Source organism: Streptomyces sp. NPDC052773 (assembly GCF_044547145.1).
Lineage (GTDB): Bacteria > Actinomycetota > Actinomycetes > Streptomycetales > Streptomycetaceae > Streptomyces.
Window position 1 is genome coordinate 1 of the sequence record NZ_JBITZX010000015.1, and the last position, 57,671, is coordinate 57,671.

A 57,671-nucleotide genomic window follows, 5' to 3' on the forward strand; every position below is an offset into this window, starting at 1 on the left:
GCCCGGTTACATTCCGAACCCGGAAGCTAAGCCTTACAGCGCCGATGGTACTGCAGGGGGGACCCTGTGGGAGAGTAGGACGCCGCCGAACAATTCTTCAAAGGGTTGGACCCTGAACTTCGGTTCCGGGTCCAACCCTTTTTTGTTGTCCGTCACTTGAAGTTCACGTGGCGCAACCACCATCCGCAGCATGGGTACTGCTGCAATGCTCAGGGCCGCCGGCGTCGGAGTCGGTGACGAGGTCGTCGTACCGGCCTTCGGGAACGTCGAAGTCGCCGAAGCGGTGACCCAGGCCGGTGCGCTCCCGGTGTTCGCCGACATAGATCCGGCGACCTACTGCCTCGACCCCTCCGCGGTCGAGGCCGCCATAACTCCCCGGACCGGGGCCGTCGTTGTCGTCCATCGCTTCGGGCGGCCGGCCGATGTGGTGCGGATGCACGCGCTCGGTCAGCGGCACGGGCTGCTGGTGCTGGAACAGGGCGAGTCGGAGGCGCCGTACGACGAGATAGCCCAGCGGCGGCAGCGGGCCGGGTATCTCGACGCGCGGTTGAAGGGTGTGCGGACGCCGGAGGGCGGGGTCGGGCACACCTATCAGCAGTACGTCGTGCGGGTGCCGGGGAACGGGCGGCCGGACCGGGACGCCTTCGCACGGGCCGTACGGGCCAAGGGAGTTGTCTGCCGGGTGCCGGTGAAGACGCCCGTGCACCGGCTGCCGGGGTTCCGGCAGTGCGTGGCGTTGCCGGAGACCGAGCGGGCCGCCGACGAGACGCTGGCGCTGCCGGTGGACGCCTCTCTGACCAAGCGGGACATGCAGCGGATCGTGTCCGCGTGCAACGCGCTCGGAGGGCTTTTGCAGCCCGCCTTCTGATCGGTTTTGGAGCACGGGTCTGTTCGGGGTATGATCTATTCCGTTGCCGCGAGGGAAACCTCGAAAAAGCGACAGGCCCCTATAGCTCAGTCGGCAGAGCGTCTCCATGGTAAGGAGAAGGTCAACGGTTCGATTCCGTTTGGGGGCTCAGAGGAAAAGGCCTCCGCCCTTTCGGGCGGGGGCCTTTTGTCGTTGTCCGGCTGTTGTCCAGCCGTGGTCCGGGCCGCTGGGGCCCGGACCGTTTCAGGCGTTCTGGAGACCGGGGACGCGCATCGCCAGGATGGCCATGTCGTCGGACGGGGCGTCGGAGGCGAAGCGTTCCACGGCGCGCATGATGCGGGCCGCGACCGCGCCCGCCGTGAGGCCGGTGCAGGTGGTGAGGACGTCGGCGAGGCCGTCGTCGCCCAGCATGCGGGAGCCCTCGCGGCGTTCGGTGACGCCGTCCGTGACGCACAGCAGGACGTCGCCGGGGTCGAGGGTGACGGTCTGCTCGTAGAGCTCCAGGTCCTCCAGGACACCGAGGAGCGGCTGGGGTTCCGCTGCCGCCTCGACCGTGCCGTCCTGGCGCAGGCGCAGCGGGAGGGGGTGGCCGGCGCAGACGACCTTCAGTTCGGCGCTGCCGTCGTCCTGGGGGCGCAGCTCGCCGTAGAGCAGGGTCAGGAAGCGGCTGCGGGCGCCCTCGTCGAGGATGGCGGAGTTCAGGCGCTCGAGGACTGCGGGGCCGCTGAGGCCTTCCCGGGCGAGCAGGCGCAGCGCGTGCCGGGCGAGGCCGGTGACGGCGGCGGCGTTCGGGCCCGTACCGCAGACGTCGCCGATGGCGAAGCCGTAGACGCCGTCGCGGATGGGGAAGACGTCGTAGAAGTCGCCGCCGACCTCGTTGCCCTCGCCGGCGGCGCGGTAGATGACCTCGACCTCGACGCCGTCGATCTGCGGGTACTCCGGCGGGAGGAGGCTGCGCTGGAGGGACTGGCTGATGGCCGTGCGCTCGGAGTAGAGGCGGGCGTTGTCGAGGGCGAGGGCGGCTCGGCGGGACAAGTCCTCGGCGAGTTCCAGGATTTCCTGGCGGAAGTGTTCGTCGGTGGGCTTGCCGAGGGTCAGCATGCCGATGACGCGGTTGCGGGCGACGAGCGGCAGGACGACGGTCTCGCCGCCGACGGCGGCGGCCGTGGCGAGGGTGGGGCCGATGCCCGAGCTGACCGTCGCCGGTTCGCCGAGGCCGAGGCTGCGCATGGAGGAGCGGAGCGCGGCCTGGTGGGCGGCCTCGGCGGGGGCGGACCAGACGCGGGCGCCGGGGGTGGGGACCGGGTCCGGCGGGGGGATCTTCGACAGCAGCGACTTGATGCCGTCGATGAGTTCCTCGTCCTCGTGCAGGACGTACGAGAGGTACGGCTCCGAGGCCTGGTCGGCGATCGTGTAGACGGCGCACCAGGTGGCGAGGGTGGGGACCGTCATCTGGGCCATGAGGGCCAGGGTCTGGTCGCGGTCGAGGGTGCCGGCGAGGAGGTCGGAGGCCTCGACGAGGAAGCTCAGGGAGCCGCGGCGGAGGCGTTCGAGTTCGCCGAGGCGGGCGGATTCGACGGCCAGGGCGATGCGGTCGGCCGCGAACTGGAGGCGGAGGGCTTCCTCGTTGCTGTACCGGCCGGGGGCCTCGGCGGCGACGCCGAGGGAGCCGGTGAGGCGGCCCTCGACCTTGAGGGGGACGGTGACGACCGAGCGCATGCCGGTGCCGTTGAGGAGCGGGACCGCGCCGGGGACGGCCGTGAGGTCGTCGTGGACGGCGGGCATCCGGGCGGAGCCGTAGCGGCCGGGGCCCGCCTCGACGGGGACGCGGGCGAAGCGCTGGCGGGCGGAGGGCAGGCCGGTGGAGGCGCGGACCTCGAGTTCCGTCTCGTCGTCGGTGGCGAGCAGGAGGAAGGCGGAGTCGCCGTCGAGCATGTCGCGGGCGCGTTCCACCGTGCGCTGGAGGAGGCCGTCGAGGTCGTCCGGGGCGGGGGAGCCGATGAAGATCTCGAAGGGGTCGGAGCTCTGTCCCTCGCCGGCGGGCGGGGCGTCGGGGGAGACGTGGCGCAGCGGTGTCTGGAGGACGGCGCGTTCGTGGTCGCGTACGAGGAGGCAGACCGTGGAGGGTTCGCCGGCGGTGTCGCGGACGCGGAGGTGGGAGGCGTATACGGGGACGACCCGGCCGGAGGCGTCGCGGATGCCGTAGCTGCCCTCCCAGCGGGAGAGCTGGAGGGCTTCGGCGATGCCGGTGCTGGTGCCCGGGGTGTGCGGCCAGGCGGCGAGGTCGGTGAGGGGTTTGCCGGTGACGAGGTCGGCCTGGTAGCCGAAGAGTTCCTCGGCGTCCTCGTTCCACGCGGTGATGGCGCCGGTGCGGTCGATCTGGATGACGGCGACGCGGACGCGGCCGTCGGCGAGCGGCAGCAGGTCGGCGGGGAGGGAGGGGCCCGCGGTGCGGGTGCCGACCGCGCGTTCGGGGAGGGTGAGCTGGAACCAGACGTTCTTGTGGGTGGGGGTGTACTCCACGCCCCAGCGGGCGGCGAGGGCCGCGCAGAGCTGGAGACCGCGGCCGCCCTCGCGGTCGGGGCTGCTCATGGTGACGGCCGCGCTCTGGAGGGGGACCTCGCGTTCCGGGTAGCGGTCGGCGACCTCGATGCGGACGCCGTCCTCGGTGCGCAGGCACAGGACGTCGGCGGCGGTGCCGGCGTGGACGACGGCGTTGGTGACCAGCTCGCTGGTGAGGACGACGGCGTCGTCCACGATGTCGGCGCAGCCCCAGCCCTGGAGGGTGTCGCGGACGAAGGAGCGGGCGGACGCGACAGAACGCCCCACGGGGTCGAAGCTGGCGGCCGCGCGCGCGGTGATCACGGAACTCCTCGACCTGCTTTCGTCGTGCCGGGCCCCGGGGCCGTCCGGCGCGGGCTCGGGCTCATGCCGGGTCTGGGGCGGCAGGCCGCCCGTCGGCCGGGGGTCCGGGGGCTGTCCCCCGGGGATCAGTCCGGTGGTCATGTGTGCGGCCGCCCCTCCATGCCCGCTCGTTCTCGTGCCACCGCCCAGGCCGGACGGACCGGCGTGGCTGGACAGCCGGATGCAAGGTTACTTACCTTCGCGGTCCATGCGGATGCCGGTCTGCAGTGTTTCCGTCCGGAGGGTGTGCGGACGGTGTGCGAAGCTGCCGAACTGTTATGGCCTGGTTGGGCCGGGGTGAAACACTGGGCAGGCTTCTGGTTGTGGTTCGGGCAGGCCGCGTGTGATCCGTCGGGGCGGGGCAGCAGCCCTGGGTACGGCGTGGTGTGGCCTGGCGGGACCGTGCGGGAGCGAGTGGTACGCCGAAGCACCGGCAGCAGCAGCACCCGAGCACAGCAGTAATGGTCGACCCTTGCGGGAGGGACACAGTGGAGTCTGGCGCAGCGACGCGGGGCACGAAGACGCGCGCGAAGGGCGGACCGTCCCTGGGCAAGCGGCGCAACGCGCCGAGCGGGAGCACCACCGAGGTGGACACCGCTGCCCTGAACCGGTTGCTGGCGGCCCTGGTGGCCATGCGTGACGGGAATTTCCGCAGGCGGCTCACGGTGTCCGGGGACGGCGTGATGGCGGAGATCGCGGCGGTCTTCAACGAGGTGGCGGACCGCAATCTCCATCTCACGGGTGAGCTGTCGCGGGTGCGGCGGGTGGTCGGTCGTGAGGGAAAGCTCACGGAGCGGCTGGAGACCGGGGCCTGCGAGGGCTCGTGGGCGGCGGCGATCGACGCCTCGAACGCGCTGGTGGACGATCTGGTCTGGCCGGTGTCGGAGGTCAGCCGGGTGCTGTCGGCGGTGGCCGAGGGTGATCTGTCGCCGCGGATGGATCTGCGGACGCAGGCGCCGGACGGGACGGGGCATCCGCTGCGCGGGGAGTTCCTGAAGGTCGGGCGGACGGTGAACAACCTGGTCGACCAGTTGTCGACGTTCACCGACGAGGTCACGCGGGTGGCCAGCGAGGTCGGGACCGAGGGCAAGCTGGGCGGGCAGGCGCGGCTGCGCGGTATGTCGGGTTCGTGGAAGGACCTGACGGAGTCCGTCAACACGATGGCGCACCGGCTGACCGCGCAGGTGCGGGACATCGCGCTGGTGACGACCGCGGTCGCCAAGGGTGATCTGTCCCGGAAGGTCACGGTTCACGTGGCCGGCGAGATGCTGGAGCTGAAGAACACCGTCAACACGATGGTGGACCAGCTGTCGGCGTTCTCCTCCGAGGTGACGCGGGTCGCGCGCGAGGTGGGCACGGAGGGCGAGCTGGGCGGTCAGGCCCAGGTGCCCGGGGTGGACGGCGTGTGGAAGGAACTCACCGATTCGGTGAACACCATGGCCGGCAACCTGACGGCCCAGGTGCGGGGCATCGCGGAGGTGACGACCGCGGTCGCCAACGGTGATCTGTCCCGCAAGGTGACCGTGCAGGCGCGCGGTGAGGTGGCGCAGCTCGCCGAGACCATCAACCAGATGACCGAGACGCTGCGGATCTTCGCGGACGAGGTCACGCGCGTGGCCAACGAGGTCGGCGCGGAGGGGCGGCTCGGCGGGCAGGCGAACGTGCCGGGCGCGGCCGGGACGTGGAAGGACCTGACGGACTCGGTGAACACCGTGTTCCGGAACCTGACCACTCAGGTGCGGGACATCGCCGCGGTGACGACGGCGGTGGCGAACGGCGATCTGTCGCAGAAGGTCACGGTGGACGTGGCCGGGGAGATGCTGGAGCTGAAGAACACCGTCAACGGGATGGTGGACCAGCTCTCCGCGTTCGGTTCCGAGGTCACGCGCGTCGCGCGGGAGATCGGTGACGAGGGTGAGCTGGGCGGTCAGGCGCAGGTGCCGGGCGCGGCGGGCACCTGGAAGGACCTGACGGACTCCGTCAACACGGCGTTCCGGAATCTGACCGGACAGGTGAGGAACATCGCGCAGGTCACCACGGCGGTGGCCAACGGTGACCTCTCGCAGAAGGTCACGGTGGACGTCTCCGGCGAGATGCTCCAGCTGAAGAACACCGTGAACACGATGGTGGACCAGCTGTCGTCGTTCGCCGACCAGGTCACGCGGATGGCGCGGGAGGTCGGCACCGAGGGCCGGCTCGGCGGTCAGGCGCAGGTGCCGGGCGTGTCCGGGACGTGGAAGGAGCTGACCGACTCGGTCAATTCCATCACCGGCAATCTGACCGCGCAGGTGCGGCAGATCGCGCAGGTGACGACCGCGGTGGCGCGCGGTGACCTGTCGCAGAAGATCACCGTGGACGCGCGCGGCGAGATCCTGGAGCTGAAGAACACCATCAACACGATGGTCGACCAGCTGTCCGCGTTCGCCGACCAGGTGACCCGGGTGGCCCGCGAGGTGGGCACGGAGGGCCGGCTGGGAGGTCAGGCGCAGGTGCCGGGCGTCGCCGGTGTGTGGCGTGATCTGACCGACTCGGTGAACGGCATGGCCGGGAACCTGACGGCGCAGGTGCGGCAGATCGCGCAGGTCGCGACCGCGGTGGCGCGCGGTGATCTGTCGCAGAAGATCACCGTGGACGCGCGCGGGGAGATCCTGGAGCTGAAGAACACGCTGAACACGATGGTCGACCAGCTGTCGTCGTTCGCGGAGGAGGTCACCCGCGTCGCCCGCGAGGTGGGCACCGAGGGCAAGCTGGGCGGTCAGGCCGAGGTGCAGGGGGTGTCCGGCACCTGGAAGGACCTCACCCAGTCGGTGAACTTCATGGCGAACAACCTGACCGTGCAGGTGCGTAGCATCGCCGACGTCACCACCGCGGTCGCCAAGGGCGATCTGTCGAAGAAGATCACGGTCGACGCCAAGGGCGAGATCCTGGAGCTGGTGACCACCGTGAACACGATGGTGGACCAGCTGTCGAGCTTCGCCGAGCAGGTGACCCGGGTGGCCCGCGAGGTGGGCACCGAGGGCATCCTGGGCGGCCAGGCGCACGTGCCGGGTGTCACCGGCATCTGGAAGGACCTCAGCGACAACGTCAACCTGATGGCGAAGAACCTCACCATGCAGGTGCGGAACATCTCGCAGGTCGCGGCGGCGGTCGCCAACGGTGACCTGACGCGGACGGTGACGATCGAGGCGCGCGGTGAGGTGGCGCAGCTCGCCGACACCTTCAACACCATGGTGAAGACGCTGAGTTCGTTCGCCGAGCAGGTCACCAAGGTGGCCCGTGAGGTGGGCACGGACGGCATCCTCGGCGGGCAGGCGCACGTGCCGGGTGTGGCGGGCACGTGGAAGGACCTCACCGAGTCGGTGAACCAGATGGCGTCCAACCTGACCGGTCAGGTGCGCAACATCGCCATGGTGACCACGGCCATCGCCAAGGGTGACCTGACGAAGAAGATCGACATCGATGCGCGCGGTGAGATCCTGGAGCTGAAGACGACCATCAACACGATGGTCGACCAGCTGTCCTCTTTCGCCGAGGAGGTCACCCGCGTGGCCCGTGAGGTGGGCACGGAGGGCCAGCTGGGCGGTCAGGCGCGGGTGCGGGACGTGGACGGCACCTGGCGGGACCTGACCGAGTCCGTGAACGAGATGGCCGGGAACCTGACCCGGCAGGTGCGGGCCATCGCCCGCGTGGCGACCGCGGTGACCCGCGGCGACCTGAACCTGAAGATCGACGTGGACGCCTCGGGCGAGATCCAGGAGCTTCAGGACTACATCAACAAGATGATCGCCAACCTGCGCGACACCACGATCGCCAACAAGGAGCAGGACTGGCTGAAGGGCAACCTGGCCCGGATCTCGGCGCTGATGCAGGGCCGCCGCGATCTGGAGGACGTGGCCTCGCTGATCATGAGCGAACTGACGCCGGTGGTCTCCGCGCAGCACGGCGCGTTCTTCCTGGCGATGCCGCTGGCCGACGACCAGGATCTGGGCGGTGAGAACGACGACCAGTACGAGCTGCGCATGCTCGGGTCGTACGGCTACTCGATGGGCTCCATGCCGACGTCGTTCCGGCCGGGCGAGGCGCTGGTCGGCACGGCAGCCAAGGAGAAGCGGACCATCCTGGTCGAGAACGCGCCGAGCGGCTATCTGAAGATCTCCTCCGGACTCGGTGAGGCGCCGCCCGCGCAGGTCATCGTGTTGCCGGTGCTGTTCGAGGGCACGGTGCTCGGCGTCATCGAGCTGGCCTCGTTCACGCCGTTCACGCAGATCCAGAAGGACTTCCTCAACCAGATCGCCGAGATGATCGCGACCAGCGTCAACACCATCTCCGTCAACACCAAGACGGAGGTGCTGCTGAAGCAGTCGCAGGAGCTGACCGAGCAACTGCGCGAGCGGTCCGCCGAGTTGGAGAACCGGCAGAAGGCGCTCCAGGCGTCCAACGCCGAACTCGAGGAGAAGGCCGAGCTGCTGGCCCAGCAGAACCGCGACATCGAGGTGAAGAACACCGAGATCGAGGAGGCGCGGCAGGTCCTGGAGGAGCGCGCCGAGCAGCTCGCGGTGTCGATGCGCTACAAGAGCGAGTTCCTGGCGAACATGTCGCACGAGCTGCGGACGCCGCTGAACTCGCTGCTGATCCTGGCCAAGCTGCTCGCCGACAACGCGGACGGCAATCTGACGCCGAAGCAGGTCGAGTTCGCGGAGACGATCCACGGCGCCGGGTCCGACCTGCTTCAGCTGATCAACGACATCCTCGATCTGTCGAAGGTCGAGGCGGGCAAGATGGACGTCTCGCCGACGCGGATCGCGCTGGTCCAGCTCGTCGACTACGTGGAGGCCACCTTCCGGCCGCTGACCGCGGAGAAGGGCCTGGACCTGTCGGTGCGGGTCTCGCCGGAGCTGCCGGCCACCCTGCACACCGACGAGCAGCGCCTCCTCCAGGTGCTGCGCAACCTGCTGTCGAACGCGGTGAAGTTCACCGACTCCGGCTCGGTGGAGCTGGTGATCCGGCCCGCGCGGGACGACGTTCCGCAGGCGATCCGGGAGCAGCTGCTGGAGGCCGGTTCGCTGACCGACCCGGACGCTGAGCTGATCGCCTTCTCGGTGACCGACACCGGGATCGGGATCGCGGCGAGCAAGATGCGGGTGATCTTCGAGGCGTTCAAGCAGGCGGACGGCACCACCAGCCGCAAGTACGGCGGTACGGGCCTGGGCCTGTCCATCTCGCGGGAGATCGCGCAGCTGCTCGGCGGTGAGATCCACGCACAGAGCGAGCCGGGCCGCGGTTCGACGTTCACGCTCTATCTGCCGCTGCACCCGGGCGAGCTGCCGCCGCACGGCTACCCGCAGGCGATGCCGTCGGCGGGCGAGCCGCTGGCGCTGGAGCCGGGGCAGGCGGACCAGGCGATCGAGACGCCGGCCGAGGTGAAGTCGTACCACGAGACGCAGAACGGCGCGGCCGCGCTCTTCCGGCGCCGGCGCCGGGCCTCGATCACCCAGCACCCGATCACGACGCCCGAGCACTGGTCGCCCGCCGACCAGGAGAGCGCGCCGCAGACGCAGCAAGGGGTCCGGTTCAACGGCGAGAAGGTGCTGATCGTCGACGACGACATCCGCAACGTGTTCGCACTGACCAGCGTCCTGGAGCAGCACGGCCTGTCGGTGCTGTACGCAGAGAACGGCCGTGAGGGCATCGAGGTGCTGGAGCAGCACGACGACGTGGCGGTCGTCCTGATGGACATCATGATGCCCGAGATGGACGGGTACGCCACGACGACGGCGATCCGCCGGATGCCGCAGTTCGCCGGGCTGCCGATCATCGCGCTCACCGCGAAGGCGATGAAGGGCGACCGGGAGAAGGCGATCGAGTCCGGTGCGTCCGACTATGTCACCAAGCCGGTCGACCCCGATCACCTGCTGACCGTGATGGAGCAGTGGATGCGCGGTGAGTGATGCTCGCGCAGGTCGTGCACCGGGCGTGTGTGCGGATGTGGCGGAACGTGTGAGAGTTCACGGGCGTTCGCCGACTCGGTGTGGCGGAGACCGTGTGGACGTACGCGATTCTGGGAACCCTCCGGTCTCCCGCCGCGTTTCCGCTACGTGCACAGTGACATCGCGGTGACAGGGTGTGGCGACAGGCGGGGTGCGGCTACGATGACCGGCACGAGGACGGGCGGCGTAACGGAGTCGTCCCCTGGGGCGGCGCCCGGTGCACTGCCGGGGCGAGGAGGGCGGGCCATGGTGCAGAAGGCCAAGATCCTCCTGGTCGATGACCGGCCGGAGAATCTGCTGGCGCTGGAGGCGATCCTCTCTGCGCTCGATCAGACGCTGGTGCGGGCATCGTCCGGGGAGGAAGCGCTCAAAGCACTGCTCACGGACGATTTCGCGGTCATTCTGCTGGATGTCCAGATGCCGGGCATGGACGGTTTCGAAACCGCCGCCCACATCAAGCGGCGCGAGCGGACGCGGGACATCCCGATCATCTTCCTCACCGCGATCAACCACGGACCGCATCACACCTTCCGCGGGTACGCGGCGGGCGCGGTGGACTACATCTCCAAGCCGTTCGACCCGTGGGTGCTGCGCGCGAAGGTCTCGGTCTTCGTCGAGCTGTACATGAAGAACTGCCAGCTCAGGGAGCAGGCGGCGCTGCTGCGGCTCCAGTTGGAGGGCGGCGGCAAGGGCGCGGTCGGCAGCGGCAAGGAGGCCGCCGGACTGCTCGCGGAGCTGTCCGCCCGGCTCGCGGCGGTCGAGGAGCAGGCCGAGGCGCTGTCCAAGCAACTGGACGACGAGTCGGCGGACGCGGCCGTGGTGGCCACGGCCGCGCATCTGGAGCGCAAGCTGACCGGGCTGCGACGGGCGCTGGACGCGCTGGAGCCGGGCACCGGCGGGGTGTCGTCGGTGCCCTCACAGGGCTGATCCTTCCGGCGCGGAACTGACGGCTCCGCGGGGGCTGTTGGCTTGCCGGCGGGTCGGCTCGGGTGGGCGTGGGCTCTCTCGGGCGGCCGAGGGCCGTACCGTCGCGCGGGCGATGCCGGGGGTGCTGCCGTGGTGCGGCCGGTCCCGGGTGGTGCCGGGCGGCGGTGCGGCGAGGCCGTGGCCCATGCCCTCGGAGGCGGTGGCCGTCGCCCGTGAACTTGCGTCAGTTTCCGTACCGCGCAAGGGCGACACGAACGGGTGAAGCAGGAGGCACACGTGTCCCCTGTCGGCTCCCCCGGTAACCTCACACCTATGGCCTCACGTCCCTCCGCAGCCAAGAAGCAGCCCGCGAAGAAGGCGGTCGCTCCCGCGAAGGCTCCGGCGAAGAAGGCCGCTGCGAAAAGGGCCCCCGTGAAGAAGGCTCCGGCCAAGAAGGCGCCCGCAAGGAAGGCCGCGGCGAAGAAGGCCGCGCCGCCGAGACCCGCGCCCAGCCCGACCGGGGGCCTGTACCGGATCGTCCGCGCGGTGTGGCTCGGCCTCGCGCACGCTGTCGGCGCCGTCTTCCGCGGCATAGGGCAGGGCGCGAGGAACCTCGACCCGGCGCACCGCAAGGACGGCGTCGCCCTGCTGCTGCTCGCCCTCGCGCTGATCGTCGCCGCGGGCACCTGGTCGAACCTGCGCGGCCCCGTCGGCGACCTCGTCGAGATCATCGTGACGGGCGCCTTCGGGCGGCTCGACCTGCTCGTGCCGATCCTGCTCGCGGTGATCGCCGTACGGTTCATCCGCCACCCCGAGCAGCCCGAGGCCAACGGCCGGATCGTGATCGGCCTGTCCGCGCTGCTCATCGGCGTGCTCGGGCAGGTCCACATCGCCTGCGGCTCGCCCGCGCGCAGCGACGGCATGCAGGCCATACGGGACTCCGGCGGCCTCATCGGCTGGGCCGCGGCGACCCCGCTGACGTACACCATGACCGAGGTGCTGGCCGTACCGCTGCTGGTGCTGCTGACCCTCTTCGGCCTGCTGGTGGTCACCGCGACGCCGGTCAACGCGATCCCGCAGCGGCTGCGGCTGCTCGGCGTGCGGCTGGGCCTGGTCCGCGATCCCGAGCCGGACGTGTTCGAGGCGTACGGCGACGACGAGCGCTACGACGAGCAGTGGCGCGAGGCGCTGCCCGCGCGCCCGCGCCGACGGGGGCCCGCCCCGGAGCTGTACGACCCGGACAGCGCGGAGCAGGAAGCCCTGTCGCGGCGCCGCGGCCGGCCCCGGCGCGCCGCGGTGCCGCAGCCGGAGCCGGACCGGCAGATGGACGCCGTGGACGTGGCCGCTGCCGCCGCCGCGGCGCTGGACGGGGCCGTGCTGCACGGCATGCCCCCGTCGCCGGTGGTCGCCGACCTGACCCAGGGTGTGCGGACCGAGGACCGCGAGCCGACCACATCGACTCCGACTCCGACTCCGACTCCGACGCCGGTGCCGGCCGCGCGGCCCCAGCAGGAGCAGCTGAAGCCGGCGGTCCCCGACCTCACCAAGACGCCCCCGAGCAAGCCCCGCGACCTGCCGGCCCGCGCGGAGCAGCTCCAGCTGTCCGGCGACATCACCTACGCCCTGCCGTCGCTGGACCTTCTCACGCGCGGCGGGCCCGGCAAGGCGCGCAGCGCCGCCAACGACGCGATCGTCGAGGCGCTGACCACCGTCTTCACCGAGTTCAAGGTCGACGCGCGGGTCACCGGCTTCACGCGCGGGCCGACGGTCACGCGCTACGAGGTCGAGCTGGGCCCCGCCGTGAAGGTCGAGCGGATCACCGCGCTGACCAAGAACATCGCGTACGCCGTCGCCAGCCCGGACGTGCGGATCATCAGCCCGATCCCCGGCAAGTCCGCGGTCGGCATCGAGATCCCGAACACCGACCGGGAGATGGTGAACCTCGGCGACGTGCTGCGGCTCGCGGAGTCGGCGGAGGACGACGACCCGATGCTGGTCGCCTTCGGCAAGGACGTCGAGGGCGGATACGTCATGCACTCGCTGGCGAAGATGCCGCACATGCTGGTCGCGGGCGCCACCGGCTCCGGCAAGTCGTCCTGCATCAACTGCCTGATCACCTCGATCATGATGCGGGCGACCCCGGAGGACGTGCGGATGATCCTGGTCGACCCCAAGCGGGTCGAGCTGACCGCCTACGAGGGCATCCCGCACCTGATCACGCCGATCATCACCAACCCGAAGCGGGCCGCCGAGGCGCTCCAGTGGGTCGTACGGGAGATGGACCTCCGGTACGACGACCTGGCGGCGTACGGCTACCGGCACATCGACGACTTCAACCGCGCGGTGCGTGAGGGGAAGGTCAAGCCGCCGGAGGGCAGCGAACGCGAGCTGCAGCCGTATCCGTATCTGCTGGTGATCGTGGACGAGCTGGCCGACCTGATGATGGTGGCGCCGCGGGACGTCGAGGACGCGATCGTGCGCATCACGCAGCTCGCGCGCGCGGCGGGCATCCACCTGGTGCTGGCCACCCAGCGGCCGTCCGTGGACGTCGTCACCGGGCTCATCAAGGCGAACGTGCCCTCCCGGCTCGCCTTCGCCACCTCCTCGCTGGCCGACTCGCGGGTCATCCTCGACCAGCCGGGCGCCGAGAAGCTGATCGGCAAGGGTGACGGGCTGTTCCTGCCGATGGGCGCGAACAAGCCGACCCGTATGCAGGGCGCCTTCGTGACCGAGGAGGAGGTCGCGGCCGTCGTCCAGCACTGCAAGGACCAGATGACGCCCGTCTTCCGGGACGACGTCGTCGTCGGGACCAAGCAGAAGAAGGAGATCGACGAGGACATCGGCGACGACCTCGACCTGCTGTGCCAGGCGGCCGAGCTGGTCGTCTCCACGCAGTTCGGGTCGACCTCGATGCTCCAGCGCAAGCTGCGGGTCGGCTTCGCCAAGGCCGGGCGGCTGATGGACCTGATGGAGTCCCGGAACATCGTCGGGCCGAGCGAGGGCTCCAAGGCGCGGGACGTGCTGGTGAAACCGGACGAGCTGGATGGCGTGCTCGCCATGATTCGTGGGGAGTCTGAAGCGTAGGGAGACGGTGGCGCGGTGGTCCCGCGGGTGGGACGCGATACTCCGGTTGCATGATCGTGACTCACCCGTAAGGGAACGGTGAGCAACCGTTTCCCTTCGGCGTACGTCAAGTTGAGGGAAGCGAAAACCGTGTACCCGACCGTCGGGATGACCGGCCATTCCGATGGCGTACAAAGTCCTACCGCCCGGTTGCCCCACCCTTTCGCACCCCCCCTAGACTGAACCTCCAGCAGGTGGCTACACGCTCGAAAGGCGCCCCCGTGTCCATCGGCAACTCCCCTGAAGACGAGCGTCCGTTCGATGACGTAACCGACGTTTCCGACGTTCCCGAGAAGCCCCGCACCCCCATCGGCCGTGCCCTGCAGCAGGCCCGTATCGCGGCCGGGCTGACCGTCGACGACATCAGTGCCGCCACCCGCGTCCGGATCGCGATCGTGCACGCGATCGAGGCCGATGACTTCGCCCCCTGTGGCGGGGACGTCTACGCCCGCGGCCACATCAGGACCCTGGCCAAGGCCGTCCACCTGGATCCGGCGCCGCTGATCGCGCAGTACGACGCCGAGCACGGCGGCCGGCCGGCGCCCACCCCTGCCGCACCCCTGTTCGAGGCGGAGCGCATCCGCCCGGAACGGCGGGGCCCGAACTGGACCGCGGCCATGGTCGCCGCGATCGTCGCCGTGGTCGTCTTCGTCGGGTTCACCGTGTTCAGCGGCGACTCCGACAGCGGCGCCGAGGCCCAGGTGGCGGAGGGCGCCACGCCGACGCAGAGCAAGACCTCCTCGCCCGGCGCCGGCGACGGCAAGACCTCCGTCCCGAAGTCGGACCCGACCGAGAGCGCCATCGCCGCCGCCCCGCAGGACAAGGTCACGGTGCAGGTCAGCGCGGTCGACGGGCGCAGCTGGATCTCGGCCAAGGACCACAGCGGCCGACTGCTCTTCGACGGGCTGCTCAAGCAGGGTGACTCCAAGACCTTCCAGGACAGCTCCAAGATCAACCTGGTGCTCGGTGACGCGGGCGCCATCCAGCTCTATGTGAACGGCAAGAAGATCGAGGACGACTTCCAGCCGGGCGCCGTCGAGCGGCTGACGTACACCAAGGGCGACCCCCAGGTCGGATAAGCGTCCGCATCAGGGGAAGCCGGTACGGGGTTGGCCAAGATCGGTCAACCCCGTCGACGTGGGGTGTCCGTGGGACGAAGTAGTCTTGAGCCCATGCCTGAACGCCGTACCGTCGCACTGGTCACCCTTGGCTGCGCCCGTAACGAGGTGGACTCGGAGGAGCTGGCAGGCCGTTTGGAGGCGGACGGCTGGCAGCTCGTCGAGGACGCAGCGGAAGCCGATGTCGCCGTGGTCAACACCTGTGGCTTCGTCGACGCCGCCAAGAAGGACTCCGTCGACGCGCTGCTGGAGGCGAACGACCTCAAGAACCACGGCAAGACCCAGGCCGTGGTCGCGGTCGGCTGCATGGCCGAGCGGTACGGCAAGGAGCTGGCCGAGGCCCTGCCCGAGGCCGACGGCGTGCTCGGCTTCGACGACTACGCCGACATCTCCGACCGCCTCCAGACCATCCTCAGCGGCGGCATCCACGCCGCCCACACCCCGCGCGACCGGCGCAAGCTGCTGCCGATCAGCCCGGCCCAGCGCCAGGAGTCCGCGGCGGAGGTCGCCCTTCCGGGGCACGCTCCCGCCGACCTCCCGGAGGGCGTGGCCCCCGCCTCCGGCCCCCGCGCGCCGCTGCGCCGGCGGCTGGACGGCTCCCCGGTCGCCTCGGTGAAGCTGGCCTCCGGCTGCGACCGGCGCTGCACCTTCTGCGCCATCCCGTCCTTCCGCGGCTCCTTCATCTCCCGCCGCCCGAGCGACGTGCTCAACGAGACGCGGTGGCTGGCCGAGCAGGGCGTGAAGGAGATCATGCTGGTCTCCGAGAACAACACCTCCTACGGCAAGGACCTGGGCGACATCCGCCTGCTGGAGTCCCTGCTGCCCGAGCTGGCCGAGGTCGACGGCATCGAGCGGGTGCGGGTGAGTTACCTGCAGCCCGCCGAGATGCGCCCCGGCCTGATCGACGTGCTGACCTCCACCCCCAAGGTCGCCCCCTACTTCGACCTCTCCTTCCAGCACTCGGCCCCGGACGTGCTGCGCGCGATGCGCCGCTTCGGTGACACCGACCGCTTCCTGGAGCTGCTGGACACCATCCGGAGCAAGGCTCCCGAGGCCGGTGTGCGTTCGAACTTCATCGTCGGCTTCCCCGGCGAGACCGAGGCCGACCTGGCCGAGCTGGAGCGCTTCCTGAACAACGCGCGGCTGGATGCCATCGGCGTCTTCGGTTACTCCGACGAGGAGGGCACCGAAGCCGCGACGTACGACAACAAGCTCGACGAGGACGTCGTCGCCGAACGCCTGGCCCGGGTCTCCCGGCTGGCCGAGGAGCTGGTCTCGCAGCGCGCCGAGGAGCGCGTGGGCTCGACCGTGCGCGTCCTGGTCGAGTCGGTCGACGAGGCGGAGGGCGTCTACGGCCGTGCGGCGCACCAGGCGCCCGAGACGGACGGACAAGTGCTGCTGACGAGCGGCGAGGGCCTCAGCGTCGGTCTTATGGTCGAGGCGAAGGTGGTCGGTACCGAGGGTGTCGACCTGGTGGCCGAGCCGCTGGCGGGCCATCCCGGAGGCAGTGAGGAGGCGGGCAGATGACCGGAGTGCCGGCGGCCGCGGGCGGTCCCGCCCGGGCGAACGGCGCGGCTGCGGCCTCCGCCCAGGGTCCGGGGGCGGCCGGTGGCGCCGCCCAGGGGCCGGGTGCCGCCCAGGGTTCGGGTGCCGGCGGGGTCCGGGGTGCCGGTGTCGCCGCGTCCTCGATGGCGGGGGGTTCCGGGGATGCGTCGGGTGCTTCCGGGGGTGCGTCGGGGAACGCGGCCGGGAGTGCGGCGCGGGGTACGGCCGGGGGCGCGTCGGGGGGCGCGGCCGGGCGGGTGTCCGGCGGTGCGGCCGGGGGTACGTCCGAGGGCGCGTCCAGGGGTGCGTCGGGAAGTGCTGCCGGGGATGTGACCGGGAGCGCGTCGGGAGGCGCGGCCGGGGGTGCGCGGCCCGCGCGGGGCGGCAAGATCGCGGCTGCCGCGGTGAACCAGGCCAGCGTCTGGAACATCGCCAACCTGCTGACCATGCTCCGGCTGGTCCTGGTGCCGGCCTTCGTCATGCTGATGCTGGCCGACGGCGGGTACGACCCGGCGTGGCGCTCGCTCGCCTGGGCGGCCTTCGCCATCGCCATGATCACCGACCTCTTCGACGGCCACCTCGCGCGCGCCTACAACCTCGTCACCGACTTCGGGAAGATCGCCGACCCCATCGCCGACAAGGCGATCATGGGAGCGGCGCTGATCTGTCTCTCGGCGCTCGGCGACCTGCCGTGGTGGGTGACGGCCGTCATCCTCGGGCGTGAGGTCGGAATCACCCTGCTGCGTTTTCTGGTCATTCGCTACGGGGTCATCCCGGCGAGCCGGGGCGGCAAGCTCAAGACCCTCACCCAGGGCGTGGCCGTCGGGATGTACGTGCTGGCGCTGACCGGGTGGCTGGCCACCCTGCGCTTCTGGGTGATGGCCGCGGCGGTCGTTTTGACCGTGGTGACCGGTCTGGACTATGTGAGACAAGCCATTGTGCTGCGCAGGCGGGGAATCGCCGAGCGCAAGGCCGCGTTGGAGGAGACGGAAGGGTGAGGTCCACGGCCGCCGACATCGCCGCCGACGTGGTGCGACTACTCGGAGTGAGGGGCGAGACGGTCGCCGTCGCCGAGTCGCTGACCGGTGGACTGGTCGCCGCGGAGCTCACGGCGGTTCCGGGAGCGTCCAAGGTGTTCCGGGGCTCGGTGACGCCGTACGCCACGGAGCTGAAGCACCGGCTGCTGGGCGTCGACGCCACTCTGCTGGCTCAGCACGGGGCGGTGAACCCGCAGGTCGCGGCCCAGATGGCGGCGGGAGTGCGGAAGGCGCTGAGCGCCGACTGGGGCATCGCGACCACCGGGGTCGCCGGCCCCGACCCTCAGGACGGGCAGCCCGTGGGGACGGTTTTCGTGGGCCTCGACGGGCCGTGCGACCCTGGTTCCGGTTCCGCCGGTGGCGGAAAAGTGGAGCCGCTGCGGTTGAACGGCGACCGCGCGGAAATTCGTATGGAGAGTGTACGGAGCGTACTCGCACTCCTCCTGAAGGAGCTTGCGAGCGAACAGACCGGGAATGAGCGGGCACAGGATACGGAAAAGAACGGGGGGTTTTGATGTTTGCAGCCCTGAGTGAACACGACATCGCTCCCCGCACGGCCGCGGCGCGAGGCGGTACGGTGGGGCGTGAAGGATGCGGCTACGCGGTCCGAGGAGGGAGCCACCGATGATTCTGCTCCGTCGCCTGTTGGGTGACGTGCTGCGTCGGCAGCGCCAGCGCCAGGGCCGTACTCTGCGCGAAGTCTCCTCGTCCGCCCGAGTCTCGCTCGGCTATCTCTCCGAGGTGGAGCGGGGGCAGAAGGAGGCTTCCTCCGAACTGCTCGCCGCCATCTGCGACGCGCTGGACGTACGGATGTCCGAGCTGATGCGGGAAGTGAGCGACGAGCTCGCCCTCGCCGAGCTGGCCCAGTCCGCTGCGGCCACCCCCAGTGAATCTGTGCCCACGCCGGTTCGTCCGATGCTGGGCTCCGTTTCGGTGACCGGCGTGCCACCGGAGCGGGTGACCATCAAGGCGCCCGCCGAAGCGGTGGACGTGGTCGCCGCGTAGGTGCGGTGCGACGCTGAACAAGGTCGTGTGACGTGTGAGCCCCGGCCGGGGCTTCTCCGGGAGATCCCGGGGGAGGTGGTCGGGGTTTTCGCGTATCCGGGTGGGCGGGGTGGTGGAGTGGCGGTCAGCGCCGTCCGCGTCGGCTTCGTCGGCGTGGTGAGTTGTTTGCTCCGTTTGCCGGATATCGGTGATCCGGTCATCGTGGAGATGCCACGACCGGGTGAGCCAACGGAGGTGCGGATGAACGTCGTCAAGAGCCCGCTGTCCGAGACGGACCTGAAGACCGTCGCCGACTCCTTGCAGGGTGCCCTCGTCGACCTGGTCGACCTGGCGCTGGTGGCGAAGCAGGTCCACTGGAACGTCGTGGGACCACGTTTCCGGTCCGTGCACCTTCAGCTGGACGAGGTCGTGGACACCGCGCGGACGCACTCCGACACCGTCGCCGAGCGGGCCTCCGCGCTGGGCGTCTCCCCGGACGGGCGGGCCGCGACGGTGGCCTCCGGCAGCGGGATCGGCGAGGTCCCCGGGGGCTGGGTCAAGGACGAGGACGCGGTACGGGTGCTCGTGGCCGCGCTGGGGGCGGTGATCACCCGGATGCGGGAACGGGTGCAGAACACCGCCGAACCCGACCCGGTGTCGCAGGACATCTTCATCCAGATCACCGCGGACCTCGAGAAGCATCACTGGATGTTCCAGGCGGAGAACGTGTGACGCGCGGTGGGTGAGTGGTGCGCCTGTGTGTCGGTGGTGCGCCCTCCCCGCGCTGAGAGTGGCCGTCTAGCGTCGGCCCGGTCGGGGTGAGACGGCGTTCTGGCGTCGGGCTGGAGGTGGCGGCCATGGCGGGGCGGATAGTGCGCTGGGGGGCCGTGCTGGGGCTCGGGGTGGTGTGGTGGTGGGCCGTGCTGCGGGTGGCGGTCACGCCGGACGCGGGGGCGGTTGAAGGGACTGTCGCGGCGGGGGGATGGGGGCTGAGTCTGCTTCCGGTGCACACCGTGTCCAAGGCGCGGGCCGTGGGGGCGGTCGCCACGGGGCGGTGGCGGGCGGCTTGGCGGGGGGTGGGTGAGTCGGGGGCGGGGGCGGAGGCAGATGCGCCGGGTCCGGGTGCGGGGTCGGATGTGAGTTCTGCGGCGGGTTCCAGTTCGGGTCCACAGCCGGGATCATCTGACGGAACGTGAAAGTCGGGCGAGCGGACCTGATGGTCCGTCAATTGGTGGGGCGGCGGTGTGGCTGCGGGGCCGGGCCGGTCTGGCAGGTGGGACACCAATAGGTGGGGCGCTCGCGGGAGCCGTCGCCCTGGTCGGCGACCCGGACGGGGGTGCCGCAGCGCAGACAGGGGCGGGGCGCGCGGCCGTAGACGTACAGATCCTGGCCGCGGCGGCCCGTCGTACTGCGGACCGGGCGGTCGCGGTTCGCCTCCAGCAGCTTCTTGGCGAGGTCCGCGAGCCGGGCGGCGCGGTCGGCGGGGAGGGCGCCGACGGGCAGCCACGGTGTTGCGCCCAGCAGGAAGCACAGCTCGCTCTTGAACACGTTGCCGATGCCGGCCAGGTTGCGCTGGTCCAGCAGGGCCTCGCCGAGCGGGCGGGCCGGGTCCGCGAGGAGGTTGGCGAGGGCGCGGTCGGGATCCCAGTCCGGGCCCAGCAGGTCCGGGCCGAGGTGGCCTACGGCGCGGTCCTCGTCGGCCGTGCGGAGCAGTTCCAGCACGGGGAGGCGGTAGCCGACGGCCGTGCGGTCGGCGGTGCCGAGGATCGCGCGGATCTGGTGCGCCGGGCCGCCGGTCCAGCGCTCACCGGCCGCGTACACCTTCCAGGAGCCGTCCATCCGCAGATGCGAGTGCAGGGTGAGACCGCCCTCGATGCGGGTGAGGATGTGCTTGCCGCGGGGGGTGACGTCGAGGACGCCGCGGCCGGTGAGGTCGGTGGTGGCATACCGGGGGACGCGCAGGTCGGAGCGGGTCAGCACCTTGCCGGCGAGGGCGGCGTGCAGCCGGCTCGCGGCCTGCCAGACCGTGTCTCCTTCGGGCATGGCTCAAGGGTGGCACGAGGCGGTGGCGACCGGGCGGGTGTGTCAGGCCCGCAGCCGCAGGCCTCTGGGCGTGGCGATGAAACCCGCTCCTTCCAGGAGGCTGCCCACGGGTGAGGTCAGGGCCTGGGCGCCGTTGATCCGTTCGACGGTGACCGTGCCGAGGGAGCCCGCGCGGGCGGCCTCGGCGAGGGCCTCGGCGGCGGCGCGCAGCCGGTGGTCGTCTGAGGGGTCGGTGTCCGGCTCGGTGGGCCAGGCCAGCAGGGTCTTGCCGCCGCGCTCCATGTAGATCACCAGGTCGCCCTCGACGAGGACGACGAGCGAGCCCGCCTTGCGGCCCGGCTTGTGGCCCGCGTCGGTGGGCGGGTCGGGCCAGGGCAGGGCCGCGCCGTAGGCGTTCGCCGGGTCGGCGGCGGCGAGGACGACGGCGCGGGGGGTGGGGGTGGTGCGGTGGATTCCGGGGGTGCCGTAGTTGCCGAGGGTTCCGGGGGCGCCGGGGGCTCCGGGGGTTCCGTAGTTGCCGGGGGCGCGGCGGCCGGAGCCCGGGGTGTACGGCGGGCGGCCGCCGTTCTGCCAGGTGGGGGCCGGCGGGGCCGGGTCGCGCGGGGAGGCGTACTCGCGCGGCGCCGGGTGGCCGGCCGGGGTGTCGAACGGGTCGGCTCCGTCCGGGGTGCCGTACCAGGAGGCCGAGTGGTCCTCGAAGGGGCCCAGGGGGTGGGCGCCGTCGAGGAAGTCGGCGGTGGCGCCGTCGATGCCGACAGGGGTGCCGGTGCCGGGGCGGGAGCCGGGGCCCGTGCCGGGGAGGCCGGGGGTGCCGTGGGTGAAGTCGGCGTCGGGGCGGCCGGCGTTGCGCTCGCGGGCGTTCGCCACCGCGCGGAGGCGGTCCACCGCGCCGTCCATGGCGAACTGGGCGGCGCCCAGGCCCTCCACCACATAGCCGCGCCGGGCCTGGCCGCTCTCCTCGAAGGCGGACAGGATGCGGTACGTCGCCGAGAAGCCGCCCTCGACGCCCTCCGCGGCCACCGCGCCCCGGGTCACCACCCCGTGCCGGTCGAGCAGGGTGCGGGCCAGGGCGTGGGCGCGGACCGTGGTGTCGGGCTCGCGCTGCGGGAGCAGGGACCAGCGGCCGGCGACGGTCGGGGGACCGCTGCGGGACGCCGGGCGGGCGGCGGCGGTCAGGGAGCCGTAACGCCCGCGCGGGACCGCGCGCTTGGCACGGTGGGCGGTGGAGCCGGCGGTGCGGCCGGAGCCGAGCAGGGCGCGCATCGGGGCGAGCGTGTCGTTGGTCAGCCGCCCGGACCAGGCCAGGTCCCAGAGGGCGTCGGCCAGTTGCGGGTCGGTGACCTCCGGGTGGGTGGTCGCGCGGACCTGGTCGGCGATCTGGCGGAAGAACAGGCCGTAGCCACCGGAGAGGGTGTCCAGGACGGACTGGTGAAGCGCCGTCAGCTCCAGCGGGTGCGGGGGCGGCAGGAGCAGCGGGGCCGCGTCCGCGAGGTACAGGGAGACCCAGCCGTCCTTGCCGGGCAGGGCGCCCGCGCCGGCCCATACGACCTCTCCGGCGGCGGTGAGTTCGTCGAGCATCGCCGGGGCGTAGCCGGTCACCCGGGACGGCAGGACCAGTTTCTCCAGGGCGGACGCGGGCACCGAGGCGCCCTGCAACTGCTCGATGGCGCGCACCAGTCCGTCGATGCCGCGCAGGGTGTGGCCCTGGCCGATGTGCTGCCACTGGGGGAGGAACTGGGCGAGAGCGGGCGGGGGCACCGGCTCCAGTTCGTGCCGCAGCGCGGCGAGGGACCGACGGCGCAGCCGGCGCAGGACGGCCGCGTCGCACCACTCCTGGCCGATGCCGGCCGGATGGAACTCGCCCTGGACGATCCGTCCGGAGGCCGCGAGCCGTTGCAGGGCGCCGTCGGTGACCGCCACGCCGAGGCCGAAGCGGGCCGCCGCGGTGGCGGAGGTGAACGGGCCGTGGGTGCGGGCGTAGCGAGCGAGGAGGTCGCCCAGGGGGTCCTTCACCGGTTCGGTGAAGGCCTCCGGGACGCCGACCGGGAGGGCCGTGCCGAGGGCGTCGCGCAGGCGGCCCGCGTCCTCGATCGCCGCCCAGTGGTCGGCGCCGGCGATGCGGACGCGGATCGCGCGGCGGGCGCCGGCCAGCTCCTGGGCCCACTGGGGTTCGGCGCCCCGCTCGGCCAGTTCGGCGTCGGTGAGGGGGCCGAGGAGCCGCAGCAGGTCGGCGACGCCCTCGACGTCCTTGACGCGGCGGTCCTCGGTGAGCCACTGGAGTTCCTGCTCCAGTTCGGTCAGCACCTCCGCGTCGAGCAGTTCGCGCAGCTCCGCCTGGCCCAGCAGCTCGGCCAGCAGGCGGGAGTCCAGCGACAGGGCGGCGGCGCGGCGCTCGGCGAGCGGTGAGTCCCCCTCGTACAGGAACTGGGCGACGTAACCGAAGAGCAGGGAGCGGGCGAAGGGGGACGGCTCGGGGGTGGTGACCTCGACCAGACGGACCTTGCGGGACTCCAGGTCGCCCATCAGCTCAACGAGCCCGGGGACGTCGAAGACGTCCTGGAGGCATTCGCGGACCGCCTCCAGGACGATCGGGAACGAGCCGAACTCGCTCGCCACCTGGAGCAGCTGCGAGGCGCGCTGGCGCTGCTGCCACAGCGGGGTGCGCTTGCCGGGGTTGCGGCGCGGCAGCAGCAACGCGCGGGCGGCGCACTCGCGGAAGCGGGCCGCGAAAAGGGCCGAGCCGCCGACCTGGTCGGTGACGATCTGGTCGATCTCGCCCTTGTCGAAGACGACGTCGGCCGCGCCGACCGGCGCCTGCTCCGTGTCGTACTCCGTCCCCGCCTTCATGGGCTCCTGGTCGAGCAGGTCCATGCCCAGCAGGTCCGCGTCGGGCAGGCGCAGCACGATGCCGTCGTCGGCGTGCATCACCTGGGCGTCCATGCCGTACCGCTCGGAGAGCTTGGCGCCGAGGGCGAGCGCCCACGGGGCGTGGACCTGGGCGCCGAAGGGGGAATGCACGACGACCCGCCAGTCGCCGAGTTCGTCACGGAAGCGCTCCACGACGATCGTGCGGTCGTCCGGGACGTGACCGCAGGCCTCGCGCTGCTCGTCCAGGTAGGAGAGCACGTTGTCGGCGGCCCAGGCGTCCAGGCCCGCCGCGAGCAGACGAAGACGCGCGTCGTCCTTGGGGAGCGAGCCGACCTCGCGCAGGAACGCGCCCACCGCGCGGCCCAGCTCCAGCGGGCGGCCCAGCTGGTCGCCCTTCCAGAAGGGCAGCCGGCCCGGGACGCCGGGGGCCGGGGAGACGAGGACACGGTCGCGGGTGATGTCCTCGATACGCCAGGAGCTGGTGCCCAGGGTGAAGACATCCCCCACGCGGGACTCGTACACCATCTCCTCGTCCAGCTCGCCGACCCGGCCGCCGCCCTTCTTGGGGTCGGCTCCGGCCAGGAAGACGCCGAAGAGTCCCCGGTCCGGGATGGTGCCGCCGGAGGTGACGGCGAGGCGCTGGGCGCCGGGGCGGCCGGTGACGGTGCCGGCGACGCGGTCCCACACCACGCGCGGGCGCAGCTCGGCGAAGGCGTCGGACGGGTAGCGGCCGGCGAGCATGTCGAGGACCGCGGTGAACGCCGACTCCGGGAGCGAGGCGAAGGGGGCGGCGCGGCGGACGGTGGCGAGCAGGTCGTCAACCTGCCAGGTGTCCATCGCCGTCATCGCCACCAGCTGCTGGGCCAGCACGTCCAGGGGGTTGGCGGGGATCTTCAGGGACTCGATCGCGCCGGTGCGCATGCGCTCGGTGACGACGGCCGCCTGGACCAGGTCGCCGCGGTACTTCGGGAAGACCACACCGGTCGAGACCGCGCCGACCTGGTGTCCCGCGCGGCCGACGCGCTGCAGGCCGGAGGCCACGGAGGGCGGGGACTCCACCTGGACGACCAGGTCGACCGCGCCCATGTCGATGCCGAGTTCGAGGCTGGAGGTGGCCACGACGGCGGGCAGACGGCCGGCCTTCAGGTCCTCCTCGACCAGGGCGCGCTGCTCCTTGGAGACCGAGCCGTGGTGGGCGCGCGCGATGACGGGCGGGGCGCCGTGGGCGGCGCCCGAGCCGCCCATCAGCTCGGCGGGGGAGTGGTGCTCGTCCAGGGACTGGCCGGTGGCCCGCTCGTACGCGATCTCGTTGAGGCGGTTGCACAGGCGCTCGGCGAGGCGGCGGGAGTTGGCGAAGACGATGGTCGAGCGGTGGGACTGGACGAGATCGGTGATCCGCTCCTCGACATGCGGCCAGATGGAGGGCCGCTCGCCGCCCTCCGTGCCCTCGGCGACCGGGGAGCCGCCCAGCTCGCCCAGGTCCTCGACCGGGACGACCACCGACAGGTCGAACTCCTTGCCGGACTTCGGCTGGACGATCTCCACCTTGCCGCGCGGGGACAGGAAACGGGCGACCTCGTCGACCGGGCGGACGGTGGCCGACAGGCCGATACGGCGGGCCGGCCTCGGCAGCAGCTCGTCCAGGCGCTCCAGGGACAGTGCCAGATGGGCCCCGCGCTTGGTGCCGGCCACCGCGTGCACCTCGTCGAGGATCACCGTCTCCACGCCTGTCAGCGCGTCCCGCGTGGCCGAGGTCAGCATCAGGAACAGGGACTCGGGAGTGGTGATCAGGATGTCCGGCGGGCGCGTGGCCAGGGCGCGGCGCTCGGCGGCGGGGGTGTCGCCGGAGCGGATGCCGACCTTGACCTCCGGTTCCGGCAGGCCGAGGCGGACGGCCTCCTGGCGGATGCCGGTGAGCGGGCTGCGCAGGTTGCGCTCGACGTCGACGGCCAGGGCCTTCAGCGGGGAGACGTACAGGACGCGGCAGCGCTTCTTCGGATCCGCCGGCGGGGGTGTGGAGGCGAGCTGGTCCAGGGCGGCGAGAAAGGCGGCCAGGGTCTTGCCGGACCCGGTGGGGGCGACCACCAGGACGTCCGAGCCCTCGCGGATGGCTTTCCAGGCGCCCGCCTGAGCGGCCGTGGGCGCGGAGAAGGCACCCGCGAACCAGCCGCGGGTCGCGGGGGAGAACCCGTCCAGGGCTCGGTGTCGGGAGCTGGCCATGCGTCCATCCTGCACCCCGCCACTGACAATGCGCCTGACCTGGGCTTTTCCGGCGTTCCTCGGCGGGACTGCCCGGATCCGAGTGATCTGTCTCACGCACTGTCACAGCGGCCGACGAGGCGGTGTCTCGTGGTCGACCCCCTGACAGCGGAGGAGACACCATGGCTGAGAACACCGATGTCGTCGTGATCGGCGGCGGATACGCCGGCGTCATGGCGGCCAACCGGCTGACGCGGCGCGACGACGTGACCGTGACGCTGATCAACCCGCGCCCGTCCTTCGTCCACCGGCTCCGCCTGCACCAGCTGGTCGGCGGGACCGGCGACGCGGTCGTCGACTACCGGGAGGTCCTGGCCGACGGCGTGGCACTGGTGGTCGACACCGTGACCCGGATCGACGCCGCCGCGCGCGGCGTGACTTTGGCGAGCGGTGGCACGGTCGGCTACGACCACCTGGTCTACGCCGTGGGCAGCGGGAGCCCCGACCCGGATGTGCCCGGGGCGGCGCGGTTCGCCTACCCGGTCGCCACCCTGGAGGACGCGCAGCGCCTGCGGCCGGCTCTCGACGCGGCGTCCGCGTCGGCCCCGGTGACGGTGGTCGGAGCCGGTCCGACCGGCATCGAGACCGCCGCCGAGCTGGCGGAGGCCGGCCGTACGGTGACCCTGGTCTGCGGCGGGGTGCTCGGCCCGTACCTGCACCCCCGCGGGCGGCGCTCGGTCGCCAGGACGCTGGCCGGCCTCGGAGTGACCGTGCTCGACGGCACGGACAGCAAGGTGACGGCGGTGACCCGCGACACCGTACGGCTCGCCGACGGCCGCACCCTGCCGAGCGGGGTGACCATCTGGACCGCCGGATTCGGCGTGCCCGACCTGGCCGCGCGCAGCGGGCTGAGCACGGACGCCCTGGGCCGGCTGCTCACCGACGAGACGCTGACCAGCGTGGACGACGAACGCATCGTCGCGGCCGGGGACTCGGCGGCGCCGTCGGGCCTGCCGCTGCGGATGAGCTGCCAGACCGCGATGCCGCTGGGCGCACGGGCCGCCGACACGGTGCTCAGCCGCATCGCGGGGGAGCGACCCGCGACGCTCAACCAGCCGTTCGCAGCCCAGTGCCTGAGCCTGGGGCGACGGACCGGCGTCTTCCAGTTCGCCCACCGCACCGACGTCGCACTGGGATTCCACCTCGACGGCCGCACCGGCGCGAAGCTCAAGGAGATGGTGTGCAGCGGCGTCGTCAAGCACCTGGCCGACGAGGCCCGCAAGCCGGGTGCGTACCGCCTGCACCGAATCCCGGGAGGTGCCCAGCGCCGGCAACTGCTGGAGACCCGGCGCGCCGAGGCGCCGTCCGTCGCCGACCCGGTGGCCTGAGCCCCGCGCGGAGAGTGGATCGGCGTCCGGGGCGCGGGCGCGAGTCCGGGGCGCGGGCGCCGACCGCGCGGGCCGTCGTCGGCCGCTGCGCCTGCGCCCGCCGGGGGGCCGACAATGGGTCCATGGGTTCGAGTGAGCGGGCACGGCACTGGCAGTACGCCGAGTTGCCCGGCGTCGATCTGCTGCGGGCCCGGTACATCCGGAAGACGTTCGTCCGGCACACCCACGAGGGCTTCGTGATCGCCGCGATCGCGGACGGGGTCGAGATCTTCCAGCACCGGGGCGCCGACGAGTACGCCGGGCCGGGCGCGCTGGCACTGGTCAACCCGGACACGCCGCACACGGGGCGGGCCGGAGTGCCCGAGGGATGGCGGTACGGGGCCGTGTATCCGTCGCCCGAGGTCGTAGCGGAGATCGCGGCCGAGACGACCGTCATCCGCGGCACCCCGGGATTCGTCAGTCCCGTGCTCGACGACCCGTACGCCGCCGGGCTGGTGCACCAGGTGCTGCGCGCCGCCGACGAGGGCAACGCGCTGGCCGCCGACACGCTGCTGCGGGTGGCGGTGACCCGGCTGCTCCGGCTGAACGGCGGGACGCTGCCGCAGCGGCGGGTCCGGACGGCCGGGGCGCGGATCGCGGCCCACGCGCGGGCCGTACTCGAGGAGCGGATGGCCGAGCCGCCCACCCTGGAGAAGCTGGCGGCAGACCTGGGAACCAGCCCCTTCGCGCTGCTGCGGGCCTTCCGGTCGGCGTACGGGATGCCACCGCACGCCTGGCTGACCGACGCGCGGGTGCGCCGGGTGCGGCGGCTGCTGGACGCGGGCAGCTCTCCCGCGGAGGCCGCCGTCGCCGTGGGGTTCACCGACCAGCCGCACCTCAACCGGCACTTCAGCCGGATCGTGGGGGTGCCCCCGGGGGCCTACCAGCGCGAGCGCAAGAACGTACAAGACGCGTCGCGGCGGCTCCGCCTACCGTCCGAAGGGTGGCAGAGGAAACAGCTTTCGCGGACATACGCGCGGACGACGGAAGACCGCGTGGGAGCGCAAAACCGGGCGGCAACGGAGGCCCGCGCGGCGCCGGAAGGCCGGACGACAGCGGAAAGCCGTACGACGGAGCAAAGCCGTACGACGGAGCAAAGCCGGAGGGCGGAGGACGGCCGGACGACGGAGGAAGGCCGGAGGGCGGGGGAGGGTCCTACGACGGAGAAGGGCCGGACCACGGAGGAATGCCCCACGACGGAGACATGCCCCACGGCGGAGGAAAGCCGGACGCCGCCGTCGTCCGGGACGCCCTCGGCGTCGGAGTGGCCGTAGGGCTGTCCGGGTTCGCCTTCGGGGTGACCTCGGCGGGCAGCGGGCTGACGTTGGCGCAGACCTGTGTGCTCAGCCTGCTGGTGTTCACCGGCGCGTCCCAGTTCGCGCTGGTGGGGGCACTCGCCGGTGGAGGGAACCCGGTGACCGCCGCGGCCGGTGCCCTCTTCCTGGGCGTGCGCAACGCCTTCTACGGGCTGCGGCTCTCGCAGCTGCTGTCGCTCCCCCGCGCGGTGCGGCCGTTCGCCGCCCAGTGGGTGATCGACGAGACGGCCGCCGTCGCGCTGGCGCAGCCGACGCGCCGCGCGGCCCGCATCGGGTTCGCCGTCACCGGACTCAGCCTCTACCTGTTGTGGAACCTCACCACGCTGCTCGGCGCGCTCGGCGCCGAGGCCATCGGCGACATCGACGCCTGGGGACTCGACGCGGCCGGACCCGCGGTCTTCCTGGCGCTGCTGGCGCCGATGCTGAGGGCCGCCACAGAGCGGGCCGTCGCCGCGCTCGCCGTGGTCCTGGGCCTGGGGCTGCTCCCGGTGCTGCCCGCGGGCGTGCCGGTCCTGGTGGCCGCCCTGGCGGCGCCGGCCGTGCTGTGGGCGCGGGGCCGCCGCAGGACGGGGGAGGAGGGCCGGTGAACACCTGGATCGCCATCGCGGTGACCGTCGCGGGCTGCTATGCCGTCAAGCTGGCCGGACTGATCGTCCCCGCCGGTGTGCTGGAGCGCCCGCTCGTCCGGCGGCTGGCCGCGCTGCTGCCGGTCGCCCTCCTCGCCGCCCTCACGGCCCAGCAGACCTTCGCCGCGGGGCAGACGCTGGTGCTGGACGCGAGGGCCGCGGGGGTCGCGGCGGCCGGGGTGGCGCTGGTGCTGCGCGCGCCCTTCCTGCTCGTCGTCGCGGCGGCCGTCGTGGTGACGGCGGGGGTGCGGGCCCTGGGCGGGTGAGGTCAGCCGATGGGGCGGCCGTGCGCCCTGAGGGTGCGCAGGGCCTCGACCGTCACCATGGGGCGTGCCTCCAGGGCGGGGCCGGGCGCCCACTGGCGCCAGCGGATGGGCCAGCCGCCGTCCTCCTGCTGCTCGCTCGCCAGGTGGTCCAGGGAGCGTGCCATCTCGTCGTCGGTGAACCACGCGCGCGCGAGGGACTGCGGTGTCGGCGCGTAGTCGTGCGGGAAGTGGTGCTCGCCCGGGGCGTAACCGGGGGCGACGGGGTAGGCGTCGAGGCGGTCCGGGTCGAGGGCCGCCAGCCGCTGCTCGCGCACCAGGCGGCCCAGCCGGTCGGCGGCCGCCTCCGCGCGGGCGCGGTCCGGCGCGGCGTCCAGGAAGGCCACGGCGGCCTGGATCTCGTACGGATGCGACCGTTCCAGGGACTCCACCGCCTGCCAGCAGAAGTCCGTGGCGCGGAACAGCCAGGCGTGCCACACCTCGTTGCGGTGCAGCAGACCGACCACCGGACCGGTGGCGAGAAGTTCACTGGGCGGATCGTCCACGACCGGCACGAAGGGGGCCGCCGGATAGCCGCGCTGGCTGGGATGGACGGCCGGCAGCGCGCCGTCGGCCGTGGACACGGAGGTCAGATAGCGGCACACCCGCTCCACGCGCTGTCCGCCGCAGCGCCCGATCGAGTCCAGCACGCGCAGGGCCCGCGCGGTGTGCAGCGGCTGGCTGACGGGGCCGCGCAGATCGGGTTCCAGGGCGTGGCCGTAGCCGCCGTCCTGGTTGCGGTAGGCGTCCAGCGCGGTCTCCACGGGGTCGGCGCCGCCGTTGAGGAAGTGGTATGCGAAGAGGCGCTGTTCCAGCACCCGCGCGGTGAGCCAGACGAAGTGTTCGGCGCGGAAGAGCGGGGAGCGCGCCGGGGGCGTGGTGGGGAGTGGGGATGCTCCTGGTTCGGCCATGGCTCAGACCGTAGGGCGAAAAGGGGGCCCGGCAAGCGGTCCCGGATCGAGCCCACTCTCAGGGGCGGGATACTGGTGTCATGCGGTTGACGGTCTTCTGGGAGCGGATGGCGGAGCACTTCGGGACGGGGTACGCCGAAACCTTCGCGCGCGATCACGTGATGTCGGAGCTGGGCGGGCGCACCGTGCAGGAGGCGCTGGCCGCCGGCTGGGAGGCCAAGGACGTGTGGCGCGTGGTGTGCGACGTCATGAACGTGCCGCAGGAGAAGCGCTGACACAGGAGAAGCGCTGACAAGGGGCGCTGACAGGGGTGGGCAGGGCGCGGGCAGGGTGCCGGCAGGCGTGGACGGGCGGTGACGGGTCGCCGGCGGGTCACGAAGATCGCGGGCCGGTGACCGGATGTCGGTGGCGTGGGCGAGACTTGCACCGTGGCAGCGACAGATGAGACCGGGCAGGCAGCCCAGCACGCATCCTCGAACGGCACGACGCCGCCCGCCCGGCCCCCGGCCGACGGCGCCGCCGCGCCCGGCGCGCGCATGCCGCGCTGGCTGCCCCGCGCCATGGTGCTGGCGCTCGCGCTCATCGCGGTCTTCCAGCTGGGCAGTTGGGTCTTCCACCAGCTCACCGGCCTGCTGATCAACATCCTGATCGCGTTCTTCCTGGCCCTCGCCGTCGAGCCGGCGGTGAGCTGGATGGCCGCGCGCGGGGTCCGCCGCGGGCTCGGCACCTTCCTGGTCATCCTCGCCGTGCTGATCGTGGCCGCCGGCTTCGTCACCCTGCTGGGGTCCATGCTGGCGGGCCAGATCATCACCATGGTCGAGAACTTCCCGAACTACCTCGACTCCGTGATCAACTGGGTCAACGCCCACTTCCACACCGATCTGAGACGGGTGGACATCCAGGAGGGCCTGCTCCGCTCCGACTGGCTGCGCAACTACGTGCAGAACAGCGCCACCGGCGTGCTCGACGTGTCCGCGCAGGTCCTCGGGGGCCTCTTCCAGACGCTGACGATCGCCCTGTTCTCGTTCTACTTCGCCGCCGACGGACCGCGGCTGCGCCGGGCGATCTGCTCCGTGCTGCCGCCCGCGCGGCAGGCGGAGGTGCTGCGCGCCTGGGAGATCGCCGTCGACAAGACCGGCGGCTACATCTACTCGCGCGGCCTGATGGCGCTGATCTCCGGAGTGGCGCACTACGTGCTCCTGGAGGTCCTGGGCGTGCCCTACGCGCCCGTGCTGGCGGTCTGGGTGGGCCTGGTGTCGCAGTTCATCCCCACCATCGGCACCTATCTCGCGGGCGCCCTGCCCATGCTGATCGCCTTCACGGTGGACCCCTGGTACGCGCTGTGGGTGCTGATCTTCGTCGTGATCTACCAGCAGTTCGAGAACTACGTCCTGCAGCCCAAGCTGACCTCGAAGACCGTCAACATCCACCCGGCGGTCGCCTTCGGCTCGGTCGTGGCCGGCACCGCGCTGCTCGGCGCCGTCGGCGCACTGATCGCCATCCCGGCGGTCGCCACGCTCCAGGCGTTCCTCGGGGCGTACGTGAAGCGGTACGCCGTCACGGACGACCCCCGGGTCCACGGCCACCGCGGGCGCGGTGCCGGACCCGGTCCGGTCGTACGGGTGCGACGGCTGTGGGAGAGGCTGCGCGCGCGGCGGCAGTCTCGTACCTAGCGGTACCCGAGCGCCCGCACGGCGCTCGCGCACCGCGTGCCTCGCTTGACACGAAAATCGAACATCCATTCATATGGAAGCTCCGGCGAGGTTCTCGGTGGGTGTTTCGACATGCTTTGGCAGGAGAAATGCCCGAGTTATCCACAGGCCGGACCCGCGTCGGGGCGCATTGTCAGTGGCAGGCGTTAGCGTCTTTGACGTGAAGCGATCGACTCAAGCAAACCGGGTGGAACCCATGGCAGGAACCGACCGCGAGAAGGCGCTCGACGCCGCCCTCGCACAGATTGAACGGCAATTCGGCAAGGGCGCGGTCATGCGCATGGGCGAGCGGTCGAAGGAGCCCATCGAGGTCATCCCGACCGGGTCGACCGCGCTCGACGTGGCCCTCGGCGTGGGCGGCCTGCCCCGCGGCCGTGTCGTGGAGATCTACGGACCGGAGTCTTCCGGTAAGACCACGCTGACCCTGCACGCCGTGGCCAACGCGCAGAAGGCCGGCGGTCAGGTCGCCTTCGTGGACGCGGAGCACGCCCTCGACCCCGAGTACGCGCGCAAGCTCGGCGTCGACATCGACAACCTGATCCTCTCCCAGCCCGACAACGGCGAGCAGGCCCTGGAGATCGTGGACATGCTGGTCCGCTCCGGCGCCCTCGACCTCATCGTCATCGACTCCGTCGCCGCGCTCGTCCCGCGCGCGGAGATCGAGGGCGAGATGGGCGACAGCCATGTCGGCCTCCAGGCCCGCCTGATGAGCCAGGCGCTGCGGAAGATCACCAGCGCGCTCAACCAGTCCAAGACCACCGCGATCTTCATCAACCAGCTCCGCGAGAAGATCGGCGTGATGTTCGGCTCCCCGGAGACCACGACCGGTGGCCGGGCGCTGAAGTTCTACGCCTCGGTGCGCATCGACATCCGACGCATCGAGACGCTGAAGGACGGCACGGAGGCAGTCGGCAACCGCACCCGCTGCAAGGTCGTCAAGAACAAGGTCGCGCCGCCCTTCAAGCAGGCCGAGTTCGACATCCTCTACGGCCAGGGCATCAGCCGCGAGGGCGGCCTGATCGACATGGGCGTGGAGCACGGCTTCGTCCGCAAGGCCGGCGCCTGGTACACGTACGAGGGCGACCAGCTCGGCCAGGGCAAGGAGAACGCGCGCAACTTCCTCAAGGACAACCCCGACCTGGCCAACGAGATCGAGAAGAAGATCAAGGAGAAGCTGGGCGTCGGCGTGCGGCCCGAGGAGCCGGCCGCCGAGCCGGGCGCGGACGCCGCGGTGACCACCCCCGCCGCGGACGACGCCGCCAAGTCGGTGCCTGCCCCGGCGGCGGCGAAGACGGCCAAGACCAAGGCCGCGGCCGCCAAGAGCTGAGCCCGTGACACGGCGAACCGACTGGCCCGAGTACGCCCACCCCGGACCCCCGTGGGAGCCGGGGAGCGAGGACGACGTGCACGCCGCCGGGCAGGGTGACGGCCGACCGGACGGCGACCCGCGCCACTCGTACGACCCGTACGGCCCGTCTCCCGATGAGGGGACGAGCGGAGGCTCCCCGCGCGGCGCGGGCGGCTCACGCGGACGGCGTGGACGTCGGCGCGGCTTCGGGGATCCGCCCGCCGAGGACGGGGGCTCCTCTCTCTCGTCGAGGGCCGAGAAGGGGGAGTCCTCAGGGGACCCGGTCGAGCGGGCACGGGCGATCTGCCTGCGCCTGCTCACCGGGACCCCGCGCACCCGGAAGCAGCTCGCGGACGCCCTGCGCAAGCGGGAGATCCCGGACGACGCCGCCGAGGAGGTGCTGTCGCGCTTCGAAGAGGTGGGACTGATCGACGACAGCGCCTTCGCGGACGCCTGGGTGGAGTCCCGGCACCACGGCCGTGGACTGGCCCGGCGGGCGCTCGCCCAGGAGCTGCGCACCAAGGGCGTCGACTCCACGCTGATCGACGCGGCGGTCGGCCGGCTCGACTCCGAACAGGAGGAGGCGACCGCGCGGGAGCTGGTCGCCCGCAAGCTGCGCGCCACCCGCGGCCTCGACCGCGACAAGCGGCTCCGCCGCCTCGCGGGAATGCTCGCCCGCAAGGGCTACTCCGAGGGCATGGCCCTGCGGATCGTCCGGCAGGCGCTGGAGGAGGAGGGCGAGGACACGGAGTTCCTGGGGGACGACGGGTTCTGACCCGAGGCGCCTGACCTCCCCGAGGCGCCTGACCTCCCCGAGGCGCCAGACGGCCCTGACGTGCCAGACGGCCCCGACCTGCCGACGTGGCGCCGTACCGCCGCGGGCCCTGGACACCGTGGACGCGCGGGGGCGCCGATCGCGTTCAGGGCCGATGGGGCACACCGTTCCCGTCCGCACGTCCTTCCCGCCCGCACACCCTCCCGTCCGCCCGCACCGCTTCCCCCGCCGAGCTCTCCGCCCCATCCCACCCGCTAGCCCCGCTCGACCACCGGCAACCCCGCCGCCCGCCACGCCTGGAAGCCGCCCACCAGATCCGTGGCCCGGTGCAGTCCCAGCCGGTGCAGCGACTCGGCGGCGAGGGACGACGCGTATCCCTCGTTGCAGAGCACCACGACCCGCAGCTCATGGCCGGTGGCCTCGGGCAGGCGGTGGCTGCCCCAGGGGTCGAGCCGCCACTCCAGCTCGTTGCGCTCCACGACCAGGGCGCCCGGGATCAGCCCGTCCCGCTCGCGCAGCGCGGCGTACCGGATGTCCACCAGCAGTGCCTCACCGGCCTGCTGGGCGGCGTACGCCTCCCGCGGCCCGACCCGCTGATACCGCGCCCGCACCCGCTCCAGCAACTGGTCGATGCCCACCGGCTCTCCGCGTTCACCGCGCTCGCCGCCGCTCACTGCCAGTCCTCCGGGCGCTCGACCTGCTCCAGGCGCAGCACCTGGCCGGTGCGGCTGTAGCGGCGGATCCGCGGCAGCGGCGGATAGTAGGCGTGGACCGAGATCGCGTGCTCCTCGGTGGACTCGTTGAGCACCTCGTGGACGTGGTGGCGGCCGAAGGCGCGGCCTTGACCGGCCGGCAGCAGGCGCGGCCGGTCCACGCCCTCGGTGAGTTCCAGGGTCTTCCAGCCGTCGGTGGGCAGCCGTGCGGCCAGCGCGTTCTCCCGTAGCTCGCCGCGCGCGGTGAGGAAGGCGCCCACCGAGTCGGCGTGGTCGTGCCAGCCGGTGCCCGTGCCGGGCGGCCAGCCGATCAGCCAGGCCTCACTGCCGCCGGGTCCCTGGAGCCGCACCCAGGTACGGCCTTCCGGATCGAGCGGCAGCGAGTCGATCAGTGCGGTGTCGGCGGCCGTACGCCGGACGAACTCCAGCAGATCGGCCTGGGTGGGCGCGGAGCCGCGCCCCGCCCCATGGGCGTGGACGGAGGGGGAGGTGGAGGAGAAAACGGCAGACACGTGAACCGTCCTGATGAGTTCGCGGAAAACGCGCGCGACAACGCGACAGGCGACAACGCGACGAGCGGCGCGCGCGGCGGAGAAGGGAAGCGAGATCAGCAGGACGGTCGACACACGCAGCCCGCATAGCGGACGAGGTCCATGTGGACCCGTCGCCACAGGCGCACGCAGGTGTCGGTCACGATCCGGAGTACACCACGCCGGTCCGGACGGGTCAACTTGCTGTCACCATGTGGACACAGGGTGACAGACGGGACGGGAGACCTCAGCGGGAGCCTGCCCCGGCCTCCGCCTGGACTCCGGCTTCCGCTCCGAGCCCGGCCTCCGCCGGACCGCCGAGCGTCGCCTCGGCCGCCGCGTAGAGGTCGGCGGGGCGCACCCCGTTCAGGGCCGTGACGAGATGGCCGTCGGGCCGGACGAGGAGCACGGTGTGGGCGGCGGCGCCCGGGTAGCTCTCGGCGACCAGCAGCTCGGCCGGGTGCGGCAGAGCGGCCACCGCTGCCGCGAGCCGGGGCATGATCCCGGCCCTCGCCCAGTGCTTGCGCTCCCACACACCGGTGCCGGGCGCGATCAGGACGACGAGCAGCGCACCCCGGCCGAGCCGGTCCCGCAGCCGTACGAACGAGCCGTCCTCCGCGGTGACCACGACATCCGTGACCGGCGCCCCCGGCGGGGTGCCGACCGGGACCTCGGCCTCGATGTGCCGGGGGGCGAGCGGGGAGTCCTCGTAACCGCCCGGGGCGCCCAGCGGACCGCTGCCCAGGTGCCCGTCGGTGAGCAGGGCGTCATGGCCGCGGGCGGCGCCCGGGACGTACGAGCGCAGGCCCTTGCCGCCGCGGACCAGCGGCAGCGCCTGGTCGGCGGCGCGCAGCCGGGCGGCGACGACTGCGCGCCGCTCCGCCTGATAGCTGTCGAGCAGCGCCTCGTGCGGCCCGTGGTGCCAGGCCAGCGCCAGCTTCCAGGCGAGGTTGTCGGCGTCCCGCAGCCCCTCGTCCAGCCCCTGGGTGCCGAGCGCGCCGAGCAGGTGGGCCGCGTCCCCGGCGAGGAAGACCCGGCCCGCCCGCCAGCGCCGGGCCAGCCGGTGGTGGACGATGTGGACTCCGGTGTCCAGCAGCTCGTACGACGGTGAGGCCTCACCCGTCCAGCCGGTCAGGGTCTCCTGGACGCGCGCCAGCAGCAGCTCGGGCGTGACCAGGTCCTTGCCGGGCGGCAGCAGCCAGTCCAGTCGCCAGACGCCGTCCGGGAGCGGACGCCCTGTCACCTCCCCGGCCGAGGGCCCCGACGACCGCCACGGCGGCATCCGGTGGAGCAACGCCTGACCCGGCCACGGAAGTTCCGTCCGCAGCGCGGCCACGGCGTGCCGCTCCACCGCCGTACGGCCGGGGAATCGGATGTCCAGGAGCTTGCGCACGGTCGAGCGGGGGCCGTCGCACCCCACCAGGTAACTGCCGCGCCACCAGGTGCCCTCGGGGCCGCGGGTGTGCGCGCTGACGCCCGAGGACTCCTGCTCGACGGCGTCCAGCCGGCTGTCCACGACGATCTTGACGAGTCGTTCCCGCACCAGCGCGGCGCGCAGGGCGTCGGTGAGTACGTGCTGGGCGATGTGCAGCGGGGACGTGAGGGGCTCGGGGTCGTCCGTGTCGTCCTCGGGGGCCTCTCCGAACGTGATCTCGCACATCACCTGCTTGCGCCGCATCGACCGCCATCCGGCCCAGTACGCGCCGGCCTCGTCCAGCCGCATCCCGGTCAGCCGGGACAGCAGCGCGGCGGTGTCCTCGTGCAGGGCGACGGTGCGCGCCAGCCGCCGTTCGTCCTTGCCCGGGCCCTCGTCGAGGACCACGCACGGCACCTCCTGACGCGCCAGCGCCAGGGCGAGCGTCAGCCCGACGGGCCCCGCTCCGACGATGATCACCGGGTCCACGGCGCGGCGCCCCCTGCCCGTGACGGTGTCCTGAGGGATGTATGTGAACAGGAAGTTGGAGCAGGGTGCACGATCACAGAAAGTATGCAACCTATTGCGGGTGCTTGCGTCAAGTGACGAAGGCAGTGGCGGGTCCGCCACTGCCTTCGCGTTTACAGGGAAGCTGTTGGTGCGTCAGTTCTTTGGCGGATGGGTGAAACCGCCGAAGCCACCTGGGCCGCCGCCTTCGCCACCGGTCCCGAAGGAACCGCCGACCGCTGCCGGGTTCAGCTCCTCCACCTCGTCGGCCCCGAGCACCGCGCCCGTCGACCGCTTGCTGCGCCGCAGCCACCCCTCCAGCCAGCTCGCGAAGCTGGTGAGGATGAAGTTGACGATGATGTAGATGATCGCCACGACGATGAAGCTCGGGATGACGTTCGCGTAGTTCGCCGCGAGCGTGCCCCGCGCGTTCAGCAGCTCCGTGAAGCCGAGCATCACGCCGCCCAGCGCGGTGTCCTTCACGATGACGACCAGCTGGGTGACGATCGCCGGGAGCATCGCCGTGACCGCCTGGGGCAGCAGGACGCTGGTCATCGTCTGACCCTTGCGCAGACCGATCGCCTGGGCCGCCTCCGTCTGCCCCTTCGGCAGGGCGAGGATGCCCGCGCGGACGATCTCCGCGAGGACCGACGCGTTGTAGAGCACCAGGCCGGTGACGACCGCGTACAGGGGCCGGTCCTCACTGCTGACGTCCGTGTAACGGGCGTAGAACTCGTTGGCGAACAGCATCAGCAGCAGCACTGGGATCGCCCGGAAGAACTCGACCACCGCGCCGGCCGGGCCTCGCACCCACGCGTGGTCGGACAGGCGGGAGATACCGAAGACGGCGCCCAGCGGGAGACCGATGATCATGGCCAGCGCCGCGGCCTTGAGCGTGTCGCCGAGGCCCGGGAGCAGATACGTGGTCCATGCCTCGGACTGGGTGAACGGCTTCCACAGGGACCACTCCAGCTGGCCCTTGTCGTCCATCACCGTGTAGACCCACCACAGCAGGAGGGCCAGCAGGACGAAGAAGACGACCGAGAAGATGATGTTGCGCCGCTTGGCCCGGGGGCCGGGAGCGTCGTAGAGGACCGAGGTCACCGCTTCACCGCCAGTCGCTTGCTCAGCCAGCCGAAGAACAGGCCGGTGGGCAGGGTCAGTACCACGAAACCGAGGGCGAAGACCGCGCCGATGAGCACCGTCTGTGCCTCGTTCTCGATCATTTCCTTCATCAGGAAGGCGGCCTCCGCCACACCGATCGTGGCCGCCACCGTCGTGTTCTTGGTGAGGGCGATCAGTACGTTCGCCAGCGGGCCGATCACCGAACGGAACGCCTGCGGCAGCACGACCAGCCGCAGGACCTGGCTGAAGCTCAGTCCGATGGCGCGGGCCGCCTCGGCCTGCCCGACCGGCACGGTGTTGATGCCGGAGCGCAGCGCCTCGCAGACGAAGGCCGCGGTGTAGGCGACCAGGCCGAGCACCGCGAGGCGGAAGCCCTGGACCTCGAAGTCATCGGGCGCGCCCATGGTCATGCCGAAGATGTCGGCGAGACCCAGCGAGGTGAACACGATGATGACGGTCAGCGGGATGTTCCGGACGATGTTCACATAGGCCGTGCCGAAGCCGCGCATCAGCGGCACCGGGCTGACCCGCATCGCCGCCAGCAGGGTGCCCCAGACCAGGGAGCCGATGGCCGAGAACACGGTGAGCTGCACCGTCACCCAGAAGGCACCCAACAAGGTTGGATCGTCATAGTCAGAAATGAAGTCGAACACGATCTCCCGCGCTTCCGGGTGTGTGGCGTACGTGGCGGACGTGGCGCGCCGCCGCCCTGATCGCGGTGGACGGCGGCACGCCTCGGCAATTCCGCGTTACTGGAGTGCCTGAGCCTTACTTGACGATGTTGCCGATCTTCGGGGCCGGCTCGTGCTTGTAGCCGGCCGGGCCGAAGTTCTCGTTGACGGCCTTCTCCCAGGACTTGTCGGCGACCATCTTCTCCAGCGCGTCGTTGATCTTGTTCAGGGTCTCGGTGTCGCCCTTCTTGACGCCGATGCCGTAGTTCTCGTTGCTGAGCTTCAGACCGGCCAGCTTGAACTTGCCCTTGTACTCGTCCTGCGCGGCGTAGCCGGCGAGGATCGAGTCATCGGTGGTCAGCGCGTCGACGGAACCGCTCTGCAGACCGGCGATGCACTCCGAGTAGGTGCTGTACGTCCTCAGCTGGGCCTTCGGAGCGAAGTCGTTCTTGACGTTCTGTGCCGACGTCGAGCCGGTGACCGAGCACAGCTTCTTGCCGTTGAGGTCGGTGGCCTCGGTGATGTCCGAGTCCTTCTTCACCAGCAGGTCCTGGTGGGCCAGCAGGTACGGGCCGGCGAAGTCGACCTTCTGCTTGCGCTCGTCGGTGATGGAGTAGGTCGCCACGATGAACTTCACGTCACCGCGGGAGAGCGCGTTCTCACGGTCGGCGCTCTTGGTCTCGACCCACTCGATCTCGTTGGGCTCGTAGCCGAGCTCCTTGGCCACGTACGTCGCCACGTCGACGTCGAAGCCGGAGAAGGAACCGTCGGGCTCCTTCAGACCGAGACCGGGCTGGTCGTACTTGATGCCGATCTTGATCTTGTCGCCGCCGCCGGAACCCGTGCCTTCGTTGTCCTTGTCGCCGTCACCGCCACACGCGGTCGCGGTGATCGACAGGACGAGCGCGGCCGCGGCCGCGGCGGTGACCTTGCGGAGCTTCATGGTGAACATCCTTTGCGTGGTGAAGGGGACGCGGGCCGTCCGGTGCGGGGTGACGCGGCCGTCCGGTGCGGTGGTGCCGGTGGTGCGGGCCGTCCGGTGCGGTGGTGCCGGTGGTGCCGACCGTCCGGTTCGGGGGCGTCGGTGGTGCGGGCCGTCCGGTGGGGGTGACGCCGGTCGTCGCGCGGGGCGACGAGGCCGGGTCAGTGGTGCAGGATCTTCGACAGGAAGTCCTTGGCGCGATCGCTGCGCGGGTTGCTGAAGAACTGGTCGGGCGCAGCCTCTTCGACAATGCGGCCGTCCGCCATGAACACCACGCGGTTTGCGGCCGATCGTGCGAAGCCCATCTCGTGGGTGACCACGATCATGGTCATGCCCTCACGGGCGAGCTGCTGCATGACCTCCAGGACCTCGTTGATCATCTCCGGGTCGAGAGCCGACGTCGGCTCGTCGAAGAGCATGACCTTGGGGCCCATGGCCAGGGCCCGTGCGATGGCGACACGCTGCTGCTGGCCGCCGGAGAGCTGCGCGGGGTACTTGTCCGCCTGCGCCGCCACACCGACCCGGTCCAGCAGGGCGCGCGCCTTCTCCTCGGCCTGCTTCTTGTCCGTCTTGCGGACCTTGATCTGGCCGAGCATCACGTTCTCGAGCACGGTCTTGTGCGCGAAGAGATTGAAGGACTGGAACACCATCCCGACGTCGGCTCGCAGCCGGGCCAGCTCCTTGCCCTCCTGGGGCAGCGGCTTTCCGTCGATCGTGATCGTGCCGGAGTCGATCGTCTCCAGCCGGTTGATGGTGCGGCACAGGGTGGACTTCCCGGACCCGGAGGGCCCGATGACCACGACGACCTCGCCACGGGCGATCGTGAGATCGATGTCCTGGAGTACGTGCAACGCGCCGAAGTGCTTGTTGACGCTCTTCAGGACGACCAGTTCGCCGGTCGCGGCCGAATCTTCCTTGGCCACCGATACTTCGGTCATCGCTTGCTGGCTCCGTCCTCCTCGGGTTTCGGAGGACACTAATAACCCTACGCGACCTGCGTCATTACATCTGAGGGGAATCTGAGCATCACGATCCGATAGCAATCGGACACCTGTCGTAGCACTTGTGACCTGCGCGCGTATCGGCCGGATAACTTCGGGGCCGCTCAAGCGGAACCCTCTTGACGCCGTCGTCATCCATCAGCGTGACTGCCATGGTGCACCCGCGCGCGTGCACGTGTTTCTACCCGCGAGATCCGTCCAGCCGATGAACCGAAGGGGGCCGGGATGAGACTTCTCCTCGTCGAGGACGACAACCATGTCGCCACCGCTCTGTCCGCGGTCCTGGCGCGGCACGGCTTCGACGTCACGCACGCGCGCAGCGGCGAGGAGGCACTGCAGGCCCTGGTGCCCGAGGGGCCCGGCTTCGGCGTCGTCCTGCTCGACCTCGGCCTGCCCGACCAGGACGGCTACGAGGTGTGCGGCAAGATCCGCAAGCGCACCGCCACACCGGTGATCATGGTCACCGCGCGGTCGGACGTCCGCTCCCGCATCCACGGCCTCAACCTCGGGGCCGACGACTACGTGGTCAAGCCGTACGACACCGGGGAACTGCTGGCCCGGATCCACGCCGTCAGCCGGCGCTCCGTGCAGGAGGACGCCACCGGCCCCGTGGAGACCGCCGTCCATCTGGGCCGCGTCCGTATCGAGTTGCCGACGCGCCAGGTCAGCGTGGACGGTTCGGTCGTCCAACTGACCCGCAAGGAGTTCGACCTCCTCGCCCTGCTGGCCCAGCGCCCGGGCGTGGTCTTCCGGCGGGAGCAGATCATCAGCGAGGTCTGGCGGACCAGCTGGGAGGGGACCGGGCGCACCCTGGAGGTGCACGTCGCGTCCCTGCGCGCCAAGCTGCGCATGCCGGCGCTCATCGAGACCGTGCGCGGCGTCGGTTACCGGCTCGTCGCCCCGGGCGCGTAGCGGGGCAGGGTGCGCACACGTCTCCTTCCGCTGCTCATCGTCCTGATGGCGGCCGTGCTGCTGGCACTCGGCATCCCGCTCGCCGTCAGCCTCGCGGCGGCCCAGCAGCAGAAGGTGGTCGTCGACCGGATCGACGACACCGCGCGGTTCGCGGCCCTCGCCCAGTTCGTCACCGCCGACCCCACGGTCAGGGACGAGCGCCGCGAGACGCTCAGGCGCGAACTGATCAGCTACTACAAGGTCTACGGCATTCGTGCCGGTGTCTTCTACCACGACGACGTGCCCATGGCTCATGCGCCCGACGACTGGCTGCTCCCTCGATCGGGTGAGGTACGGGCCGCGTTCGACGAGGCGTTCCTCAGCCGCCGCAGCCACGATCCCAAGCAGGTCTGGCCCTGGGAGCGGCACCGTCTGGTCGTCGCCTCGCCGGTGATCCGGGACGGCGACGTCGTCGCGGTCGTCGTCACCGACTCGCCCACCGGGCAGATGCGGTCGCGGATCCTGCGCGGCTGGCTGGTCATCGCCGCGGGCGAGACCGCCGCGATGCTGCTGGCCGTGGGCGCCGCGCTCCGGCTCACCGGCTGGGTGCTCAAGCCCGTACGCGTCCTGGACGCCACCACCCACGACATCGCCACCGGGCGGCTGAAGTCCAGGGTGGCCGTGGCCAGCGGGCCGCCGGAGCTGCGGCGGCTGGCCCGGTCGTTCAACGAGATGGCGGACAACGTCGAGAACGTCCTGGAGCAGCAGCGCGCCTTCGTCGCCGACGCCTCCCACCAGCTGCGCAACCCCCTCGCGGCGCTGCTGCTGCGGATCGAGCTGCTGGCACTGGAACTGCCCGAGGGCAACGAGGAGATCGCCTCCGTGCAGGCCGAGGGCAAACGCCTGGCCCAGGTCCTGGACGACCTGCTCGGCCTGGCGCTCGCCGAGCACGCCGAGGCCGATCTGGGGATCACCGACATCGGCGCGCTCACCGCCGAACGGGTCGCGGCCTGGGCTCCGACCGCCGAGGCCAAGGGCGTACGACTGGTGGCCGACTGCCCGCCCACCACCGCCTGGGCCGACGCGGTCACCCTGTCCAGCGCGCTGGACGCGGTGATCGACAACGCGCTGAAGTTCACGCCGGCGGGCGAGCGCGTGGAGGTCGGCGTCGCGTCCCACGGCGACACCTCGACGATCGTCGTCGCGGACCACGGCCCGGGTCTCACCGACGAGGAACTGACCCGCGTGGGGGACCGTTTCTGGCGCAGCAACCGCCATCAGAACGTCAAGGGCTCCGGCCTCGGCCTGTCCATCAGCCGGGCGCTGCTCGCCTCCGCGGGCGGCTCCATCACGTACGACCATCACGAGCCGCACGGGCTGAAGGTGACGCTGACGGTGCCTCGGAGCGGGCCGGCGGCGTGAAAGGGGGTACCGCGCGGGGGCCTTGTCGAGGCTTGGCGAGGCTTCGCCGCGCGGTGACCGGCATTTCCGCGCGGAGGCCGGCATCTCCGCGCGGAGGCCGCTTACGGCTTCACCGAGCGGTAGTAGCGCCGCGCGCCGTCGTGCAGGGTCAGCGGGTCGGTGTAGATCGCCGTGCGCAGGTCGACCAGCTGGGCGGAGTGGACGTGCGCGCCGATGCGGTCGCGGCTGTTGATGACGGTCCGGGTCAGCCACTCGGTGAGCCGCGGGTCCATGTCCTTGCGGGTGATGAGCAGGTTGGACACCGCGAGCGTCGGCACGGCCTGGCCCATCTGGATCGTCGGGTAGGCCGACTCGGGCATGTTGGTGGCGCGGTAGTAGCGCGTGGCGGCGCGCTGCTTGTGCAGCTTGGCGACCAGATCGGGGTCGATCGGGATGAACCGGAACGACTCGGTCTTGGTGAGCTTGCGCAGTCCGTCCGTCGGCAGTCCGCCCGACCAGAAGAACGCGTCGAGCTTTGTGCCCAGCTTCCTGGGCCCGGTGTCGATGCCGTCCGCGTACGGCGTGATGTCCTTCCCCGGGTCGATGCCGGCCGCCCTGAGCAGCCGGGTGGCGATCAGCCGCACCCCCGAGTCGGGCAGCCCTATGGCGACCCGCTTGCCGCGCAGGTCCTCGACGGACTCGATGTCCGAGTGCGGCGGGACGACGAGCTGCACGTAGTCGTCGTACAGGCGGGCGACCCCGCGCAGCCGGTCGGCGCCCTCCCCGTCGAGCTTGTACGTCTCCACCGCGTCGGCCGCGGCGATGGTGAAGTCGGCCTGCCCGGTGGCCACGCGGGCGACGTTCTCCTGCGAGCCGTCACTGGTGAGCAGCTCGACCTTGAGGCCCGGCATGTCCTTGGCGAGCTCCTTGCGCAGCCGGTCGCCGTACTCGTAATAGACGCCCGCGCGGGTGCCCGTGCTGAAGGTGACCGTCCCGCGCGGTGGCTCCTCCTCCAGCGGCAGCAGCCACCACAGCAGCAGCCCGAGGGCCACGACACCGACGGCCGCGCTCTGCAGGAGGCGGCGCCGGCCGGGGCGGGGGAACAGCGTGGACATGCGCGCGATCCTGCCAGCCAACCGCCCGCCTGACCAGGGCCGGAATCACAGCGGGGAGTGTCAGAGGCGGCCGATACAGTCGACGCATGAGCTCTTCGCCCGCCGACCTGGTCCGTGAATTCCACCTCGCTTTCGGCCTCGACGCCCGTTCCACGCCGACCGAGGTCTCACCGGAGCTGGCCGCGCAGAGAGGAGCGCTGCTCGCCGAGGAGGCGGCGGAGGTCGCCGAGGTCTCGGTCGACGGCCCGCTGGACCGGCTCGCGCACGAACTGGCCGACGTCGTCTACGTGGCGTACGGCACCGCACTCGTCCACGGCATCGACCTGGACGAGGTGATCGCCGAGATCCACCGCTCCAACATGACCAAGCTGGGCCCCGACGGCACGGTCGTGCGCAGAGCCGACGGCAAGGTCCTCAAGGGCGAGCACTACGAGAAGCCCGACGTGGCGGCCGTGCTGCGGCGCCAGGGGTGGCGGGCGGAGCAGGCCGGGGGCTCCGCCCGTTCGAGCGCGGACGCCCCCGCCTGACGAGTCGCCCCTGGCGTCCGAAGGGAGAGGGTCCTCAGTCGCCCACCGGCGCCTGCTCCCGCTGCTCCTCGTCCGCCGGCCGTACGACCGCCGCGGTCTCCGCGCTCTCCGCGCGGGCGGCGCGGCGGCGGCTCCACCACATCGCCACGGGCTCGGTGTACCGCGCGGTGAGCGGCCCGAGGACGACCAGCAGCAGGACGTACGCGGTGGCCAGCGGCCCCAGAGCCGGTTCGACGCCCGCGGTGACCGCCAGCCCGGCGATGACGATCGAGAACTCGCCGCGCGCCACCAGCGCGCCGCCCGTCCGCCAGCGGCCCTTGACGGAGATCCCGGCCCGGCGGGCCGCCCAGTAGCCGGTGGCGATCTTCGTCGCGGCGGTGACGACGGCCAGCGCGAGAGCGGGCAGCAGCACCGGGGGGATGCTCGCCGGGTCGGTGTGCAGCCCGAAGAAGACGAAGAACACCGCGGCGAACAGGTCCCGGAGCGGGCTCAGCAGGGTGTGCGCGCCCTCCGCGACCTCCCCGGACAGCGCGATGCCGACCAGGAAGGCGCCCACGGCCGCGGACACCTGGAGCTGCTGCGCGACCCCGGCGACCAGGATCGTCAGGCCGAGCACCACCAGCAGCAGTTTCTCCGGGTCGTCGCTGGAGACGAACCGCGAGATGACCCGGCCGTAGCGCAGGGCCGCGAAGAGCACCAGCCCCGCGACGCCCAGCGCGATCGCCAGCGTCACGCTCCCGGCCGCGAACCCCACCCCGGCGACCAGCGCGGTGACGATCGGCAGATAGACGGCCATCGCCAGGTCCTCCAGGACCAGCACGCTGAGGATGACCGGCGTCTCCCGGTTGCCGATCCGCCCCAGCTCGCCGAGCACCTTGGCGATGACCCCGGAGGAGGAGATCCAGGTGACCCCGGCGAGCACGACGGCGGCGACCGGCCCCCAGCCGAGCAACAGCGCCGCCGCGGCGCCCGGCAGCGCGTTGAGCGCGCAGTCGACCAGACCGGCCGGGTAGTGCGCCTTGAGGTTGGAGACGAGGTCGTTCGCCGTGTACTCCAGGCCGAGCATCAGCAGCAGCAGGATCACGCCGATCTCGGCGCCCGTGGCGATGAACTCCTCGCTCGCGCCGAGCGGCAGCAGCCCGCCCTCGCCGAAGGCCAGACCGGCCAGGAGATACAGCGGTATGGGGGAGAAACGGAACCGCGCGGCGACCCGGCCGAGCAGGCCGAGCCCCAGGATGATGGAGCCGAACTCGATCAACAGGACAGCGGAGTGCACGCGCTCACTCCCGTCCGAGTATCGCGGCGGCCGCGTCGACGCCCTCCCGCGTGCCGATGACGATCAGGATGTCACCGCCCGCGAGCCGGAAGTCCGGCGCCGGCGAGGGGATCGCCTCCGCCCGCCGCAGCACCGCGACCACGGAGGCGCCGGTCTCGGTCCGCATCCGGGTCTCGCCGAGCACCCGCCCGTTCCAGTGCGAGGTCGCGGCCACCTCGATCCGCTCGGCCACCAGGCCCAGGTCCGTGGTGTAGAGCAGGCTCGTGCTGTGGTGCGACGGCGTCAGCGCGTCGATCAGCGCGCCCGCCTCGGCACTGGTCAGCCGCAGCGACTGGGCGCACGAGTCGGGGTCGTCCGCGCGGTACACGGCCACCGTGCGGGCGCCGTCGCGGTGGGCGACCACGGACAGATGGCGCTGCTCACGCGTCACGAGGTCGTACTGGACCCCGATACCCGGCAGCGGCGTCGCCTTCAGGCGTGGAGCGGACACGTTTCTTCCCTTTGCTCGCTGGGCTCGCCTTGCTCGTCGATACGACTCGGAGTCCCCCGCTCACGGCGGGGGACTCCGCTGGTCATGCTGTCACCCGGCCGTACGGTGACGACATGGGTGTTGTCACGGATATACGCGGACGGCGAGCGACGGCAAGACTGGACCGGGCACGGCCGGACGAGCAGGCCGCGGGGCCCACAGGAGAGCCGGCCGCCGGACCGGCGGGGCGCGTGGCCGTGGGACCCGGAGGAAGCGGAGTGGGGAGCGTGTCGCTGTTCTGGCGGATCTTCTCCCTCAACTCCGTCGGCCTGGTCGTCGCCGCCGCGCTGCTCCTCGGCCCCGTCACCGTGTCCACGCCCGTACTGCCCGGTGAGGCGCTGGTCGTCCTCGCCGGACTCGCCGCCCTGCTGGCCGGGAACGCGGTCGTGCTGCGCATCGGACTCGCCCCGCTGCAACGGCTGGGCCGTGCCATGGCGGCGGCGGACCTGTTGCGGCCGGGGACCCGCGCGGCCGTCGCCGGCCCCGCGGAGACCGCCGAGCTGATCACCACGTACAACACCATGCTCGACCGCCTGGAGACCGAACGCGCCACCAGCGCCGCCCGCGCCCTGTCCGCACAGGAGCGCGAACGCCACCGCATCGCGCGGGAGCTGCACGACGAGGTCGGCCAGACCCTCACCGCCGTACTGCTCCAGCTCAAGCGGGTCGCCGACCGGGCGCCCGAGGACCTGCGCGAGGAGGTCGGCCAGGCACAGGACGCCACCCGCGCGGGCCTGGACGAGATACGACGGATAGCGCGCCGGCTGCGCCCCGGCGTGCTGGAGGAACTGGGCCTCGCCAGCGCCCTGCGCGCCCTCGCCGGCGAGTTCACCGCGCACGGGCTGACGGTGCGGCACGAGGTGCGCGGCGGGCTGCCCCCGCTCACCGAGGAGACCGAACTCGTGATCTACCGGGTGGCCCAGGAAGGGCTCACGAACACCGCGCGGCACTCCGGCGCCGACCGCGCGGAGCTGCGCCTGGCGCCCGTCCCCGGCGGCGTCGAACTGCTCGTCCGCGACAACGGCACGGGCCTCGCCGCGGGCGCGCCGGAGGGCGCGGGCATCGGCGGCATGCGGGAGCGTGCGCTGCTGATCGGGGCGGAACTCAGCCTCGGCCCGGGCCCCGGCGGGGGCACGGACATCCGGATGCGGATCCCCTGCGCCCGGCGGGAGGCCCGATGACCGCCCCGGTCCGCGTCCTGCTCGCCGACGACCACACGCTCGTCCGCCGAGGAGTGCGCCTGATCCTGGACGGCGAGCCGGACCTGACGGTCGTCGCCGAGGCCGGCGACGGCGCGGAAGCGGTCGCCCGCGCGCGTGCGGGCGACATCGACCTGGCGGTCCTGGACATCGCCATGCCCCGCATGACGGGTCTGCAGGCGGCCCGTGAGCTGTCCCGGCGGCTGCCCGGACTGCGCATCCTCATCCTCACGATGTACGACAACGAGCAGTACTTCTTCGAGGCCCTCAAGGCCGGGGCCTGCGGCTATGTGCTGAAGTCCGTCGCCGACCGCGACCTGGTCGAGGCGTGCCGCGCGGCCATGCGCGACGAGCCGTTCGTCTACCCGGGAGCCGAGCGCGCCCTGGTCCGGGCCTACCTGGACCGCCTCCACCGCGGCGACGGCCGGCTGCCGGAGCGGCCCGTCACCGAGCGCGAGGAGGAGATCCTGAAGCTGGTCGCCGAGGGCCACACCTCCAAGGAGATCGCCGAGCTGCTGTTCATCAGCGCCAAGACCGTCGAACGCCACCGCGCGAACCTGCTGCACAAGCTCGGCCTGCGCGACCGCCTGGAACTGACCCGGTACGCGATACGCGCCGGCCTGATCGAGCCGTGAGCCGAACGGGTGACCGAGATCGCGCCGGCCGGTTGTCCACAGGCGGCCCGAGCCACGTCCGCAGACCGCCTACCCTTGTCCCATGAGCAGCATCGACCAGAGCCGGGCCGTGGGCGTCCGCACATACGAGGTACGCACCTACGGGTGCCAGATGAACGTCCATGATTCAGAGCGACTGGCCGGTCTGCTGGAGGACGCGGGCTATGTGCGCGCCCCCGAGGGCTCCGACGGCGACGCGGACGTCGTCGTCTTCAACACCTGCGCGGTCCGTGAGAACGCCGACAACCGGCTGTACGGCAACCTGGGCCACCTCGCCCCCAAGAAGGCCAAGCGGCCCGGCATGCAGATCGCGGTCGGCGGCTGCCTCGCCCAGAAGGACCGCGACACCATCGTGAAGAAGGCGCCCTGGGTGGACGTCGTCTTCGGCACGCACAACATCGGCAAGCTGCCGGTCCTGCTGGAACGCGCGCGCGTGCAGGAGGAGGCGCAGGTCGAGATCGCCGAGTCGCTGGAGGCGTTCCCCTCCACGCTGCCGACCCGCCGCGAGAGCGCCTACGCCGCGTGGGTCTCCATCTCCGTCGGCTGCAACAACACCTGCACCTTCTGCATCGTCCCGGCGCTGCGCGGCAAGGAGAAGGACCGCCGCCCCGGCGACATCCTCGCCGAGGTCGAGGCCCTGGTCGCCGAGGGCGTCTCCGAGATCACCCTGCTCGGCCAGAACGTCAACGCGTACGGCTCCGACATCGGCGACCGCGAGGCCTTCAGCAAGCTGCTGCGGGCCTGCGGCAAGATCGAGGGCCTGGAGCGGGTGCGCTTCACCTCCCCGCACCCCCGCGACTTCACCGACGACGTCATCGCCGCCATGGCCGAGACGCCGAACGTGATGCCGCAGCTCCACATGCCGCTCCAGTCCGGCTCGGACACCGTCCTGAAGGCGATGCGCCGCTCCTACCGCCAGGAGCGCTACCTCGGCATCATCGAGAAGGTCCGCGCCGCCATCCCGCACGCCGCGATCACCACCGACATCATCGTGGGCTTCCCCGGCGAGACCGAGGAGGACTTCGAGCAGACCCTGCACGTGGTGCGCGAGGCCCGCTTCGCCCAGGCGTTCACCTTCCAGTACTCCAAGCGCCCCGGCACCCCGGCCGCCGAGATGGACAACCAGATCCCCAAGGAGATCGTCCAGGCGCGGTACGAGCGGCTGGTCGCCCTCCAGGAGGAGATCTCCTGGGAGGAGAACAAGAAGCAGGTCGGCCGCACCCTGGAGCTGATGGTCGCCGAGGGCGAGGGCCGCAAGGACGGCGCCACGCACCGGCTCTCCGGCCGCGCCCCCGACAACCGCCTGGTCCACTTCACCAAGCCGGACCAGGAGGTCCGCCCCGGCGACGTGGTCACCGTCGAGGTCACCTACGCCGCCCCGCACCACCTCCTCGCCGAGGGCCCGGTCCTCGCCGTGCGCCGCACCCGCGCGGGAGACGCCTGGGAGAGGCGCAACGCCGCCGAGGCCGCCAAGCCGGCCGGCGTGATGCTCGGCCTGCCGAAGATCGGGGTGCCGCAGCCGCTGCCGGCCGCCACGGGAAGCGCCTGCGGCTGCGACTGACGGCCCGCCACACTACGGACAGCACCACCGGCGGAGAGGGGGTCCCCATGCTGCCGCACAGCGTCGCCTTCACCGAGGACGCGGCCCGGGCGCGTGACAGCCTCTCCGCCGACCGGCGCGAGGTGCTGGAGCGCGGCCTGGCCATACTCGTGACCGACCCGCGCCACAAGCTCTCCCACCCCGTCCGCGGCGACGAGGCGACGCGCGGGATCGCCCTCTCCCGCAACCTCTTCATCGAGTACGTGATCAGCGACGGCAAGCTCGTGGTGCTCGTCCTGACGGTCATCGACCTCACCGACGTGCTCATCGAGGACTGAACCCCGCCGAAGCGACGCCCCGGAGATCTCACCGGGGCGCGGTGAGCCGCGGCGCCGCCCGGGGGTTACGCTGCCGATCATGCTTGTCGCCGCCGCTGTCTGCCCCTGCCCGCCGCTCCTGGTGCCCGCGGTCGCCGCGGGTGCCGCACCCGAACTGGACACCGCGCGTGCCGCCTGCACGGACGCTCTCGGGGTGCTCGCCGCCGCCCGGCCGGACCGCCTGGTGGTCGTCGGGCCCGTCGAGGCCGGCGGCAGCGGGGCGTACCCGGAGGCCGGGCGGTACGGGGAGACCGGGCCCTACCCGGAGGGCACCCCGGGTTCCTTCCGTGGCTTCGGCGTCGATCTCGGCGTACGCCTGGGCCGGGAGCAGGCCGCCGAGCCGCGGCGCGAGCTGCCGGCGTCGCTGGCGGTCGCCGCGTGGCTGCTGGAGCGCACCGGGTGGTCCGATGCCCCGATCGAGGGACTGGGGGTCGCCGAACCCCTCGACGTGGACCGGTGTGTCCGCCTCGGACGGGACATCGCGGGGCGGGCCCGGAGGGTGGCGCTGCTGGTGATGGGCGATGCCAGCGCCTGCCGGACGGTGAAAGCCCCGGGCTATCTGGACGAGCGGGCGGCGCCCTTCGACGCGGAGATCGCGCGGGCGCTGGGGGCGGCCGACGTCGAGGCGCTGAAGGCGATCGACACCGGGCTGGCCCGGGAGCTGAAGGCGTCGGGCCGCGGTCCGTGGCAGGTGCTTGCGGGCGCCGCCGAGGACGCGGGCCTCAGCGGCGCGCTGCTGTACGAGGACGCGCCGTACGGCGTGGGGTATCTGGTGGCCGCCTGGTCGTAGGGCAGCGCGGGCGAACCCTGCCGCGCGGGCGAACCTGCCACGCGGGTCGCGGAAACGGCGGACGGCCGGGAGCCTGCTGCTCCGCGGCCGTCCGCCGTGTGCGTTTGTACTGCGTGTCCTGCGGTGTGTGTACTTGCCCTGCCTTGCTCCGTGTTGTCCTGCCGGGTTCGCCGACCGTCCCTCAGGAAGCCGGCGGCGGGGTGCTGGGCGGCGTGCTCGGCGGCGTGTTCGGCGGGGTGCCGGTGGCGCCTCCCGGGCCCGGGCCGGTGCCGTCCTTGTGGGCGAGCCGTTCCATGGCGTGCTTGGCCTTGCCGGAGCCGGACTGGATCTTGTCGCTGTACTTGCCCTTGGTGCGCTCGTCGACGACCTTGGCAGCGCGGTCGATACCGTGCTGGATCTTGCCCTCGTGCTGTTGCGCGAGGCCGGAGACCTTGTCTTTGGCGGGGCCGAGCTTGGCCTTCAAATTGTCGAAAAGACCCATGGGTCCACCTTCCCTCGCGGGCAGTCTACGTCCGGGCGCCCTTGTCGGCCTCGCTGTCGGCCGCCTCCACCGCGGACTGCTGCTTGGGGATTCCGACGGCGTCGGACCCGCCGGACCCGCCGGACTCGCCGGCCTCCGCCGTGGGCTCGGTCGCGCCCGTGCCCGTGCTCGCACCCTCGGCCGTCTTCGTCTCCGGCGCGGCGTCGGTTCCCGCGTCCGCTCCGGTGTCGGCCGATCCCTTCGCTTCCCCGGACTCCGTCGCCTCGGAGCCGGCCGACGCCGTGTCGGCCTGTGCCTCGGGGGTCGACGCCTCCTCGGTAGCCTTCGTCCTCCGAAGAAGTCGCGCAAAAACGCCCATATCCACTCCATACGTTACTTGTGCGGGCGAAATCCCGCGTCGCCCGGTGCGTCCGATTGCGGCGCCCGGGTCACCGCCCCTGTGAAACGGCGGCGAAAACCTCGCAACGGGCAACGAACCCGGTTGCGGGCCGTCACGTAACTCGTTCGAGATCGCGGTGGGAGGTTTGCGAGACTGGTGCGGTGAGCAGTGCAGCCCCCGCCCCCCGCGTCATCGCCGTCGTCGGACCCACCGCGGCCGGAAAGTCCGATCTGGGTGTATTTCTCGCCCAGCAGCTCGGTGGGGAGGTCGTCAACGCCGACTCCATGCAGCTCTACCGGGGGATGGACATCGGCACCGCCAAGCTGACGCCCGAGGAGCGCGGCGGCGTGCCGCACCACCTCCTGGACATCTGGGACGTGACCGTCACGGCGTCCGTCGCCGAGTACCAGCGGCTGGCCCGGGAGCGGATCGACGCACTGCTCGCCGAGGGGCGCTGGCCGATCCTGGTCGGCGGCTCCGGCCTGTACGTCCGCGGGGCCGTGGACAACCTGGAGTTCCCCGGCACCGACCCCGAGGTCCGGGCCCGCCTGGAGGACGAGCTGGCCCTGCGCGGCTCCGGCGCGCTGCACGCCCGCCTCGCCGCCGCCGACCCCGAGGCCGCGCGGGCGATCCTGCCGAGCAACGGCCGCCGTATCGTCCGGGCCCTGGAGGTGATCGAGATCACCGGCCGGCCCTTCACCGCCAACCTCCCCGGCCACGACTCGGTCTACGACACCGTGCAGATCGGGGTCGACGTGGCCCGCCCCGAGCTCGACGAGCGCATCGCGCGCCGGGTCGACCGGATGTGGGAGGCGGGACTGGTCGAGGAAGTACGCGCACTGGAGGCGCAGGGGTTGCGCGAGGGGCGTACGGCGTCGCGCGCGCTCGGCTACCAGCAGGTGCTCGCGGCGCTCGCCGGCGAGTGCACGCTGGAGGAGGCCCGGGCCGAGACCATCCGTGCCACCAAGCGCTTCGCGCGCCGTCAGGATTCGTGGTTCAGGCGCGATCCACGCGTGCATTGGCTCAGTGGGGCCGCGGCGGATCTGAGGGAACTTCCGCAGCTCGCCATGGCGTTGGTGGAACGACCGGTTACAGCCTGATCACGTCATGGCATCGGGACGCTCCGGCCGTCATCGGGGCCTCCGACGCCGTGCCATCATCGAGCTTCGATCGACCAAGTGGAGTCCTAGTTGGGAGGGCGCGTGGCGATGGAGGCCGGCCCTCGCGACACCGCACAAGGCGCCGAGCACGCCACCACCGGAAGTGGTGCTGCCGAGCGGGACGACGACCGTCTGAGCCCCGACGGGCCGGACGAGACCCAGGGCGGCGTGACCGACGACGGTCCCGAGCCGGACGAGATGTTCGTGGGCGGGCCCGAGGTCGAGGTCGAACTGCGCCCCCAGCGGCGACTGCGGCTGTGGCAGCTCGCGCCCATCGTCGGACTGGGCGCCATCGGCTCCCTGATGTTCGCCTTCCCGCTGGCCTTCGACTTCGGCGACAGCGGAGCCATGATCGCCATGCTGGGCCTGCTCATCTGCTCCTGCGCGGCCGGCTGGGGCATGATGGCCGCCCGCAAGGTCGGCCACACCTGGCCCGGACTGCCGCAGCGGGGCTCGGGCCGACGGCCCGACTGGCGGGTCGTGATCGCGTACGTGGTCGTGGTCGCCGCGGTGGTCGTGCTGGCCGTGTGGCGCGTGGCCCGGCTGCGCTGACGCCCCGGGGGCGGCCCGCTGTCGTACCCACCCCGTACGATCGAGGAATGAGCACGCGGATCGCCTTCCTCAAGGGGCACGGCACCGAGAACGACTTCGTGATCGTCCCGGACCCCGAGAACGTCATCGACCTGCCCCCGGCCGCCGTCGCCGCGCTGTGCGACCGGCGCGCGGGCATCGGCGGGGACGGGCTGCTGCACGTGGTGCGGTCCGCCGCGCACCCCGAGGCCAAGGCGATGGCGGCCGAGGCGGAGTGGTTCATGGACTACCGCAACGGCGACGGCTCGATCGCGGAGATGTGCGGCAACGGCGTCCGCGTGTTCGCGCGCTACCTCCTGCACGCCGGACTGGTGACCGAGGGCGACCTCGCCGTCGCCACGCGCGGGGGCGTGAAGACCGTGCACATCGCCAAGGACGGTGACGTCACCGTCGGCATGGGCAAGGCGCTGCTCCCCGAGGGAGACGTCACCGTGAGCGTCGGCGAGCGCAGCTGGCCCGCGCGGAACGTGAACATGGGCAACCCCCACGCGGTCGCCTTCGTCGACGATCTCGCCGACGCCGGAAACCTGCTGACCCCGCCGCCGTTCAGCCCGGCCGCCGCCTACCCGGACGGCGTGAACGTGGAGTTCGTGGTCGACCGCGGCCCCCGGCACGTCGCCATGCGGGTGCACGAGCGCGGCTCCGGCGAGACCCGCTCCTGCGGCACGGGCGCGTGCGCCGTGGCCGTGGCCACCGCCCGCAGGGACGGCGCCGACCCCGCCGTCACCGGCACCCCCGTCACCTACGCCGTGGACGTGCCCGGCGGCCGCCTGGTGATCACCGAGCGGCCCGACGGAGAGATCGAGATGACCGGCCCCGCGGTGATCGTCGCCGAGGGCGAGATCGACGCGGAGTGGCTGGCGAACGCGACGCGCTGAGGGCCACCACCGCGAACGCGCCTGGACCGCCGCGGGGCGAGGGCTCGTACTCTGCGGCGAGGCGTGGGCCGGCACTCTGCCGTTCCTTCGAAGGCCGCCGATCCTTCGAAGAGCAGTCCAACCCCAAACCTCGCCACCTTCGCTCGAATGGGTGATCCGTTTCACGCTCGGCGAGAGCCGGTCAGCCGCGCGTGATGGGCTCGGTAGCATCAAGCACCGGCCCGGACGGGGGAGACGTCGCCATCCCCTGAGCCGTGTCCGCCCTGGGGCACCCCGTCCGCCGGTCCACGCAGCCGGAGGTGCCCATGAGTGCGGAGGCCACGAACCCTGCGAGTCCAGGCGCTGTGACGGACCCCGTGACCAGCGCCGTCACGCCCGCGACGGCCGCCGCTCCGCGCCGGAGAAGCCGCCCCAGAATCGATCTGCGCCGCCTCGGCCGCGCCGCGCTGCTCGGCCCCGCCGCCCGGGACCGGCTGCCCGACGCCATCAGCCATGTCGTCGACGCCCACCGCGCCCACCACCCCGACGCCGACCTCGAACCCCTGCGCCGCGCCTACGTCCTGGCCGAGTCCTCGCACCGCGGCCAGATGCGCAAGAGCGGCGAGCCGTACATCACCCACCCCCTCGCGGTGACCCTGATCCTCGCCGAACTCGGCGCGGAGACGACGACGTTGACGGCCTCCCTGCTCCACGACACCGTCGAGGACACGGACGTGACGCTGGACCAGGTCGGCGAACAGTTCGGCGAGGAGGTGCGCTATCTCGTCGACGGTGTCACCAAGCTGGAGAAGGTCGACTACGGCGCCGCCGCCGAACCCGAGACCTTCCGCAAGATGCTCGTCGCCACCGGCAACGACGTCCGGGTGATGTCGATCAAGCTCGCCGACCGGCTGCACAACATGCGCACCCTCGGTGTGATGCGCCCCGAGAAACAGGCCCGGATCGCCAAGGTCACCCGGGACGTCCTCATCCCGCTCGCCGAACGGCTCGGCGTCCAGGCGCTCAAGACCGAACTGGAGGACCTCGTCTTCGCGATCCTCCACCCCGAGGAGTACGAGCACACCCGGGAGTTGATCGTCGAGAACGCGACCCGCGCCGACGACCCGCTCGCCGAGATCGCCGACGAGATGCGGGCCGTGCTGCGCGAGGCCGGCATCCCGGCCGAAGTCCTCATCCGGCCCCGGCACTTCGTCTCCGTGCACCGCGTCTCCCGCAAACGCGGCCGGCTGCGCGGCGCCGACTTCGGGCGCATCCTGGTGCTGGTGAACGAGGACGCCGACTGCTACGGCGTGCTGGGCGAACTGCACACCTGTATGACGCCCGTGGTCTCCGAGTTCAAGGACTTCATCGCCGTACCGAAGTTCAACCTCTACCAGTCGCTGCACACCGCCGTCGCCCGCCCCGACGGCCAGATCGCGGAAGTCCTCATCCGCACCCACCGGATGCACAAGGTCGCCGAGGCGGGCGTGATCGCGCTCGGCAACCCCTACGCGGCGCCCTCCGAGGAGCAGGCCACGGCGGACGGCGAGCGGGTCGACCCCACCCGGCCCGGCTGGCTCTCCCGCCTCCTCGAATGGCAGCGGGCCGCACCCGACCCCGACACCTTCTGGTCGACCCTGCGCGAGGACCTGGCGCAGGACCGCGAGATCACCGTCTTCCGTCCCGACGGCGGCGCGCTCGGCCTGCCCGAGGGCGCCACCTGTGTGGACGCCGCCTACGCGCAGTACGGCGAGGACGCGCACGCGTGCATCGGCGCCCGCGTCAACGGCCGGCTCGCGACGCTGAGCACGGTGCTGCGCGACGGCGACACCGTCCAGCTCCTCATGGGACAGGACCCGGCGTCGGAGCCCTCCCGGGAGTGGCTGGAGCACGCCCACACGCCGGCCGCGCGGATCGCCATTCAGCGGTGGCTGGCGGCGCATCCGGTGAGCGAGGGAGAGGGGGGCGCTGAGACCTCTGGGGCTCCAGGGGCGGCTGGGGCCGCCGAAGTTGTGGTTGGTGGGGCAGGCGAGGCGAAACCCGCCTCCACCGCGGCACAGGCCTGCCAAGCGGCCCAGGCCTCCACCCCCACCCCTCAAGCAACGTCCGTCACCGCCGTGGCCGACCGCCCCGGCGCCGCCGTACGGCTCGCCGGCTGCTGTACGCCCGTACCGCCCGACGAGGTCACCGGCTTCGCGGTCCGCGGGGGAGTGGTGACCGTGCACCGGGTCGGCTGCGCGGCGGTGGCGCGGATGAAGGGCTCGGGGCGTGCGGAGGTCGGGGTGCGCTGGGGCGAGGCCGCCGGGAGCGAGACGACGGGGTGCCGGGTCACCCTGGTCGCTGAATCGTTCGGCCGCCCCCATCTCCTGGCGGACCTCACGGAGGCCATCGCCCTGGAAGGCGCCGAGATCGTCTCGGCCACCGTGGAACCCCCCAGCCAGCAGCGCGTGCGCCACACCTACACCCTGCACCTCCCCGAGGCGGCCCGGCTGCCCGCGCTGATGCGCGCCATGCGCAACGTCCCCGGCGTGTACGACGTGAGCCGGGCGCAGCACACCGCTTCGGCGCACTGAGGGAACCCGCCCGGACCCCGCCGGGGAGGCCGTTCGAGTGCGCCCGGCGCGCGTCTGCGCCGTGCGCCGGGCGCACGCTGGTAGCGGTGGGGCATGCCGCTGACCCCCCGCACCCGTGCCCCCCGACGGCTGAAGGCGGCGCTGCTCGCCTCCGCCGTCACCGTCTGCCTCGTCGCCGCCGGCACCCCGCCGGCCCCGCTGGGCGTCGGGGACCGCCTCTTCCCGTACCTCGGGAACCCCGGCTACGACGTGGTCTCGTACGACCTCTCCCTGGCCTACTCCGGCGCCAACGACAAGCCGCTGAAGGCGGTCACCACGATCGACGCCTGGACGACCGACGACCTGAACCACGTCAACCTGGACTTCGCG

47 protein-coding genes, 1 tRNA gene, 1 rRNA gene and 1 pseudogene (1 of these 50 running past the window's edge) are annotated in these 57,671 nt (G+C 71.9%); 33 read left to right on the forward strand and 17 right to left on the reverse strand.

From position 1 onward, the window contains the following. From rrf to ACIG0D_RS27885, 3 genes are all read left to right on the forward strand, one after another. Nucleotides 1–91: ribosomal RNA gene (rrf, locus tag ACIG0D_RS27875) — 5S ribosomal RNA — on the forward strand; the annotation flags it as partial. A 114-nt stretch (nt 92–205) separates the two neighbouring features. Continuing rightward, nucleotides 206–868 (forward strand): DegT/DnrJ/EryC1/StrS family aminotransferase, encoded by a 663-nt coding sequence (locus ACIG0D_RS27880; protein ID WP_399806393.1) that lies wholly within the window; start codon nt 206–208, stop codon nt 866–868. A gap of 75 nt (nt 869–943) precedes the next feature. Beyond that, nucleotides 944–1,016, forward strand: a tRNA-Thr gene (locus tag ACIG0D_RS27885). A gap of 95 nt (nt 1,017–1,111) precedes the next feature. Here the strand turns inward: ACIG0D_RS27885 and ACIG0D_RS27890 are convergent. Further along, complete coding sequence (locus ACIG0D_RS27890) at nt 1,112–3,874, reverse strand: SpoIIE family protein phosphatase (RefSeq protein WP_399806109.1); 2,763 nt, start codon at nt 3,872–3,874, stop codon at nt 1,112–1,114. 386 nt (nt 3,875–4,260) lie between these two features. On the opposite strand from ACIG0D_RS27890, the gene ACIG0D_RS27895 reads away from it, so the two are divergent. The 9 genes from ACIG0D_RS27895 (at nt 4,261) to ACIG0D_RS27935 (ending at nt 19,204) form a co-directional block, all read left to right on the forward strand. Continuing rightward, a complete protein-coding gene (locus ACIG0D_RS27895) occupies nt 4,261–9,720 on the forward strand; it encodes a HAMP domain-containing protein (RefSeq protein ID WP_399806111.1) in 5,460 nt (1,819 codons plus the stop codon). A gap of 285 nt (nt 9,721–10,005) precedes the next feature. Further along, nucleotides 10,006–10,686 carry a two-component system response regulator gene (locus tag ACIG0D_RS27900; RefSeq protein WP_166002632.1) on the forward strand — a complete coding sequence of 227 codons (681 nt, stop codon included), beginning with the start codon at nt 10,006–10,008 and terminating at the stop codon, nt 10,684–10,686. Nucleotides 10,687–10,998: 312 nt separating this feature from the next. Further along, nucleotides 10,999–13,749, forward strand: a complete 2,751-nt coding sequence (locus ACIG0D_RS27905; protein ID WP_399806114.1) for a DNA translocase FtsK — start codon at nt 10,999–11,001, stop codon at nt 13,747–13,749. Between the two features lie 260 nt (nt 13,750–14,009). Next, complete coding sequence (locus ACIG0D_RS27910) at nt 14,010–14,867, forward strand: helix-turn-helix domain-containing protein (RefSeq protein WP_399806116.1); 858 nt, start codon at nt 14,010–14,012, stop codon at nt 14,865–14,867. A gap of 93 nt (nt 14,868–14,960) precedes the next feature. Further along, nucleotides 14,961–16,433, forward strand: coding sequence for a 30S ribosomal protein S12 methylthiotransferase RimO (rimO, locus tag ACIG0D_RS27915; RefSeq protein ID WP_399806118.1), 1,473 nt, complete (start codon nt 14,961–14,963; stop codon nt 16,431–16,433). Nucleotides 16,434–16,594: 161 nt separating this feature from the next. Further along, entirely contained in the window at nt 16,595–17,449 is an 855-nt protein-coding gene (pgsA, locus tag ACIG0D_RS27920) for a CDP-diacylglycerol--glycerol-3-phosphate 3-phosphatidyltransferase (RefSeq protein ID WP_399806395.1), read from the forward strand. Next, on the forward strand, nt 17,446–18,003 hold the full coding sequence (locus tag ACIG0D_RS27925; RefSeq protein WP_365762378.1) for a CinA family protein: 558 nt from the start codon (nt 17,446–17,448) through the stop codon (nt 18,001–18,003). Before pgsA ends, ACIG0D_RS27925 begins: the two co-directional genes overlap by 4 nt. Before the next feature lie 109 nt (nt 18,004–18,112). Next, the gene (locus ACIG0D_RS27930; RefSeq protein WP_166002636.1) at nt 18,113–18,493 is read left to right on the forward strand and encodes a helix-turn-helix domain-containing protein; all 381 of its coding nucleotides are present in this window, start codon (nt 18,113–18,115) and stop codon (nt 18,491–18,493) included. A gap of 240 nt (nt 18,494–18,733) precedes the next feature. Beyond that, nucleotides 18,734–19,204, forward strand: a complete 471-nt coding sequence (locus ACIG0D_RS27935; protein ID WP_365762376.1) for a DNA starvation/stationary phase protection protein — start codon at nt 18,734–18,736, stop codon at nt 19,202–19,204. Between the two features lie 492 nt (nt 19,205–19,696). On the opposite strand, the gene ACIG0D_RS27940 is transcribed toward ACIG0D_RS27935, so the two are convergent. Both ACIG0D_RS27940 and ACIG0D_RS27945 read right to left on the reverse strand, forming a co-directional pair. Then, entirely contained in the window at nt 19,697–20,515 is an 819-nt protein-coding gene (locus tag ACIG0D_RS27940) for an Fpg/Nei family DNA glycosylase (RefSeq protein ID WP_399806121.1), read from the reverse strand. Between the two features lie 42 nt (nt 20,516–20,557). Beyond that, entirely contained in the window at nt 20,558–25,603 is a 5,046-nt protein-coding gene (locus ACIG0D_RS27945) for an ATP-dependent helicase (RefSeq protein ID WP_399806123.1), read from the reverse strand. Nucleotides 25,604–25,764: 161 nt separating this feature from the next. On the opposite strand from ACIG0D_RS27945, the gene ACIG0D_RS27950 reads away from it, so the two are divergent. The 4 genes and pseudogenes from ACIG0D_RS27950 to ACIG0D_RS27965 all read left to right on the forward strand — a co-directional run bounded on the left by ACIG0D_RS27950 (nt 25,765) and on the right by ACIG0D_RS27965 (nt 29,217). Next, nucleotides 25,765–26,970: an NAD(P)/FAD-dependent oxidoreductase gene (locus ACIG0D_RS27950; RefSeq protein WP_399806125.1), complete on the forward strand. Its 1,206-nt coding sequence runs from the start codon at nt 25,765–25,767 to the stop codon at nt 26,968–26,970. A 122-nt stretch (nt 26,971–27,092) separates the two neighbouring features. Further along, a pseudogene (locus tag ACIG0D_RS27955) lies at nt 27,093–27,960 on the forward strand (AraC family transcriptional regulator); the annotation flags it as partial. A 253-nt stretch (nt 27,961–28,213) separates the two neighbouring features. Beyond that, a complete protein-coding gene (locus ACIG0D_RS27960) occupies nt 28,214–28,912 on the forward strand; it encodes an AzlC family ABC transporter permease (protein WP_399806127.1) in 699 nt (232 codons plus the stop codon). Beyond that, a complete protein-coding gene (locus ACIG0D_RS27965; protein ID WP_399806130.1) occupies nt 28,909–29,217 on the forward strand; it encodes an AzlD domain-containing protein in 309 nt (102 codons plus the stop codon). Before ACIG0D_RS27960 ends, ACIG0D_RS27965 begins: the two co-directional genes overlap by 4 nt. Nucleotides 29,218–29,219: 2 nt before the next feature. On the opposite strand, the gene ACIG0D_RS27970 is transcribed toward ACIG0D_RS27965, so the two are convergent. Next, nucleotides 29,220–30,164, reverse strand: coding sequence for a hypothetical protein (locus ACIG0D_RS27970; RefSeq protein WP_399806132.1), 945 nt, complete (start codon nt 30,162–30,164; stop codon nt 29,220–29,222). A gap of 80 nt (nt 30,165–30,244) precedes the next feature. Here ACIG0D_RS27970 and ACIG0D_RS27975 point away from each other — a divergent pair, with 80 nt between their 5' ends. From ACIG0D_RS27975 to recX, 4 genes are all read left to right on the forward strand, one after another. After that, nucleotides 30,245–30,439 carry a DUF3046 domain-containing protein gene (locus ACIG0D_RS27975; RefSeq protein WP_365762362.1) on the forward strand — a complete coding sequence of 65 codons (195 nt, stop codon included), beginning with the start codon at nt 30,245–30,247 and terminating at the stop codon, nt 30,437–30,439. A 153-nt stretch (nt 30,440–30,592) separates the two neighbouring features. After that, the gene (locus ACIG0D_RS27980; RefSeq protein ID WP_399806135.1) at nt 30,593–31,837 is read left to right on the forward strand and encodes an AI-2E family transporter; all 1,245 of its coding nucleotides are present in this window, start codon (nt 30,593–30,595) and stop codon (nt 31,835–31,837) included. A 235-nt stretch (nt 31,838–32,072) separates the two neighbouring features. Further along, nucleotides 32,073–33,203 (forward strand): recombinase RecA, encoded by a 1,131-nt coding sequence (gene recA, locus ACIG0D_RS27985; protein ID WP_399806137.1) that lies wholly within the window; start codon nt 32,073–32,075, stop codon nt 33,201–33,203. A 4-nt stretch (nt 33,204–33,207) separates the two neighbouring features. Beyond that, entirely contained in the window at nt 33,208–33,999 is a 792-nt protein-coding gene (recX, locus tag ACIG0D_RS27990; RefSeq protein ID WP_399806140.1) for a recombination regulator RecX, read from the forward strand. A gap of 254 nt (nt 34,000–34,253) precedes the next feature. On the opposite strand, the gene ACIG0D_RS27995 is transcribed toward recX, so the two are convergent. From ACIG0D_RS27995 to ACIG0D_RS28030, 8 genes are all read right to left on the reverse strand, one after another. Then, nucleotides 34,254–34,679: a rhodanese-like domain-containing protein gene (locus ACIG0D_RS27995; RefSeq protein WP_399806397.1), complete on the reverse strand. Its 426-nt coding sequence runs from the start codon at nt 34,677–34,679 to the stop codon at nt 34,254–34,256. Then, on the reverse strand, nt 34,670–35,224 hold the full coding sequence (locus tag ACIG0D_RS28000) for a cysteine dioxygenase (RefSeq protein ID WP_399806142.1): 555 nt from the start codon (nt 35,222–35,224) through the stop codon (nt 34,670–34,672). Before ACIG0D_RS28000 ends, ACIG0D_RS27995 begins: the two co-directional genes overlap by 10 nt. 95 nt (nt 35,225–35,319) lie before the next feature. After that, nucleotides 35,320–35,406 (reverse strand): putative leader peptide, encoded by an 87-nt coding sequence (locus tag ACIG0D_RS28005; protein WP_313960178.1) that lies wholly within the window; start codon nt 35,404–35,406, stop codon nt 35,320–35,322. 83 nt (nt 35,407–35,489) lie between these two features. Beyond that, the gene (locus tag ACIG0D_RS28010; protein ID WP_399806144.1) at nt 35,490–37,145 is read right to left on the reverse strand and encodes an FAD-dependent monooxygenase; all 1,656 of its coding nucleotides are present in this window, start codon (nt 37,143–37,145) and stop codon (nt 35,490–35,492) included. A gap of 174 nt (nt 37,146–37,319) precedes the next feature. Further along, a complete protein-coding gene (locus ACIG0D_RS28015; RefSeq protein ID WP_399806146.1) occupies nt 37,320–38,267 on the reverse strand; it encodes an amino acid ABC transporter permease in 948 nt (315 codons plus the stop codon). Continuing rightward, nucleotides 38,264–38,941: an amino acid ABC transporter permease gene (locus ACIG0D_RS28020; RefSeq protein ID WP_399806148.1), complete on the reverse strand. Its 678-nt coding sequence runs from the start codon at nt 38,939–38,941 to the stop codon at nt 38,264–38,266. Before ACIG0D_RS28020 ends, ACIG0D_RS28015 begins: the two co-directional genes overlap by 4 nt. Before the next feature lie 115 nt (nt 38,942–39,056). Further along, nucleotides 39,057–39,902 carry a glutamate ABC transporter substrate-binding protein gene (locus tag ACIG0D_RS28025; RefSeq protein ID WP_399806150.1) on the reverse strand — a complete coding sequence of 282 codons (846 nt, stop codon included), beginning with the start codon at nt 39,900–39,902 and terminating at the stop codon, nt 39,057–39,059. Between the two features lie 200 nt (nt 39,903–40,102). Then, nucleotides 40,103–40,879: an amino acid ABC transporter ATP-binding protein gene (locus ACIG0D_RS28030; RefSeq protein ID WP_365762342.1), complete on the reverse strand. Its 777-nt coding sequence runs from the start codon at nt 40,877–40,879 to the stop codon at nt 40,103–40,105. 288 nt (nt 40,880–41,167) lie between these two features. Here ACIG0D_RS28030 and ACIG0D_RS28035 point away from each other — a divergent pair, with 288 nt between their 5' ends. Further along, complete coding sequence (locus ACIG0D_RS28035; protein WP_399806152.1) at nt 41,168–41,854, forward strand: response regulator transcription factor; 687 nt, start codon at nt 41,168–41,170, stop codon at nt 41,852–41,854. Between the two features lie 9 nt (nt 41,855–41,863). Further along, entirely contained in the window at nt 41,864–43,255 is a 1,392-nt protein-coding gene (locus ACIG0D_RS28040; protein WP_399806155.1) for a sensor histidine kinase, read from the forward strand. 101 nt (nt 43,256–43,356) lie between these two features. On the opposite strand, the gene ACIG0D_RS28045 is transcribed toward ACIG0D_RS28040, so the two are convergent. Continuing rightward, nucleotides 43,357–44,349: a TAXI family TRAP transporter solute-binding subunit gene (locus ACIG0D_RS28045; RefSeq protein ID WP_399806157.1), complete on the reverse strand. Its 993-nt coding sequence runs from the start codon at nt 44,347–44,349 to the stop codon at nt 43,357–43,359. Nucleotides 44,350–44,435: 86 nt separating this feature from the next. On the opposite strand from ACIG0D_RS28045, the gene ACIG0D_RS28050 reads away from it, so the two are divergent. Further along, nucleotides 44,436–44,876, forward strand: a complete 441-nt coding sequence (locus tag ACIG0D_RS28050; protein WP_399806159.1) for a MazG nucleotide pyrophosphohydrolase domain-containing protein — start codon at nt 44,436–44,438, stop codon at nt 44,874–44,876. Between the two features lie 34 nt (nt 44,877–44,910). On the opposite strand, the gene ACIG0D_RS28055 is transcribed toward ACIG0D_RS28050, so the two are convergent. Further along, nucleotides 44,911–46,152: a cation:proton antiporter gene (locus ACIG0D_RS28055; RefSeq protein WP_399806160.1), complete on the reverse strand. Its 1,242-nt coding sequence runs from the start codon at nt 46,150–46,152 to the stop codon at nt 44,911–44,913. A gap of 4 nt (nt 46,153–46,156) precedes the next feature. Next, nucleotides 46,157–46,642, reverse strand: a complete 486-nt coding sequence (locus tag ACIG0D_RS28060) for a TrkA C-terminal domain-containing protein (protein ID WP_365762330.1) — start codon at nt 46,640–46,642, stop codon at nt 46,157–46,159. Between the two features lie 266 nt (nt 46,643–46,908). Here ACIG0D_RS28060 and ACIG0D_RS28065 point away from each other — a divergent pair, with 266 nt between their 5' ends. The 5 genes from ACIG0D_RS28065 to ACIG0D_RS28085 all read left to right on the forward strand — a co-directional run bounded on the left by ACIG0D_RS28065 (nt 46,909) and on the right by ACIG0D_RS28085 (nt 51,261). Then, a complete protein-coding gene (locus ACIG0D_RS28065) occupies nt 46,909–47,862 on the forward strand; it encodes a HAMP domain-containing sensor histidine kinase (RefSeq protein WP_399806399.1) in 954 nt (317 codons plus the stop codon). After that, the gene (locus ACIG0D_RS28070; RefSeq protein ID WP_399806163.1) at nt 47,859–48,515 is read left to right on the forward strand and encodes a response regulator; all 657 of its coding nucleotides are present in this window, start codon (nt 47,859–47,861) and stop codon (nt 48,513–48,515) included. The genes ACIG0D_RS28065 and ACIG0D_RS28070 overlap by 4 nt, the downstream gene beginning before the upstream one ends. An 82-nt stretch (nt 48,516–48,597) precedes the next feature. After that, nucleotides 48,598–50,115, forward strand: a complete 1,518-nt coding sequence (gene miaB, locus ACIG0D_RS28075; RefSeq protein WP_399806165.1) for a tRNA (N6-isopentenyl adenosine(37)-C2)-methylthiotransferase MiaB — start codon at nt 48,598–48,600, stop codon at nt 50,113–50,115. A 47-nt stretch (nt 50,116–50,162) separates the two neighbouring features. Further along, entirely contained in the window at nt 50,163–50,432 is a 270-nt protein-coding gene (locus ACIG0D_RS28080) for a hypothetical protein (RefSeq protein ID WP_399806167.1), read from the forward strand. Between the two features lie 79 nt (nt 50,433–50,511). Continuing rightward, the gene (locus ACIG0D_RS28085) at nt 50,512–51,261 is read left to right on the forward strand and encodes a class III extradiol dioxygenase subunit B-like domain-containing protein (protein ID WP_399806169.1); all 750 of its coding nucleotides are present in this window, start codon (nt 50,512–50,514) and stop codon (nt 51,259–51,261) included. Between the two features lie 181 nt (nt 51,262–51,442). Here ACIG0D_RS28085 and ACIG0D_RS28090 read toward each other — a convergent pair whose 3' ends face one another. Both ACIG0D_RS28090 and ACIG0D_RS28095 read right to left on the reverse strand, forming a co-directional pair. After that, nucleotides 51,443–51,742, reverse strand: coding sequence for an antitoxin (locus ACIG0D_RS28090; RefSeq protein ID WP_399806171.1), 300 nt, complete (start codon nt 51,740–51,742; stop codon nt 51,443–51,445). A 25-nt stretch (nt 51,743–51,767) separates the two neighbouring features. Continuing rightward, entirely contained in the window at nt 51,768–52,100 is a 333-nt protein-coding gene (locus ACIG0D_RS28095) for a hypothetical protein (protein WP_399806173.1), read from the reverse strand. A 182-nt stretch (nt 52,101–52,282) separates the two neighbouring features. Here ACIG0D_RS28095 and miaA point away from each other — a divergent pair, with 182 nt between their 5' ends. From miaA to ACIG0D_RS28120, 5 genes are all read left to right on the forward strand, one after another. Next, a complete protein-coding gene (gene miaA / locus ACIG0D_RS28100) occupies nt 52,283–53,221 on the forward strand; it encodes a tRNA (adenosine(37)-N6)-dimethylallyltransferase MiaA (RefSeq protein WP_399806175.1) in 939 nt (312 codons plus the stop codon). 108 nt (nt 53,222–53,329) lie between these two features. Further along, complete coding sequence (locus ACIG0D_RS28105) at nt 53,330–53,833, forward strand: hypothetical protein (protein WP_399806177.1); 504 nt, start codon at nt 53,330–53,332, stop codon at nt 53,831–53,833. 47 nt (nt 53,834–53,880) lie between these two features. Continuing rightward, on the forward strand, nt 53,881–54,750 hold the full coding sequence (dapF, locus tag ACIG0D_RS28110) for a diaminopimelate epimerase (RefSeq protein WP_399806179.1): 870 nt from the start codon (nt 53,881–53,883) through the stop codon (nt 54,748–54,750). Between the two features lie 305 nt (nt 54,751–55,055). Next, nucleotides 55,056–57,302 (forward strand): RelA/SpoT family protein, encoded by a 2,247-nt coding sequence (locus ACIG0D_RS28115; protein WP_399806181.1) that lies wholly within the window; start codon nt 55,056–55,058, stop codon nt 57,300–57,302. Nucleotides 57,303–57,395: 93 nt separating this feature from the next. After that, nucleotides 57,396–57,671, forward strand: partial view of a M1 family metallopeptidase gene (locus ACIG0D_RS28120; RefSeq protein WP_399806183.1) — the 5' end (the start) only. It continues 1,239 nt past the right edge of the window; the window shows 276 of its 1,515 coding nt (coding positions 1–276); it begins with the start codon at nt 57,396–57,398; its stop codon lies beyond the right edge, outside the window.

Excerpts from the sequence above, each read along its gene's own strand:
- ACIG0D_RS28095 (WP_399806173.1), bottom strand. The coding sequence starts at position 52,100 with ATGGGCGTTTTTGCGCGACTTCTTCGGAGGACGAAGGCTACCGAGGAG.
- ACIG0D_RS28115 (WP_399806181.1), top strand. The coding sequence starts at position 55,056 with ATGAGTGCGGAGGCCACGAACCCTGCGAGTCCAGGCGCTGTGACGGAC.
- ACIG0D_RS27950 (WP_399806125.1), top strand. The coding sequence starts at position 25,765 with ATGGCTGAGAACACCGATGTCGTCGTGATCGGCGGCGGATACGCCGGC.
- ACIG0D_RS27930 (WP_166002636.1), top strand. The coding sequence starts at position 18,113 with ATGATTCTGCTCCGTCGCCTGTTGGGTGACGTGCTGCGTCGGCAGCGC.
- ACIG0D_RS27960 (WP_399806127.1), top strand. The coding sequence starts at position 28,214 with ATGCCCCACGGCGGAGGAAAGCCGGACGCCGCCGTCGTCCGGGACGCC.
- ACIG0D_RS27970 (WP_399806132.1), bottom strand. The coding sequence starts at position 30,164 with ATGGCCGAACCAGGAGCATCCCCACTCCCCACCACGCCCCCGGCGCGC.
- recA (WP_399806137.1), top strand. The coding sequence starts at position 32,073 with ATGGCAGGAACCGACCGCGAGAAGGCGCTCGACGCCGCCCTCGCACAG.
- ACIG0D_RS28090 (WP_399806171.1), bottom strand. The coding sequence starts at position 51,742 with ATGGGTCTTTTCGACAATTTGAAGGCCAAGCTCGGCCCCGCCAAAGAC.
- ACIG0D_RS28045 (WP_399806157.1), bottom strand. The coding sequence starts at position 44,349 with ATGTCCACGCTGTTCCCCCGCCCCGGCCGGCGCCGCCTCCTGCAGAGC.
- ACIG0D_RS28030 (WP_365762342.1), bottom strand. The coding sequence starts at position 40,879 with ATGACCGAAGTATCGGTGGCCAAGGAAGATTCGGCCGCGACCGGCGAA.
- ACIG0D_RS27945 (WP_399806123.1), bottom strand. The coding sequence starts at position 25,603 with ATGGCCAGCTCCCGACACCGAGCCCTGGACGGGTTCTCCCCCGCGACC.
- dapF (WP_399806179.1), top strand. The coding sequence starts at position 53,881 with ATGAGCACGCGGATCGCCTTCCTCAAGGGGCACGGCACCGAGAACGAC.
- ACIG0D_RS27905 (WP_399806114.1), top strand. The coding sequence starts at position 10,999 with ATGGCCTCACGTCCCTCCGCAGCCAAGAAGCAGCCCGCGAAGAAGGCG.
- ACIG0D_RS28050 (WP_399806159.1), top strand. The coding sequence starts at position 44,436 with ATGAGCTCTTCGCCCGCCGACCTGGTCCGTGAATTCCACCTCGCTTTC.
- ACIG0D_RS28085 (WP_399806169.1), top strand. The coding sequence starts at position 50,512 with ATGCTTGTCGCCGCCGCTGTCTGCCCCTGCCCGCCGCTCCTGGTGCCC.
- pgsA (WP_399806395.1), top strand. The coding sequence starts at position 16,595 with ATGGCGGGGGGTTCCGGGGATGCGTCGGGTGCTTCCGGGGGTGCGTCG.
- ACIG0D_RS28105 (WP_399806177.1), top strand. The coding sequence starts at position 53,330 with ATGGAGGCCGGCCCTCGCGACACCGCACAAGGCGCCGAGCACGCCACC.
- ACIG0D_RS28035 (WP_399806152.1), top strand. The coding sequence starts at position 41,168 with ATGAGACTTCTCCTCGTCGAGGACGACAACCATGTCGCCACCGCTCTG.
- ACIG0D_RS27880 (WP_399806393.1), top strand. The coding sequence starts at position 206 with ATGCTCAGGGCCGCCGGCGTCGGAGTCGGTGACGAGGTCGTCGTACCG.
- ACIG0D_RS28025 (WP_399806150.1), bottom strand. The coding sequence starts at position 39,902 with ATGAAGCTCCGCAAGGTCACCGCCGCGGCCGCGGCCGCGCTCGTCCTG.
- ACIG0D_RS28080 (WP_399806167.1), top strand. The coding sequence starts at position 50,163 with ATGCTGCCGCACAGCGTCGCCTTCACCGAGGACGCGGCCCGGGCGCGT.
- ACIG0D_RS27900 (WP_166002632.1), top strand. The coding sequence starts at position 10,006 with ATGGTGCAGAAGGCCAAGATCCTCCTGGTCGATGACCGGCCGGAGAAT.
- ACIG0D_RS27940 (WP_399806121.1), bottom strand. The coding sequence starts at position 20,515 with ATGCCCGAAGGAGACACGGTCTGGCAGGCCGCGAGCCGGCTGCACGCC.
- ACIG0D_RS28070 (WP_399806163.1), top strand. The coding sequence starts at position 47,859 with ATGACCGCCCCGGTCCGCGTCCTGCTCGCCGACGACCACACGCTCGTC.
- miaB (WP_399806165.1), top strand. The coding sequence starts at position 48,598 with ATGAGCAGCATCGACCAGAGCCGGGCCGTGGGCGTCCGCACATACGAG.
- ACIG0D_RS27890 (WP_399806109.1), bottom strand. The coding sequence starts at position 3,874 with ATGACCACCGGACTGATCCCCGGGGGACAGCCCCCGGACCCCCGGCCG.
- ACIG0D_RS27975 (WP_365762362.1), top strand. The coding sequence starts at position 30,245 with ATGCGGTTGACGGTCTTCTGGGAGCGGATGGCGGAGCACTTCGGGACG.
- rimO (WP_399806118.1), top strand. The coding sequence starts at position 14,961 with ATGCCTGAACGCCGTACCGTCGCACTGGTCACCCTTGGCTGCGCCCGT.
- ACIG0D_RS27935 (WP_365762376.1), top strand. The coding sequence starts at position 18,734 with ATGAACGTCGTCAAGAGCCCGCTGTCCGAGACGGACCTGAAGACCGTC.